The sequence below is a fragment of the Mesorhizobium sp. WSM3864 genome, assembly GCF_002294955.1.
In the GTDB taxonomy this organism is placed as follows: Bacteria; Pseudomonadota; Alphaproteobacteria; order Rhizobiales; family Rhizobiaceae; genus Mesorhizobium.
The window spans coordinates 110612-167304 of the sequence record NZ_NSGD01000009.1; the positions used below are offsets into that span (position 1 = coordinate 110612).

Annotated in this window: 55 protein-coding genes (1 of these 55 cut by a window edge); 28 read left to right on the top strand and 27 right to left on the bottom strand. The window is 64.6% G+C overall.

The window, feature by feature from the left end; translation table 11 throughout:
- Window positions 1–28 precede the first annotated feature (28 nt).
- The 12 genes from trxA to CK215_RS19575 all read right to left on the bottom strand — a co-directional run bounded on the left by trxA (window position 29) and on the right by CK215_RS19575 (window position 17656).
- Window positions 29–352 carry a thioredoxin gene (gene trxA, locus CK215_RS19520; RefSeq protein ID WP_041000044.1) on the bottom strand — a complete coding sequence of 108 codons (324 nt, stop codon included), beginning with the start codon at window positions 350–352 and terminating at the stop codon, window positions 29–31.
- Window positions 353–426: 74 nt separating this feature from the next.
- Complete coding sequence (gene addA / locus CK215_RS19525) at window positions 427–3939, bottom strand: double-strand break repair helicase AddA (protein WP_095831874.1); 3513 nt, start codon at window positions 3937–3939, stop codon at window positions 427–429.
- Complete coding sequence (addB, locus tag CK215_RS19530; protein ID WP_095831875.1) at window positions 3936–7055, bottom strand: double-strand break repair protein AddB; 3120 nt, start codon at window positions 7053–7055, stop codon at window positions 3936–3938. The genes addA and addB overlap by 4 nt, the downstream gene beginning before the upstream one ends.
- 60 nt (window positions 7056–7115) lie before the next feature.
- Window positions 7116–7877, bottom strand: coding sequence for a nucleotidyltransferase family protein (locus tag CK215_RS19535; protein WP_095831876.1), 762 nt, complete (start codon window positions 7875–7877; stop codon window positions 7116–7118).
- The gene (gene tsaE / locus CK215_RS19540) at window positions 7874–9385 is read right to left on the bottom strand and encodes a tRNA (adenosine(37)-N6)-threonylcarbamoyltransferase complex ATPase subunit type 1 TsaE (RefSeq protein WP_095831877.1); all 1512 of its coding nucleotides are present in this window, start codon (window positions 9383–9385) and stop codon (window positions 7874–7876) included. Before tsaE ends, CK215_RS19535 begins: the two co-directional genes overlap by 4 nt.
- 6 nt (window positions 9386–9391) lie before the next feature.
- Window positions 9392–11947, bottom strand: coding sequence for a PAS domain-containing sensor histidine kinase (locus tag CK215_RS19545; RefSeq protein WP_095831931.1), 2556 nt, complete (start codon window positions 11945–11947; stop codon window positions 9392–9394).
- Between the two features lie 188 nt (window positions 11948–12135).
- Complete coding sequence (gene ahcY, locus CK215_RS19550) at window positions 12136–13536, bottom strand: adenosylhomocysteinase (protein WP_095831878.1); 1401 nt, start codon at window positions 13534–13536, stop codon at window positions 12136–12138.
- A gap of 171 nt (window positions 13537–13707) precedes the next feature.
- Entirely contained in the window at window positions 13708–14004 is a 297-nt protein-coding gene (locus CK215_RS19555) for an HPr family phosphocarrier protein (RefSeq protein WP_067002923.1), read from the bottom strand.
- Window positions 14001–14402, bottom strand: coding sequence for a PTS sugar transporter subunit IIA (locus CK215_RS19560; protein WP_067002921.1), 402 nt, complete (start codon window positions 14400–14402; stop codon window positions 14001–14003). The genes CK215_RS19555 and CK215_RS19560 overlap by 4 nt, the downstream gene beginning before the upstream one ends.
- Window positions 14403–14566: 164 nt before the next feature.
- Window positions 14567–15028, bottom strand: a complete 462-nt coding sequence (locus CK215_RS19565) for a serine kinase (protein ID WP_067002919.1) — start codon at window positions 15026–15028, stop codon at window positions 14567–14569.
- Between the two features lie 25 nt (window positions 15029–15053).
- On the bottom strand, window positions 15054–16745 hold the full coding sequence (locus CK215_RS19570; RefSeq protein ID WP_245418741.1) for a sensor histidine kinase: 1692 nt from the start codon (window positions 16743–16745) through the stop codon (window positions 15054–15056).
- 209 nt (window positions 16746–16954) lie between these two features.
- The gene (locus tag CK215_RS19575) at window positions 16955–17656 is read right to left on the bottom strand and encodes a response regulator transcription factor (RefSeq protein WP_006201274.1); all 702 of its coding nucleotides are present in this window, start codon (window positions 17654–17656) and stop codon (window positions 16955–16957) included.
- A 340-nt stretch (window positions 17657–17996) separates the two neighbouring features.
- On the opposite strand from CK215_RS19575, the gene CK215_RS19580 reads away from it, so the two are divergent.
- From CK215_RS19580 to CK215_RS19595, 4 genes are all read left to right on the top strand, one after another.
- Window positions 17997–19607: a phosphoenolpyruvate carboxykinase gene (locus tag CK215_RS19580; RefSeq protein WP_095831880.1), complete on the top strand. Its 1611-nt coding sequence runs from the start codon at window positions 17997–17999 to the stop codon at window positions 19605–19607.
- A gap of 82 nt (window positions 19608–19689) precedes the next feature.
- A complete protein-coding gene (gene arfB / locus CK215_RS19585) occupies window positions 19690–20127 on the top strand; it encodes an alternative ribosome rescue aminoacyl-tRNA hydrolase ArfB (RefSeq protein ID WP_067002912.1) in 438 nt (145 codons plus the stop codon).
- 86 nt (window positions 20128–20213) lie between these two features.
- Window positions 20214–20834, top strand: coding sequence for an alpha-ketoglutarate-dependent dioxygenase AlkB (locus CK215_RS19590; protein ID WP_095831932.1), 621 nt, complete (start codon window positions 20214–20216; stop codon window positions 20832–20834).
- A gap of 58 nt (window positions 20835–20892) precedes the next feature.
- Window positions 20893–22017, top strand: coding sequence for a phosphatase PAP2 family protein (locus CK215_RS19595; RefSeq protein WP_095831881.1), 1125 nt, complete (start codon window positions 20893–20895; stop codon window positions 22015–22017).
- Window positions 22018–22130: 113 nt separating this feature from the next.
- Here the strand turns inward: CK215_RS19595 and coaA are convergent, their stop codons facing one another.
- The 9 genes from coaA to hisB form a co-directional block, all read right to left on the bottom strand.
- Complete coding sequence (gene coaA, locus CK215_RS19600; RefSeq protein ID WP_067002907.1) at window positions 22131–23090, bottom strand: type I pantothenate kinase; 960 nt, start codon at window positions 23088–23090, stop codon at window positions 22131–22133.
- A gap of 77 nt (window positions 23091–23167) precedes the next feature.
- Window positions 23168–23500, bottom strand: coding sequence for a phosphoribosyl-ATP diphosphatase (locus tag CK215_RS19605; protein WP_095831882.1), 333 nt, complete (start codon window positions 23498–23500; stop codon window positions 23168–23170).
- A gap of 9 nt (window positions 23501–23509) precedes the next feature.
- Complete coding sequence (hisF, locus tag CK215_RS19610; protein WP_170950335.1) at window positions 23510–24304, bottom strand: imidazole glycerol phosphate synthase subunit HisF; 795 nt, start codon at window positions 24302–24304, stop codon at window positions 23510–23512.
- Window positions 24301–25140 carry an arginase family protein gene (locus CK215_RS19615; protein WP_095831884.1) on the bottom strand — a complete coding sequence of 280 codons (840 nt, stop codon included), beginning with the start codon at window positions 25138–25140 and terminating at the stop codon, window positions 24301–24303. The genes hisF and CK215_RS19615 overlap by 4 nt, the downstream gene beginning before the upstream one ends.
- On the bottom strand, window positions 25137–25883 hold the full coding sequence (hisA, locus tag CK215_RS19620; protein ID WP_095776890.1) for a 1-(5-phosphoribosyl)-5-[(5-phosphoribosylamino)methylideneamino]imidazole-4-carboxamide isomerase: 747 nt from the start codon (window positions 25881–25883) through the stop codon (window positions 25137–25139). The genes CK215_RS19615 and hisA overlap by 4 nt, the downstream gene beginning before the upstream one ends.
- A gap of 2 nt (window positions 25884–25885) precedes the next feature.
- A complete protein-coding gene (locus tag CK215_RS19625; RefSeq protein WP_095776891.1) occupies window positions 25886–26176 on the bottom strand; it encodes a DUF1330 domain-containing protein in 291 nt (96 codons plus the stop codon).
- Complete coding sequence (hisH, locus tag CK215_RS19630; protein WP_095831885.1) at window positions 26177–26827, bottom strand: imidazole glycerol phosphate synthase subunit HisH; 651 nt, start codon at window positions 26825–26827, stop codon at window positions 26177–26179.
- Between the two features lies 1 nt (window position 26828).
- Window positions 26829–27302, bottom strand: a complete 474-nt coding sequence (locus tag CK215_RS19635) for a DUF2628 domain-containing protein (RefSeq protein ID WP_095831886.1) — start codon at window positions 27300–27302, stop codon at window positions 26829–26831.
- A 4-nt stretch (window positions 27303–27306) separates the two neighbouring features.
- A complete protein-coding gene (gene hisB, locus CK215_RS19640; protein WP_095782136.1) occupies window positions 27307–27906 on the bottom strand; it encodes an imidazoleglycerol-phosphate dehydratase HisB in 600 nt (199 codons plus the stop codon).
- Between the two features lie 203 nt (window positions 27907–28109).
- Between hisB and hslV the strand changes: the two genes are divergently transcribed.
- The 5 genes from hslV to CK215_RS19665 all read left to right on the top strand — a co-directional run bounded on the left by hslV (window position 28110) and on the right by CK215_RS19665 (window position 32245).
- Window positions 28110–28661 (top strand): ATP-dependent protease subunit HslV, encoded by a 552-nt coding sequence (gene hslV, locus CK215_RS19645; RefSeq protein ID WP_067002895.1) that lies wholly within the window; start codon window positions 28110–28112, stop codon window positions 28659–28661.
- Between the two features lie 49 nt (window positions 28662–28710).
- Complete coding sequence (locus CK215_RS19650) at window positions 28711–29235, top strand: GNAT family N-acetyltransferase (RefSeq protein ID WP_095831933.1); 525 nt, start codon at window positions 28711–28713, stop codon at window positions 29233–29235.
- A gap of 5 nt (window positions 29236–29240) precedes the next feature.
- Complete coding sequence (locus CK215_RS19655) at window positions 29241–29840, top strand: DUF2585 domain-containing protein (protein WP_067002893.1); 600 nt, start codon at window positions 29241–29243, stop codon at window positions 29838–29840.
- A 5-nt stretch (window positions 29841–29845) separates the two neighbouring features.
- Window positions 29846–31156, top strand: coding sequence for an ATP-dependent protease ATPase subunit HslU (gene hslU, locus CK215_RS19660; protein ID WP_095831887.1), 1311 nt, complete (start codon window positions 29846–29848; stop codon window positions 31154–31156).
- Window positions 31157–31285: 129 nt separating this feature from the next.
- A complete protein-coding gene (locus CK215_RS19665; RefSeq protein WP_067002888.1) occupies window positions 31286–32245 on the top strand; it encodes a DUF1402 family protein in 960 nt (319 codons plus the stop codon).
- 18 nt (window positions 32246–32263) lie between these two features.
- Here the strand turns inward: CK215_RS19665 and CK215_RS19670 are convergent, their stop codons facing one another.
- The 4 genes from CK215_RS19670 to CK215_RS19685 are packed head-to-tail and all read right to left on the bottom strand — an operon-like array spanning window position 32264 to window position 35803.
- Window positions 32264–33073: a 3-methyl-2-oxobutanoate hydroxymethyltransferase gene (locus tag CK215_RS19670; RefSeq protein ID WP_095831888.1), complete on the bottom strand. Its 810-nt coding sequence runs from the start codon at window positions 33071–33073 to the stop codon at window positions 32264–32266.
- A gap of 28 nt (window positions 33074–33101) precedes the next feature.
- Window positions 33102–34319, bottom strand: coding sequence for an FAD-dependent oxidoreductase (locus CK215_RS19675; protein WP_245418737.1), 1218 nt, complete (start codon window positions 34317–34319; stop codon window positions 33102–33104).
- A 16-nt stretch (window positions 34320–34335) separates the two neighbouring features.
- Window positions 34336–34650 (bottom strand): MocE family 2Fe-2S type ferredoxin, encoded by a 315-nt coding sequence (locus CK215_RS19680; RefSeq protein ID WP_067002880.1) that lies wholly within the window; start codon window positions 34648–34650, stop codon window positions 34336–34338.
- 46 nt (window positions 34651–34696) lie between these two features.
- Window positions 34697–35803 carry a fatty acid desaturase family protein gene (locus CK215_RS19685; protein ID WP_095782371.1) on the bottom strand — a complete coding sequence of 369 codons (1107 nt, stop codon included), beginning with the start codon at window positions 35801–35803 and terminating at the stop codon, window positions 34697–34699.
- A gap of 177 nt (window positions 35804–35980) precedes the next feature.
- Here CK215_RS19685 and CK215_RS19690 point away from each other — a divergent pair, with 177 nt between their 5' ends.
- The 9 genes from CK215_RS19690 to CK215_RS19730 all read left to right on the top strand — a co-directional run bounded on the left by CK215_RS19690 (window position 35981) and on the right by CK215_RS19730 (window position 44474).
- A complete protein-coding gene (locus tag CK215_RS19690; protein WP_095777088.1) occupies window positions 35981–37012 on the top strand; it encodes a LacI family DNA-binding transcriptional regulator in 1032 nt (343 codons plus the stop codon).
- Window positions 37013–37380: 368 nt separating this feature from the next.
- Window positions 37381–38322 (top strand): sugar ABC transporter substrate-binding protein, encoded by a 942-nt coding sequence (locus CK215_RS19695; RefSeq protein ID WP_067002877.1) that lies wholly within the window; start codon window positions 37381–37383, stop codon window positions 38320–38322.
- A gap of 180 nt (window positions 38323–38502) precedes the next feature.
- Complete coding sequence (locus CK215_RS19700) at window positions 38503–39579, top strand: ABC transporter permease (protein WP_095799067.1); 1077 nt, start codon at window positions 38503–38505, stop codon at window positions 39577–39579.
- 2 nt (window positions 39580–39581) lie between these two features.
- Window positions 39582–40352: an ATP-binding cassette domain-containing protein gene (locus CK215_RS19705; RefSeq protein ID WP_067003269.1), complete on the top strand. Its 771-nt coding sequence runs from the start codon at window positions 39582–39584 to the stop codon at window positions 40350–40352.
- A gap of 83 nt (window positions 40353–40435) precedes the next feature.
- The gene (gene iolG / locus CK215_RS19710) at window positions 40436–41428 is read left to right on the top strand and encodes an inositol 2-dehydrogenase (RefSeq protein ID WP_095799068.1); all 993 of its coding nucleotides are present in this window, start codon (window positions 40436–40438) and stop codon (window positions 41426–41428) included.
- A 31-nt stretch (window positions 41429–41459) separates the two neighbouring features.
- Window positions 41460–42254, top strand: coding sequence for an SDR family oxidoreductase (locus CK215_RS19715; protein ID WP_067002874.1), 795 nt, complete (start codon window positions 41460–41462; stop codon window positions 42252–42254).
- A 156-nt stretch (window positions 42255–42410) separates the two neighbouring features.
- A complete protein-coding gene (locus CK215_RS19720) occupies window positions 42411–42677 on the top strand; it encodes a type II toxin-antitoxin system Phd/YefM family antitoxin (protein WP_095776897.1) in 267 nt (88 codons plus the stop codon).
- Entirely contained in the window at window positions 42674–43096 is a 423-nt protein-coding gene (locus CK215_RS19725) for a type II toxin-antitoxin system VapC family toxin (protein WP_095776898.1), read from the top strand. The genes CK215_RS19720 and CK215_RS19725 overlap by 4 nt, the downstream gene beginning before the upstream one ends.
- Window positions 43097–43382: 286 nt before the next feature.
- Window positions 43383–44474, top strand: coding sequence for a 3-deoxy-7-phosphoheptulonate synthase (locus CK215_RS19730; RefSeq protein WP_067002870.1), 1092 nt, complete (start codon window positions 43383–43385; stop codon window positions 44472–44474).
- Between the two features lie 21 nt (window positions 44475–44495).
- Here CK215_RS19730 and CK215_RS19735 read toward each other — a convergent pair whose 3' ends face one another.
- Window positions 44496–45131: a LysE family translocator gene (locus tag CK215_RS19735; RefSeq protein WP_095776900.1), complete on the bottom strand. Its 636-nt coding sequence runs from the start codon at window positions 45129–45131 to the stop codon at window positions 44496–44498.
- A gap of 128 nt (window positions 45132–45259) precedes the next feature.
- Between CK215_RS19735 and CK215_RS19740 the strand changes: the two genes are divergently transcribed.
- Complete coding sequence (locus CK215_RS19740; protein ID WP_095782142.1) at window positions 45260–45961, top strand: YafY family protein; 702 nt, start codon at window positions 45260–45262, stop codon at window positions 45959–45961.
- Between the two features lie 12 nt (window positions 45962–45973).
- On the opposite strand, the gene CK215_RS19745 is transcribed toward CK215_RS19740, so the two are convergent.
- Window positions 45974–47083 (bottom strand): Gfo/Idh/MocA family oxidoreductase, encoded by a 1110-nt coding sequence (locus CK215_RS19745; protein WP_095831890.1) that lies wholly within the window; start codon window positions 47081–47083, stop codon window positions 45974–45976.
- Window positions 47084–47241: 158 nt separating this feature from the next.
- Between CK215_RS19745 and CK215_RS19750 the strand changes: the two genes are divergently transcribed.
- From CK215_RS19750 to phnN, 9 genes are all read left to right on the top strand, one after another.
- On the top strand, window positions 47242–48087 hold the full coding sequence (locus CK215_RS19750; protein WP_170950336.1) for a MurR/RpiR family transcriptional regulator: 846 nt from the start codon (window positions 47242–47244) through the stop codon (window positions 48085–48087).
- A gap of 155 nt (window positions 48088–48242) precedes the next feature.
- Window positions 48243–50177, top strand: coding sequence for a 5-dehydro-2-deoxygluconokinase (iolC, locus tag CK215_RS19755; RefSeq protein ID WP_095831891.1), 1935 nt, complete (start codon window positions 48243–48245; stop codon window positions 50175–50177).
- Window positions 50178–50228: 51 nt separating this feature from the next.
- Window positions 50229–52079: a 3D-(3,5/4)-trihydroxycyclohexane-1,2-dione acylhydrolase (decyclizing) gene (gene iolD, locus CK215_RS19760; RefSeq protein WP_095831892.1), complete on the top strand. Its 1851-nt coding sequence runs from the start codon at window positions 50229–50231 to the stop codon at window positions 52077–52079.
- A 173-nt stretch (window positions 52080–52252) separates the two neighbouring features.
- Complete coding sequence (gene iolE, locus CK215_RS19765) at window positions 52253–53167, top strand: myo-inosose-2 dehydratase (RefSeq protein ID WP_095831893.1); 915 nt, start codon at window positions 52253–52255, stop codon at window positions 53165–53167.
- Window positions 53168–53230: 63 nt separating this feature from the next.
- On the top strand, window positions 53231–53443 hold the full coding sequence (locus CK215_RS19770; RefSeq protein WP_067003268.1) for a hypothetical protein: 213 nt from the start codon (window positions 53231–53233) through the stop codon (window positions 53441–53443).
- Between the two features lie 14 nt (window positions 53444–53457).
- Window positions 53458–54270: a 5-deoxy-glucuronate isomerase gene (gene iolB / locus CK215_RS19775; protein WP_095831934.1), complete on the top strand. Its 813-nt coding sequence runs from the start codon at window positions 53458–53460 to the stop codon at window positions 54268–54270.
- A 149-nt stretch (window positions 54271–54419) separates the two neighbouring features.
- Entirely contained in the window at window positions 54420–55127 is a 708-nt protein-coding gene (locus tag CK215_RS19780) for a DUF1045 domain-containing protein (protein WP_095831894.1), read from the top strand.
- A gap of 30 nt (window positions 55128–55157) precedes the next feature.
- Window positions 55158–56297, top strand: a complete 1140-nt coding sequence (locus tag CK215_RS19785) for an alpha-D-ribose 1-methylphosphonate 5-triphosphate diphosphatase (RefSeq protein ID WP_095831895.1) — start codon at window positions 55158–55160, stop codon at window positions 56295–56297.
- Window positions 56294–56693, top strand: the 5' portion of a protein-coding gene (gene phnN / locus CK215_RS19790) for a phosphonate metabolism protein/1,5-bisphosphokinase (PRPP-forming) PhnN (protein ID WP_170950332.1). Its footprint extends 227 nt past the window's final position; only the first 400 of its 627 coding nucleotides appear in the window; its start codon is at window positions 56294–56296; the stop codon falls past the right edge of the window. Before CK215_RS19785 ends, phnN begins: the two co-directional genes overlap by 4 nt.

Sequence of the window (56693 nt, forward strand, 5' to 3'; positions counted from 1 at the left end):
GCTCGATCTTTCTGATATTCGGATTGGCTCAGGCGAGGCTGCCATTGATCCAGTGCGACAGCGCCGTCTTCGGCGCCGCACCCACCTTCATGTCGGCCACTTCGCCGCCCTTGAAGATCATCAGCGTCGGGATCGAGCGCACGCCGTACTGGGCGGCCAACTCGGGATTCTCGTCGATGTTGAGCTTGGCGACCTTCACCTTCGAGCCGAGCTCCTTGGCGATGTCTTCCAAAGCCGGGGCGATCATCTTGCACGGACCGCACCACTCGGCCCAGAAATCCACCACAACCGGCTCCTTGGCATTGAGCACATCGGCCTGGAAATTGCCCTTGTCGACCTTGACGGTGGCCATGCTGAAATCCTTTCGAAAACTCGGGTTGCACCAAATGTGGTGGCTGTGGTGGCGATGTTCAAGCAGTTCTTGTGTCACGCTCCCGTGAGTCGGGCAAGGGCACCGTCCATGGCCGCTGCCGGCAGCTCGATCAGGCGCGGCGCCTCGGTGAACAGCAGCGCGGCCGTCACCGTGCGGCCCGGATAGAGCGGCTGAAGCAGCGCGCGGTAGAGCGCAAGCTGCAGGACATAGGCCGGCGGCACTTCGGCCAGGCTGGCCGGCGCCGGCCGGTTGGTCTTGTAGTCGACGATCGAGACCGTTTCCGCAGTGACGGCCAGCCTGTCGATCTTGCCGGAGATGGAGCGCAGCCTGCCCTTCACCTCCAGGCTGCCCATGATGGCGACTTCCGCCCGCGAGGACGGCGAGAACAGCGCCCCGAAGCTTCTGTCGAACAGGATGGAAAGCACGGCTTCCAGCGCGGTGTCGCGCTCTTCGGCCGGCCAGTCGGCGCCGGCGCGCGCCAGATAGCGTTCGGCCGCGCTCCGCCTCTCGTCCTCGGCGATGCCGGGCAGCATCTGCAGCAATTTGTGCAGTGCAAGCCCGCGCATCACCGCAAAGCCGGGTTCGGTTTCCGCATCGAGCACCGGCGAGCGCGTGTCGGGCAAGCTTTCCGTCGCTTCGTCGATCAGCGCCGAGGCGCCTGAAGGCGAGAGCGGCCGCGGCAAGTCCTCATAGGGCGGGAGCGGCCGGAACAGGCCGTCCGGCAGCGGCGCGGCATGATCGAACGGTATCGTCTCCTCAGCCTGATTGAGCGCCATCGGCGGCAGCTTGGTCATATGGAAGCGATGCACCGCCACGTCGGGTGTCGCCGGATGCCGCCGCTCAGCGCTTTCCGGCGCACACAGCAGTGCCCGGCTGACAATCGAATGCCAGGTGCCGGTGCTCGGCGCGCGCTTGCCGTGATAGCCGCAGACGATCAGCCGGTCCTCGGCGCGCGTCATGCCGACATAGAGCAGCCGCCGGTATTCGTCGTCGGCAAGCGCGCGCGCCCGCGCCGAGGCCGCTTTCGAAACGCCGTTGGCGACGTCACTCGCCGAGCGCCAGAGATAGCCCTTGCCCTTCCAATCAGCGCCCGAGCTTTCGAAGGCCATCAGCCGCGGCAGGTGCTGGTCGCTGAACGGCGCCGAGCCGCCGTCGACCAGGAAGACGACCGGCGCCTCCAGGCCCTTGGCGGCGTGCACGGTCATGACGCGCACCTCGTTGCGGGTCTGGTCCATCTCGCGCTTGATCTCCGGCCCGCTGTTTTCCAGCGTCGAGAGGAAGGATTCCAGCCCCGGCAGGCCGGTACGTTCCTCAGCCAGGCAGAAACTCAGGAACTCGTCGAGGATGTCGCCGGCTTCCGGCCCGAGCCGGGCCGTCATCTTGCGGCGCAGGTCGTCACGCGAAAGCGCGGCGGCATAGAATTCAAACACCGGCTTGAACGCCACCTCAGTCGCCCAGCCATCGAGCCGGCTAACAACGGCGGCCAAGACCTCGTCTCCGCCGGCATGCTGCCGGAGTGATGCCATCAGCGACTGGCCCTTTGGCCGCTCGCCGGCGAGCGTGAGCAACGTCTCCTCGGAAACCTCGAAGATCGGGCTGCGCAGCACGGCGGCCAGGGACAGGTCGTCCTCCGGCTGAATCAAAAAATGGCCGAGCGCGATCAGGTCCTGCACGGCGATATGGCCGGGAAGGCTCAGCCTGTCGGCGCCGGCGACCGGGATCTGCCGGTTCTTGAGGCTGCGCGACAGCGCGTGCACGAAGCGATCGCGCTTGCGCACCAGCACCAGGATGTCGCCGGCGGTCATCTTGCGGCCCTTGCCTTCGATGGCCTCGCCGTTGCGCAGCCAGTTCTGGATCGTCGTTGCCACATGTTCGGCCACCCGCACGGCGGGCGCGCTGGCGTGGTTGACCGGCAAGGTCCAGTCGTCGGGCTCTTCGACCATTTCGGCGCCGATCGAGGGCCACACCTCGACATAGCCCGGCGCATCGATGCGGATCGCCTTGTGGCTGAGCGGATCGGGATCGTGGCTGATGCCGCGCCGCACGCCTGGCTCGGCGAAGACGCGGTCGACGGCGGCAAGCACGTCGTCGCTCGAGCGGAACGACCAGGTGAGCTTCAGGTCGGCAAACGAAGCCTCCGCGTCGCGCACCCGCCCGGCAAACAAAAGCCGGCTTTCGGCAAAGGAATCGGGCGCTGCGCCTTGGAAGGAGTAGATCGACTGTTTCTCGTCGCCGACGGCGAAAACCGTGCGCCGCACCGTCTCGCGCTGGCCGAGCCCGGCGAAGAACTCTTCCGTCAGCTTCTTCACCACCTCCCACTGGTCGGGACTGGTGTCCTGCGCCTCGTCGAGCAGGATATGGTCGATGCCCTGGTCGAGCTTGAACTGCACCCACGGCCCGGCATCGGGCCGCGACAGCAGGCTTACCGTGCGGGTGATCAAATCGTTGAAGTCGAGGAAACCGCGGCTTCGCTTCAACTGCTCGTAGCGGGCGATCAGCCAGCCGGCGACGGTGAGCGCGGCGGCCGTACCTTCGAGCATGCGGAACAGCGCCAGCCGGTCCGATACATCGAGGATCGCCCTGGCCGCCGCGAGATAGCGCTCGGGCAGGTCGGGCAGCCTGTCGACCAGCGCTTTCTTGAAGATCTTCGGTGGATCGTAAGGGTCGCCATCGGAGCGCAGAAATGCCTTGGCGAGCAGTCGCAGTCGCCTGATCGAATCGGCTTCGGCAAAAGCGGTCTGCGCATAGGGCAGCACGTTGTTCAGCACCTGCCGCGCGTCGGCGGCTTCGGCGGCGCGCCCGAATTCAGCGAACTGGCTCGGCGCAAAGCCCGGCAGCGGCCAGACCGAAGCGGCAATGCCGGCTGCCGTCTGGCCGGGGTTGAAGCCGAATTCGGCGAACAGCGGCCGGAAGTCCCGGTCCTTGCCCAGCTTTTCGATAAAGGCGCGCAGTTCGTCGCGCTTGCCGACGATCTCGGAGAGCAGCATGTCGAGCCCGAATTCGCCGCCGCGCTCCAGCACCCTGGCAAAGGCTTCCGCCAGGCCTTCGACACCGGCGCCACCACCCGAGATCATGTCGCGGCGCGCATCCGCGAAAAGCGAGGCCTCCATCTGCGGGTCGAGCATGTCGAAATGCGCCGGGATGTTGGCTTCCAGCGGGAACTGATGCAGCACCGATTCGCAGAAGGCGTGGATGGTCTGAATTTTCAGGCCACCCGGCGTTTCCAGCGCCTCGGCAAACAATCGGCGCGCGCGCCGCATCGTATCGCGGTCGGCCGCCCGCCCGTCGAGCGCCGCGATCCGTGTCGCAAGCTCGGCGTCTGGAAGCGCCGTCCACTCCGACAACGTCGAGAACACGCGGTTCGACATGTTGGCGGCGGCGGCGCGCGTGTAGGTCAGGCACAGGATCTTCGACGGATCGGTGCCGTTGAGCAGAAGCCGGATGACGCGTTGCGCCAGCACATGGGTCTTGCCCGAGCCGGCATTGGCCGAGACCCAGGCGGAATTTTGCGGATCGGAAGCGCGCGCCTGGCTGGCGGCGGTGTCGGAGGGGATCGGATATCTCATCCTTCCGCCTCGTCCTCGCTTGCGCCGCCGGCCGACCATTCCAGCACGCGCGCCAGATGGTCGTAGTCGCCATCGGCCTCGCCTTCGCGGAACGGCAGCGCGCGTGACAGATAGCCGGTGGTCGGGTCAGCATAGTGGAAGAGCAGCCTTTCCAGCCGCGCCCACGCTTCCTCGGCAAGCTCGTTGGCGGTCTTCGGCTTGCGGTTGTATTCGAGGATCGATTCCTCGAACACCTCACCGTTCGGCTTCAGCCGCACGAAGGCAAGCTGCGAGGGCTCGCAGATGCCGAGCTCCTTGAAGGCGCCTCGCCGAAGAAGCGCGCCCTCGAGTGCCAGCTGCGGCGACAGAAGCGTATGCGCCTGCGCCTTCGAAGGCGAGGAACCGGTCTTGTAGTCGAGGATGTCGGCCATGCCACCTGCGAGAAGGTCGACCCGGTCGGCATAGCCCGAAAGCGTGATGCCGGTGCGGCCGACAACGGTCTTTTCGGCGCGTTCCTCGGCATAGCGCCGGGCGACGGCGTCGGCGCGGGTATGCTCCCATTCGATGATGTTTTCCGCGAGCTTTTCGAAGCGCGGCCACCACACCGCCTCGATATCGGGCGGAAGTGCCGCGTCGGCAAAGCACGCGCGACCGGCCTCGATGAGGGCTGCCAGCGCGCCCGGCGCCCTCGGATCTTCCACCCTTCGCGAAAACAAATGCAGGATTTCGTGGAACAGCGTGCCGCGTTCGGCAGCACCGGGGTCGCGGATCACCGGGTCGAGCGGCATCAGGCCGAGAATCCGCCTGGCATAGATCGCATAGGGGTCGCGGCGCAGCGTCTCGATCTCGGTGACCGAGAAATGCTGTGGCCGCAGGTGCAGCGGCGGCTTCGGCTGTGGGCGGGACGCGAAATCCTTCCTGTCGCCGGCATCGAGCGCGCGCGCCCAGGCAAGCAGCGCGTCGCCGCGCCGGCGAACTGCCGTCGCCTGGTCCTTGCCGATGAAGGTGAGGATGCGCTGCAGCCAGCGCGACGGCACCGCGGGCGCGTCGCCGGATCGGGCCGAGCGCGTCAGCACCACCGTTTCAGTACCAATCGCAATCTGGAAATCATGCGCGGCAAGGCCGATGCGCCGCTCCGGCGGCTCGAGATCGATGCCGGTCTTCATCAGCCGCGACATGAACCGGTCGCTCTCGGGCTTGCGCGGCCAGACCCCTTCATTGAGGCCGCCGATGACCAGCGTGTCGACGCTTTGCAGGCGAGCTTCCAGCGCTCCCCAGATGGCGATGTTGCGGTCGGTGCCTTGCGCCGGCTTGACCGTTTCCGGCGCGATCAGCGCCTCCATCACGTCGGGCCATTCGCCCGCACCGATCATAAACGGCGATGACACGGCAACCAGCCCGCGCAGAAGCTCGGCCAGCTTCTCGCCGGCGTCGCCGGCATAGAGGCTGGTCAGGCTGTCATCGGCCGCGCGGCCGAGACCTTCTAACGCCACGACGCTCGCCCGCGTCAATGTCGCGATATCGGCATCCTTCTCGCCGCGCATCGCAGTGAGCGGGGATAGCGCATCGGTGAGGCGATTGAGCACGCCCCGCGCCTGTTCGATGCCGCGTACCGTGAGGCGCTGGAACCAGAAGGGCTGACGGCTGTCGCCGCCAAGGCCCGCGAGCCGCGTCTCGAAAAGCGCGTCGAGGGAAGCGACGTCCGGCCGGCCGGTGCCGCCGCGCAGCGCCACCAGCTCGATCAGCTCGGCAGCCTTGCGCACGCTCTGGCGTTCGAGACCGAGGCCAAGCAACGGATGCTTGAGCAGCGACAATAGACCCCCCGGATCGCCTGGCCGGAATGCTGCGCCTAGCGCCAGTCTGAGCAGGCTGGCGGCCGGCGTGTTGGCTAGCGGCGTGCCTCCGGAATCGTCGGCGACGACGCCGAAGCGCAGCAACTCGGCCGAGACGCGTCGCGCTAGGGCGCGGTCGCCGGTGACGAGCGCCGCGCGCTTGCCCGGCGTTTCCACTGCGCGCTTTAGCGCAATGGCAATCGCTGCCGCCTCGTCGCGCTCATTGGCAGCCTCGACCAGCGTCACGCCGGCCAGCGCCTGCTCGACATCGCTGACCGGGAAACGCGGCCGCGACTCCGTCCAAAGCTCGGTGGTCTCGGCCGGCCGCAGCGCCTCGCCGACAAGGGCGGCGCGTAATGCAAGCGGTCTTGACGCAGCGCCGATCTCCTCGACATCGCGGCGCTCAATGCCAATGCTGCCGATCAGCTTGGCGAGGCCGTATTGTGGGTGACCAAGTGTTGCCGGCCGCGCGCCGGGCGCGGTTATCGCCGCGAAGGACGCGTCGTCGAGCTCACGGTCGAGCCCGGGCAGCACGACGGCGCCGTTCGGCAAGCCGGCGATCACGGCAAGCAACTCGGCCGTGGCTGGAATGGAGCCGGTCGAACCGGCGGCGATCACCGGTCCGGTCGGCGGACTGCGCTTCAGCCGCGCCGCTTCCAGCCGGATCAGCGCGCTGCGGTGCGCGGCCGGATTGGAGCGGTCACGCTCTTTGAGCAACTCCGGCCAGTTGTCGGTGACGATGCCGAGGAAATCGAGCGTCACCTGCCACCAGCCCGCAAGGTTGCCGGTGACCAGCGTGGCGAGCTTCGCCCAATCCGTCCCCTCGGTCTCGATCTCGTCCATCAGCCGGGCAAGGTCGCGCGAAAGCCAAATGGCGTCGGCGGCCGAGGTCGGCACGACGAACTCCTCGTTGAAGCGCGCCCTGACGTGCGCCGGCAGGCTTTCCTTCCAGGCGCGCACCAGCGGCGCCAGCAACAGCAGCCTTTCCTGCGCGGCGATCGGCGGTGCGAGGTCTATTGCCGGTGCCGCCTCGGCGTCAAAGGCGGCCTCGTCCTCGTCGAACTCGCCGAGCGGCCGCACCGTTGGCAAGATGGCCGAGCGTCTGCCGAGCATGTCGACGAAGGCGCCGCGCAGGGCGCGCGCCGCGCGCCGCGTCGGCACATAGATGGTCGCGTCAGCCAGCGCCAGCGGCTCGCCGTCGAAGCGGAAGGTTGGGATCAGGCGGCCTTCGAGCAACGCCTCCGCCAGCGTCGGCAGGAACGGCGCTCCGGACGGGATGGAAAAGACGCGGCGCGAGCCGCTCATACCGCATTAGATCTTTGTGCGCCCGTTTGGGCGCACAAACGACGATCTAGCTCTTTGAGTCTACGCATCGTGCTTTCCAAAAATCGGACCCGATTTTTGGGCCGATGCGGTCGCGGGCGCGCCGGTGACCGCCGCTTCGGCCGCCGGAATGGCGTCCGGCGTCCCGACGGTGATCCAGCGGCCTCTCATCTTCATGCCGAACAGGCGGCCGGCGGCGATTGCCTTGTCGAAATAGGCGTTGAGCGAATGCGGGCCTTCGGGCGCATCCTTGAAGATGCGCGGATGGATGATCGCGGCACCGGCATAGATCAAGCCGGCAGGGTCGCCTTTGGAACGGCGCAGCGCGCCGTCCGGCGCCACGAGGAAATCGGTGCCGACGCAGTGTCCGATCGCTGAGTCGAGATCGGTGAGCATCAGCAGAATATCCATTCTGGCGGCGTCCCATGCAAGGGCGAGGCGCTCGAGGCTGGGCTCGCCGCTGTCGATCCAGAACGTATCGGCATTGATGATGTAGAAGGGCTCGCTCCCCAAGAGCGGCAGCGCCTTGACGATGCCGCCGGCCGAGTCCAGCAGGCCCGCGCGCTCGTCGGAAATGACGACCTTCGGCGCCCGGCGCCCGGCGACATGGGCGATGATCTGCTCCGGCAGGTAGTGAACGTTGACGACGGCGCTGGCGACGCCGGCGGCTTCCAGGCTGTCCAACCCCCAGTCGAGCAAGGTCTTGCCGGCGATCGTCACCAGCGGCTTCGGCATCGTGTCGGTGATCGGCCGCATGCGCTTGCCGAGACCGGCCGCAAGCACCATCGCGGTCTTCGGCTTCATGGCGAGCGCTCCTCGAGCAGGCCGTGGGCCATGTAAAATTCCTTCAGGCCGGCAAGCGCCGGATGCGCCAGCGCCCGCCTCAGATAGTCGCGGATGCGCGGCAGGTGCTTCAGATAGTAGGGCTTGCCGTCGCGCTTTTCGAGCCGCACGAAGATGCCGAGGATCTTCGAATTGCGCTGCGCCGCCATGATCGCATAGGCCTCGGCGAAGCCGGCTTCGTCGAAGGCGCCGGCCGAACGCCGCGCTGCGACATAGGCTTCGACCGTCCGCCGCTCGATCTCGGTCGAGACGGTGACACGCGCATCCATGGCCAAAGAGGCGACGTCGTAAGCCGCCGGGCCGATCAGCGCGTCCTGCACGTCGATGATGCCGAGCCGATCGAGGCCGGAACGCTCTGCCCGCCAGATGATGTTGGGCGAATGGAAGTCGCGCAGCATCAGCGTGTATTCCTGGCCCTCGAGCCGGTCGAGCACCGCGTTCCATGCCTTGTGGTAGCCTGCCCGCAATGCATCGCTTGCCGGCTCGCCGGTGACCATCGGCACATACCAATCGACCAGAAGGTCCGCTTCGATCAGCATCGCCTCGCGGTCAAAGGGCGGAACGTCGTGGTACACGCCCGGCGCGGCCTCCATGCGGTCGGGCCAGGCCTTGCCATGCATCATGGCGAGCAGCTCCGCCGCTGCCTCATAGCGCTCGACGATCGGCTGGCCGTCGCCGCCCAAAAATCCTTCCGAGCCGAGATGTTCGAGCAGCAGAAAGCCCTGATCGAGGTCCTGCGCATGGATAAGCGGCACGCTGACGCCGGCGGCGAGAAGCGCCCGGTCGATGGCGACGAAGGCGGCGACCGATTGTGCGGTGTGAGCGATCACGGCGTAAGGCTTGCCGTCGCGCACCGGCGGTCCGAGCACCAGGCGCGGCGAGTTCATCAGCACCCGCGGCGCCCGGCCGGGAAGCGAGGCGATCTCGTACGAACGGGCGGACGCGTCGCCGACGAAATGACGGCGGCTCGCTTCGCCCCAGCCGGCCGAGGCCAGGAAATCACGCATCGCCAGCGAGCGCGCCGCGCGCTCGAAGGCGGCTCCCTGTCCGGAAATCCTTGCCGATCGGCCCGCGCCCTGCTCGATAAGCTCGACCTGGAGCGCATCTGCCGGCAGCTGGTCGCGGGCCCGTTCCGGCCATTCGATCAGTGCCGCGCCCTGCGCCAGCGCGTCGTCGAGGCCGAGCTCGTCGAGCTCGTCCGGCGAGGACAGGCGGTAGAGGTCGAAATGGTGCACGGGTATCCGCGTCTCGTAGCTCTGCACCAGCGTGAAGGTCGGGCTCGGCACTTCGAGGCCGGCGTCGTCGGCGAGCGCCCGGATGAGCGCGCGGGCCAGCGTCGACTTGCCGGCGCCGAGATCGCCTTTCAGCGCAATCGCGTCGCCAGCCCGCAGCGCCATGGCAAGGTCTTCGCCAAGCCTTGCGGTCGCCGCCTCGTCGGCGAGAAATCGTTCCAACACCGTTTCTGCCAAAGCGCGTTACTCGGCCGCTTCGCGGATGCCGCCGGAGGGCGTCTCCGGGAAGGTGCAGATCACGGTCGTGCCCTTGTCGGCGCCGGTCTCTATACGCACCGTTCCGCCGTGCAATTCGACGAAGCTCTTGACGATCGACAGTCCCAACCCGGCGCCGCGTCGGCGGCCGCCATTGGCGCGCGGCTCGAAGCGTCGGAAGACCGATTCCAGCACGTCCGGCGGCATGCCCGGCCCGTCGTCATGCACCGAGAATTCGACGCCGTCGGCCATTTGACGGCAAGTGAGCGTGATCGTGCTCGCCGCTGGCGCATAATTCGCGGCATTGCTCAACAGATTGTAGAGGATCTGGCGGACCCGGATCTCGTCGCCGTGGAAGCTCTTCGGCGCCGATGCAGCGTCGACCTTGAGCTTGATCTGATGCTCTTCCAGCCGGTCGGCGACCAGCTCGGCGGCCGCGGCGATCGTCCTGTCGATGCTCATCTCGGAAATGTCGAGCTGCATGATGCCGGCATCGACCGTCGCAAGATCCAGTATGTCGTTGACGATGGTGAGCAGCACCGAGGACGACGAGCCGACATGCTCGAGATATTCGCGCTGCTTCGGCGTCAGCGGTCCCGTCGTCGGCAGCGACAGCAGTTCGGTGAAGCCGATGATGTTGGTCAGCGGCGAGCGCAGTTCGTAGGAGACGTGCTGCACGAACTCGTTCTTCAACTGGTCTGACTTCTCCAGCGCCTCGTTCCTGTCCTTCAGCGCCCGCTCGACATTGACGGTGTCGGTGACGTCAACAAAGGTCATCATCACTTGCCCGTTGGGCAGGTGGATCACGGCATAGCTCAGCACCGTGCCGTTGACGAGTTCCGCCTGGCCGTGGCGGTCGCGGCGTTCGTCGTCGAAGCCGGTGATGGCGGCGACGAAGCCGCCCCACGGACTGTCTGCCGCGCGTTGGTCGCAAAGATCGCGGATCGCCGAGACATGCACGTTAGCCTTGATCGCGTCCGGCGCCAGCCCCCACAGCGCGATAAAGGCGGGGTTGGACAGGCGCAGCCGTCCGTCCGGGCCGAACACCGCCACGCCCTCCGCCAGATTGTCCAGCGTCTCGCCTTGCACACGCACGGCGGTCTGATAGCGGCTTTCGAGGTCCATCTTCTCGGTCAGATTCTCGAACACCCAGGTGACGCCGCCCTTGGGCTGCGGGTTGGCCACCACGCGGATCGTCTTGCCGTCCGGCAGGTGCCACCAATGCTCCTGCGATTCGACGGCGCGATAGGCGCCGAGCAGGTTCTCCTTCCAGCGCCGCCATTCCGGCTGTTCGGCGATCTTGCCTTCGCTGCGCAGCCGGTCGAGCAGCAGCGCGTTGGAGGGGGCGCTGTGCAGAAAGCCGCCGTCCAGGCCCCACAGTTTCTGGAATGCCTGGTTGAAAAAGCGCAGGTTTTCGTCGGTATCGAAGATCGCCACCGCCGTGTTGAGCTGGTCGAGCGTGTCGGCATGGCTGCGCACGGTGCGCTCATATTCGGCGCGGATCGTCTCGATCGCGCTGATGTCGCAGGCGAGCCCCGCCGAGCCGTCGGCGCTGGCAAAGTCGGTGACCGAAAACATGTGGCGATCACCCTCGATCACCGTCGACAATGTCTGCTCGAAGACGGGGCGCGACTTGTGCTGTTCGGCAATCTGCTCGCGCGCCTGTCCGCCGAGGAACTCCTTGGCCTCGCGCACGGCGGCCTCCGCGCTTCCCGCTTCGACAGCCTCGGCATAGGCGCGGTTGACCCATTTCAGCCGACCGTCGGCCGCCCGCAGCCATGTCGGCATCTTCAGCGCGTCGAGCAGGCCGAGCATGGTATCGTAGTCGGCGCTGAGCCGCTGGTTCTCGATCTTCAGCCGGGCCTGGCTGCGCAGCGTTTCGGACAGCGATATGAAGCGGACCAGGACATGCGCGGCGCTCTTGCGGCCATGCACCTCCAGCGGCATGCCCGCCTGCGTTTCGATGACGAGGTCGAAAGTCTTCGCCTGGTCGCGCAGCGCCGCTATGGCGTTCTCGAGCGCCGCGGCGGAGCGCGGCATCAGCCAGCGGCCGAAAGCGAGGAAGGCGGACCGCTCGTCCGGTGCGCCGCTTTCGAGCGGCAGGCTGCCGATCAGCTCCGGTTTCTTGATCTCCGAACTCCACACGACGACGCGCTGGTCGCGCAAATTGAGCAGCGCCTCGGAGCGCTGCAGGGCCGCGTTGACGTCGGCGATTCGCGCCCTGAGCTGGACATTTTGCGACGCCGTCCGTGCCCGCTCGCGGATCAGGAAGATGGCCGAGACAAGGGCTGCCCCCATGACGCCGGCAAACATGGCAAGTTGCATCACTTCGACCGTGCTGACCGCCGCGGCCACGCCCGTATCGGCATGCGCCGCAACGCTAAGCAATGGGGCGGCAGACGTGGCGGCGGCAAGAAGCGTGCCGAGACGGGCGCCGGCGCGCCATGAGAGGGCTCCGCCCGCCGCGGCGGAGCCGGTCGTGATCGAATCCTCGTGGCCGCCGGAAACGGCCTTTCCCGCGCGTGGCGGGTTATCCCCCGGCATGTCTTGGTCCTCTTCGCCGCTTGAATGCAAGACCGCCCTGAATGCGTCCCCGGCCCAACTGTCCCCGGACCGCGAATCACAACAATAACGCCTGCCGGAATCGGCGTGAAGAATCACAGGTGCAAAAAATGAAGCCGGGCGCAAAGTCAACACCCGGCTTCAATATGTTGTAGATATTTTCGTTTTGGTTAATAGCGGTAGTGCTCAGGCTTGAACGGGCCCTGCGGCGTCACGCCGATATAGGCCGCCTGCTCGGAAGAGAGCTCGGTGAGGCGCGCGCCAAGCTTGTCGAGATGTAGCCGCGCCACCTTCTCGTCGAGATGCTTGGGCAGCACATAGACCTGGTTCTGGTACTGGCCGTGCTTGGTGAAGAGCTCGATCTGAGCTAGCACCTGGTTGGTAAACGAAGCCGACATGACGAAGCTCGGATGGCCCGTGGCGTTGCCTAGGTTGAGCAGGCGGCCCTCGGACAGAAGAATCATCCGCTTGCCGTCCGGGAAGGTGATCATGTCCACCTGCGGCTTGACGTTGGTCCATTTCAAGTTGCGCAGAGACGCCACCTGGATCTCGTTGTCGAAGTGGCCGATGTTGCCAACGATCACCATGTCCTTCATCGCCCGCATATGGTCGAGCGTGACGACGTCCTTGTTGCCGGTGGTGGTGATGACGATGTCGGCGGTGGGGGCTGCGTCTTCCAGCGTGACGACTTCGTAGCCGTCCATCGCCGCCTGCAGCGCGCAGATCGGGTCGACCTCGGTCACCTTGACGCGAGCGCCGGCGCCGCGCAGCGAGGCCGAAGAGCCTTTGCCGACGTCGCCATAGCCGCAGACCACGGCGACCTTGCCGGCCATCATCGTGTCGGTGCCGCGGCGGATGCCGTCGACCAGCGATTCCTTGCAGCCGTATTTGTTGTCGAACTTCGACTTGGTGACGGAGTCGTTGACGTTGATCGCCGGGAAGGGCAGCAGGCCTTTCTTCTGCAACTGGTAGAGGCGGTTGACGCCGGTGGTCGTCTCCTCGGTGACGCCGCGGATCGCTTCCTTCTGCTTGGCGAAGAAGCCCGGCGAAGCCTTCATGCGCTTCTTGATCTGGGCGAACAGGATCTCTTCCTCTTCGCTGCCGGGACTGGACAGCACGTCCTCACCCGCCTCGGCGCGCGCGCCGAGCAGGATGTACATGGTGGCGTCGCCGCCGTCGTCGAGGATCATGTTGGACGTGCCGCCGTCGGCCCACTGGAAGATCCGGTCGGTGTAATCCCAGTAGTCCTGTAGCGACTCGCCCTTGATGGCGAAGACAGGAATGCCGGCCTCGGCGATCGCCGCGGCGGCGTGATCCTGGGTGGAGAAGATGTTGCAGGAGGCCCAGCGTATATCTGCGCCCAGCGCTCTCAGCGTCTCGATCAGCACCGCGGTCTGGATCGTCATATGCAGCGAGCCGGTGATGCGCGCGCCCTTGAGCGGCTTCTTGTCGCCGAATTCCTCGCGGCAGGCTATCAGGCCCGGCATCTCGGTTTCGGCGATCTCGATCTCCTTGCGGCCCCAGCCGGCAAGCGAAATGTCGGCGACCACATAGTCCTTGCTACCCGTCATGGCAGTGCTCCGGTGTGATTGTCTTCAAAAGCGCGCCGGCGCCGGGACGGCGCATGGAGGGCGCGGATTGCCGGCCTGACTAGCAGATCGGCTGCCAAACGACAATGGGATATAAAGAAATCTTTATTCGTGCATGTCTTTCGAGACAATGCGAGCAGCGAGCGGCAACCGTCAGATTTCCTCGCCGAAGCGCGACGCGACCAATTGCTCCAGCGCGTCCATGGCCGGACCGGCTTGCGGACCGCTGGCGGTGACGCGGATCGAATAGCCGGGGCTTGCCGCCAGCATCATCAGGCCCATGATCGAGGTGCCGCCGACCTTCACGCCGTCCTTCTCGACATGGATGGTTGCGTCGAAGCCGCTGGCGACCTGGACGAACTTGGCCGAGGCGCGGGCATGCAAGCCGCGCTGGTTGACGATCGGAAACTCTCGCACAACCTCGTCTCTTTCCGGCGCATGGGCGTTCATTTGCTGCTCAGAAGCTGGCTGGCGACGTTGATGTATTTGCGCCCCGCGGCCTGCGCCTCGTCGAGCGCGGCCGCCATGTTGTCGCCCTTGCGGACCGAGGAGAGCTTGATCAGCATCGGCAGGTTCATGCCGGCGATGACCTCCGTGCGGCCCGATTCCATCACCGAGATGGCGAGATTGGAAGGCGTGCCGCCGAACATGTCGGTGAGCACGATGACGCCGGCCCCGGTGTCGACGCGTGCCACCGCGTCGACGATGTCGGCCCGGCGCTTCTCCATGTCGTCGTCGGCGCCGATCGCGACCGTTTCGAAATTGTCCTGTGGCCCCACCACGTGTTCGACGGCATGCCGGAACTCGGTGGCGAGTTGACCGTGCGTCACGAGCACGAGTCCGATCATTCTTTGGTGGCTCCCGTCATCGCCGCTTCACTGGCGTATTTTATGTTCGCCAACCATTCCAGGCGGCGGGAGCGCTATCTTGTCGACGCACGGCCGGTTGACAAGCCCAAAATTGCGACGGCCCGGTCCATTTTGACGCATTGCAGCAAAAAATCCGGACCGGATCATGAAAAAGGCGCTATCGACAGCCGCGCCATCACGGCCGGCACGCCTGTGACAACATTGCGCTCGGCAAGATCGATGCGCGGCACCGGGCAGCCCGCGACCGGCTCGCTGATTTCTTCCTGGAAGCGGGCCATTTCCTCTTTCGGCACCAGCCGGACGTGCAGGTCGATCACGCCGCCCGGCTCGAACGGCAGCGGGCTCGGAATGAAGCCGGGCACTTCGGCGAGACCGGCGATGGTGGCCGGCGCCCGGCAGACCAGCCGCCCGTGACGCGGGGCGGCAAGCAGCCTGTCATCGCCGATCAGTCGCGAAAACAGCCCGCGCACCCGGCAATGGTCGATGAGCGTCAGCGCCAGCGTCGTCTTGCCGGCGCCGGACGGCCCGGTGATGAGGACGCCGCGATCGCCGATCAGGATCGCCGTTGCGTGGATGTTTTCGGGCTTCACGGCAGGATCGGACATGATCGTTTCTGTCTGGGAACGGAGATCAGCCTTCGGCCGGCAGGGTCACCACGAAGCGCGCGCCCTTGATCTCGCCCGGCTTGGTGCCGGGGATGTTTTCCGCCGTCAGCGTGCCGCCATGCGCTTCGACGATCTGCCGGCTGATCGACAGGCCGAGGCCGGAGTTCTGGCCGAAGGCCTCGCCGGCGGGCCGGTCGGTATAGAAGCGCTCGAAGATGCGATCGATCTTTTCGGCTCTGATGCCCGGACCGTTGTCGTCGACGGTGACGATGTTGAACTTGCCGGCGCGCGCCAGCGAGATGGTGATATGGCCGTGTTCCTCGGGAACGAAGGAACGCGCGTTCTCGATCAGGTTGGTGATGACCTGGCCGATCCTCAGATCATGGCCGACCACGACGTAGCCTTTGACGCCCTGCGGCAGCTTGGCGACCTTGAGCTCGATCTCGACCGACTTCTTGTTGCGCGTCGTCTCGCGCGAGACCGCGACAAGATCGGTGATGAACTTCTTCAGATCGACCGTCGAGGCATCCTCGCGCGCCAATTCGGCGTCGAGCCGCGACGCATCGGAAATATCGGTGATCAGTCGGTCGAGCCGCTTCACGTCGTGCTGGATGATTTCCATCAGGCGCGCGCGTGAGGTGTCGTTCTTGGCCAGCGGCAGCGTTTCGACCGCGCTGCGCAGCGAGGTCAGCGGATTCTTGAGCTCGTGCGAGACATCGGCCGCGAAGCTTTCGATCGCCTCGATGCGCGCATAGAGCGCGTTTGTCATGTCGCGCACCGCGATCGACAGATTGCCGATCTCGTCCTGACGGTCGGAGAAGTCCGGGATCTCCTCGCGGTTCTTGACGCCGCGCCGCACCCGTACGGCGGCAGCCGACAGCCGCCGCAGCGGATTGGCGATGGTGGAGGCCAACAGCAGCGACAGGATGGCCGTGACAAGCGCCGCGATGCCGAACACGCGCAGGATCGCCTTGCGTTCGGCCGCGACGATCTTGTCGATATCGCCGCCTTCGGTGGACAGCATCAAGACCCCGAGCACGGCGCGGAATCGCTGGATCGGCACCGCCACCGAGACGATCTGCTCGCCCTGCTCGCTTACCCGAACGATGGTCGAGGGACTGCCGGTCAGCGCCTTGACCACTTCGGGGAAGGCCGCGCCATTGCCGCCGGGCTGTTCGTGATAGACGGGCAGGTCCTTGTTGCGGAAGAAGTCGAAGACGAATTTCTCGACGCGCTCCAATAGGTCGGGCTGCTCGTCGTCGACAGGCGGCAGGTCGTAGCGCAGGATCTGGCCGCGCGAATAGAGATGCCGCGAATCGAGCAGCAGGTTCGCGTCGCGGTCGTAGATGCGGGCGCGCGTGCGGGTCGGCGAGATCAGCCGCCGCAGCACCGGCGCCACGCGCTCGGGATTGATCGGGAAGTCGAGATTGTCGAGCTGGTCCGAGCCTGGCCCCAGGCTTTCGCCGGCCTGCAGCTCGAGCAGCTTTTCCGGATCGATGCTGATCGAGTCGGTCTCGACCGTCGCCGAGGCCGCGATGGCGCCAGCGATGATCTCGCCTTGCGTCATCAGGCTTTCGACGCGGGCGTCGATCAGCCCGTCGCGGAAGGTGTTGAGATAGAGGATGCCGGTGACCAGCACGGCGAGGCCGGCCAGGTTGAGAAACAGGATGCGCCGCGTCAGGCTGGAGAAGATGTGGTGGCCGAGGAAGCGGCGCATCGGCACCGTGATCTTCGACAGGAATGCAGGCACGATACGCGACGGGCGCTTCGCCGCGCCCGCCCGCCTGCCTCGCTCTGCTTCCACTGCCATCAACTAGCAGTCCCTGTCCGGTGAATGGTGCATGACGAATGGAAAAATGGGGCGCTTCGATAGAGCCCAGTGGGCCGCTCGCACCATCCACCATTCACCATTGCCTATTCAATATATCAAGCTTCCCGAAACCGGTACCCGACCCCGTAAAGGGTTTCGATCATCTCGAAGTCGTCATCGACGGCCTTGAACTTCTTGCGCAGCCGCTTGATGTGGCTGTCGATGGTGCGGTCGTCGACATAGACCTGCTCATCATAGGCCGAGTCCATCAGCGCATCACGGCTTTTTACCACGCCGGGGCGCTGCGCCAGCGAATGCAGGATCAGGAACTCGGTTACCGTCAGCGTCACCGGCTCGCCCTTCCAGGTGCAGGTGTGCCGCTCCTGGTCCATCACCAGTTGGCCGCGCTCGAGCGAGCGCGCCTGCTGGCTGGGCGCCTTGGCGGCCGCCTCGCGGGCGCTGGTGCGGCGCAGCACCGCGCGCACCCGCTCGACGAGCAAGCGCTGCGAGAACGGTTTGCGGATGAAGTCGTCGGCCCCCATCTTGAGGCCGAACAGTTCGTCGATCTCGTCGTCCTTCGAGGTCAGGAAGATCACCGGCAAGTCGGATTTTTGCCGCATCCGGCGCAACAGCTCCATGCCGTCCATGCGCGGCATCTTGATGTCGAGGATGGCGAGGTTGGGCGGCCGCGCCGCCAGGCCTTCGAGTGCCGACGCGCCGTCGGTGTAGGTTTCGACGCGGTAGCCCTCGGATTCGAGCGCGATCGACACCGAAGTCAAAATATTTCGGTCGTCGTCGACAAGCGCGATTGTTGCCATTTCAAGCGGCTCCCTCATGAGCTGTCCCTTCTGTCGTCGAGAAAGGGCTTTTGCAGGACAAATTGGGTACAAAATGTGGCACGGGCCTTGTCCGAAGTCACGGGCGGCCTGCCGCTACACACGATCGCACCCGTAACCGGATTGGACGAACGAAGCCTGCCAATCCTTTGGGCAACCTCTGTGATTTTTTGCACATATAAACGATTTAAACAACTTTCAAAATTTTTAAATCGATTAATGATTTGATATCATTCGCCTTTTCTGGTTCTGACCCTAACTAGTCCCTTGCGCGTTCCGGCGATGACCGGTCAGACGCGGCCAAAATCCGGAGAGGAAATTGATGTCGGAAGCCGGCAAACGCAACCCCGACCGCGCCATTGACGCGATCGGCCTGAGGACCACGGGCACGGTGCGATATAATTTCGGCGCTGCCGAGCTCTATGAGGAAGCGATCCGCCGCGGCGAGGCGAAATTGACGGCGCAGGGCGCGCTGGTTGCCGAGACCGGCCAGCACACCGGACGCTCGCCGAAGGACAAGTTCGTCGTGCGTGACGACAGCACCGCCCCGCATGTCTGGTGGGAAAACAACAAGGCGATCTCGCCGGCGCAGTTCGAGACGCTGCTCGCCGATTTCCGCGCCCATGCTGCGGCCAAGGATCTCTATGTGCAGGATCTCGTCGGCGGCGCCGATGCCGAGTTCCAGCTGCCGGTTCGCGTCGTGACGGAATTCGCCTGGCACTCGCTGTTCATCCGCAATCTCCTGATCCGCCCGCAAGCCGCCGAGCTCGACCGATTCGTGCCGCAGATGACGATCATCGACCTGCCGTCCTTCCGCGCCGACCCGGCCCGCCACGGCACCCGCGCGGCGACGGTTATCGCGGTCGACCTCACCCGCAAGATCGTGCTGATCGGCGGCACGTCCTATGCCGGCGAGATGAAGAAATCGGTGTTCACCGTGCTGAACTACCTGCTGCCGCAAAAAGGCGTCATGCCGATGCATTGCTCGGCCAATGAAGGACCCGCCGGCGACGCGGCCGTCTTCTTCGGCCTTTCCGGCACAGGCAAGACGACACTGTCGGCCGATCCGTCACGCACGCTGATCGGCGATGACGAGCATGGCTGGGGCCCGCACGGCATCTTCAATTTCGAGGGCGGCTGCTACGCCAAGACGATCAGGCTTTCGGCCGAGGCCGAGCCGGAGATCTTCGCCACCACGCAGCGCTTCGGCACCGTGCTGGAAAATGTCGTGCTCGGCGCCGACCGCGTGCCGGATTTCGACAACGGCAGCCTCACCGAAAACACCCGCTGCGCCTATCCGCTGGACTACATCCCCAATGCCTCGAAGACCGGACGCGCCAGCCATCCCAAAAACATCATCATGCTGACCGCCGACGCCTTCGGCGTGATGCCGCCGATCGCCAGGCTGACGCCGGCGCAGGCGATGTATCATTTCCTCTCCGGCTATACGGCCAAGGTCGCCGGCACCGAAAAGGGCGTTACCGAGCCGGAAGCGACCTTCTCGACCTGCTTCGGCGCGCCCTTCATGCCGCGCCATCCGTCAGAATACGGCAATCTGCTGCGCGAGCTGATCGCCGGCCACGGCGTCGATTGCTGGCTGGTCAACACCGGCTGGACCGGCGGCGCCTATGGCACCGGCCGTCGCACGCCGATCAAGGTGACGCGCGCCCTGCTCGGCGCGGCGCTCGACGGCTCGCTCAATGCCGCCGAATTCCGCACCGATGCCAATTTCGGCTTCGAGGTGCCGGTGGCGGTGCCGGGCGTCGACGGCGCCATTCTCGATCCGCGCTCGACCTGGGCCGACAAGGCGGCCTATGACCGGCAGGCTTCCAAGCTGGTCAACATGTTCGCCGCCAACTTCGAGAAATTCGAAACACATGTCGACGCGGCCATCCGCGGCGCGGCACCGCGCCTGCAGGAGGCGGCGGAATAGCTGCCGCTCCGAACATCTTCCTCCAGGGCCCGGCTTCGGCCGGGCCTTTTCTTTTTCCCGCCGCCGCGCCATGACTGTGCGCATGAATGCCGACGACAGGATCATCATCGCCAGTGACGCGGTCATCCATCCGGACGACCTGCACGAGGATTTCATCCGCTCTTCCGGCCCGGGCGGCCAGAACGTCAACAAGGTGGCGACCGCCGTCCAGCTGCGCTTCGACGCCGCCAATGCGCCGGGCCTGTCGGAGCGGGTGCGGGAGCGCGCCATCAAGCTCGCCGGCCAGCGCGCAACAAAGGATGGCGTCATCGTCATCGAAGCCGGGCGCTTCCGCACTCAGGAACAGAATCGCGCCGACGCGCGAGCCAGGCTGACGGCACTGGTCGCCAAGGCGGCCGAGCCGCCGCCGCCGCCGCGCAAGAAGACGAAGCCTTCAAAGGGCGCCGTCGAGCGGCGCCTCAAGACCAAGGCCGGGCGCTCGACGGTGAAGAAGCTGCGCGGCCGGGTTGAAAGCGACTAGGGGTCGACATCCGACGACGGCCGCTTTCGGGTCGCGAAGCCGTTCTGCCGGTGGCATGCTCGGACGGACTGATCGGATCGAATGCCATGCTCGTTCTGCCCAAGGGCGTTCGCCATATGCCGGGGTATCTGCCGCGCACGGAGCAGGAAGCGCTGGTCGAGGAGATCAGGCGCGTCGTGCAGGCGGCGCCGCTTTATGTGCCAGCCATGCCGCGCACCGGCAAGGAGATGAGCGTGCGCATGACCAATTGCGGCATGCTCGGTTGGGTGACCGACCGCGAGCGCGGCTATCGCTACCAGCCGATGCACCCGGTGACAGGCGAGCCCTGGCCGCCGATTCCCGAAGCCCTGCTAAAAGTGTGGCGCGAGGTGTCGGCCTATCCGCATCCGCCGGAAGCCTGCCTCGTCAATCTCTATTCGAGCGAGGCCAAGATGGGCCTGCACCAGGACCGCGACGAGCAGGATTTCGCAGCACCCGTCGTGTCGGTGTCGCTCGGCGACGACTGCCTGTTTCGGGTCGGTCACACCACGCGCGAAGGCGGCACCAAGTCGTTCAGGCTGAAGAGCGGCGATGTCGTCGTGCTTGGCGGGGAGGGACGCCTCTGTTTCCACGGCGTTGACCGCATCTACCCAGCGACCTCGGCGCTGTTGAGGAGTGGCGGCCGTGTCAATCTGACGCTGCGGCGGGTAACGGTGCCCGCAAGCTAACGAAATCTAGAAGTTTTCCTCATAAAGACGGGCAGCTATTGCAGCTTGGGGCTCGGCAATGACGCAAAGCTATTCGGTCCTCCGCGGCCTGTGGGCAATCGTCACGGAGGCAGCCCAACTCGTTCGCAGGGATTCGGGCCTCTATCTGGCCATCGTCATTTATGTTTTGGCCGGGCTGATCTTTCTGAACGCGATTGGCGCCCCCGACCGCCTCGCGTTCTCGATATATTTCGGGTCCTGGATTTCTCTCAACGGCTTCGCACTGCCCACAATAGCCTTCCTTGCCGACGCAATTCTCATCATACATCGCTTCAATTCCCGGCGACGTTTGGCTGCGAAAAGAGTGTTTTCGACCGGGCGGTTGGCATACTCGCTATCGGGATTGTGCCTTCTGATGGCGCTCATGATCTTTCAGGGCAATTTCACTTCCGTGAAGAACGGAATGTCAGCCTGGCAAGGCGGTTTTCAATTCGATGTCCTGCACGCGGACATCGACGCTTTCCTCCATTTGGGCGCCGATCCGTGGCGCTGGCTCTACTCCGTGGCCGAAAGTGATCTGGTGCGCGCCATAATAGAATGGAACTACAACGTCTTCTGGTTTTTGCTGAATTTCGTCGGGTTGTTCTTCGTAGCGACATCGCCCATGGTGGCATCGGTCCGAACGCGCTATCTCGCCTGCTTTATGGCAGTCTGGATTGTTGTCGGGAACATCCTGGCGGCGCTGTTCCTCTCGGCGGGTCCGGCATTTTACGGCGCGGTCACGGGAGACACGGCACGGTTTGGTGAACAGCTTGCATTCCTGGCCCGCGGGGCTGGGTCGAGCAACTCCGCTGCCGCCTACCAGCAGTATCTATGGTCGCTGTATGAGGCCAAGCAGACCGGTTTTGCCACGGGTATCTCGGCGTTTCCCAGCGTTCACGTCGGCCTTGCGATGCTCAATGCATTATTCGTGCGCGAATACAGCCGCCTGCTCGGCGTCTTCGCTCTGCTCTACGTAGCCTTTGTTGCTGTCAGCTCGGTCTATCTAGCATGGCACTATGCAATAGACAGCTATGTCGCCGTCATCGTCGTGTCTGTGATTTACATCGTCGCTCGCAAGCTGATCCCCGCGGACCGTCGCCTCGTGCCGAACATGCCGATCGGAGCCGTCAACCGTCCCGTGGCGGCCGCTACGGTCTGCTGAGACCCGGCTCCTTATCGAAGCTGCCGCCGACTAAGAACAAAGACCAATTCGAAAGCGCGTCGCTTGAATCGGCGCCAGGCCATGCGCTTTAGGCGCCGGCCCGCCGGATTCGATCAGAGTTTCCGCAATGCCACCTCTTCGACCAGGTGGTTGGCGCCTTTGCGCAGGATGAGGTCGGCGCGCGCCCTGGTCGGCAGGATGTTCTCGCGCAAATTCTTCAGGTTGATGTTGCTCCACAGGCCCTCGGCGATGGCGCGGGCGGCATCCTCCGACAGCTGCGAATAGCGGTGGAAGAAGGAGTCCGGGTTGCGGAACGCAGTCTCGCGCAGCCGCATGAAGCGCTGGGTGTACCACTGGTGGATCAGCTTCTCGTCGGCATCGATATAGATGGCGAAGTCGAAGAAATCCGACAGGAACGGCACGATCTTGCCGTCCTTCGGCAGCTTGCCCGGCTGCAAAACATTGATGCCTTCGAAGATCAAAATGTCCGGCCTGTCGATGGTGACGAACTCGCCCGGAATGACGTCGTAGGTCAGGTGCGAGTAGACCGGGGCCCGGACGTCGCGCTGCGCCGACTTGATGCCGGACAGGAAGCGGAGCAGGGCGCCGACGTCGTAGCTTTCGGGAAAGCCCTTGCGCTCCATCAGATTGTTGCGGCGCAGGATCTCGTTCGGCAAGAGGAAGCCGTCGGTGGTGATGAGATCGACCTTCGGGCTCGACGGCCAGCGCGCCAGCAATTCCTTGAGCACGCGGGCGGTGGTCGATTTGCCGACCGCGACCGAGCCGGCGATGCCGATGATGAACGGCGTCTTGACGACGTCCTGCGCGTTGAAGAAGGCCTGGCGCTGCCTGAACAGCAGCTGGCTCGCCTCGACATGCGCCGAAAGCAGACGGGAAAGCGAAAGATAGATGCGCTTGACCTCTTCGAGGTCGACCGGGTCGTTGAGCGAACGCAGCCGGTCGATCTCGTCCTCGGTCAGCGTGAGCGGCGTGTCGGCGCGGAACTGTGACCATTGCTCGGCCGAGAAGAAACGAAAGGGGGAGTATTTCTCGGTCGGAGCAAGCTGGTCCATCGAGTCTCCTGCCCTCCTAGAGCATGATGCCGAAAAGTGTGGAGCGGTTTTCGGACGACATCATGCTCTATCCGTCTTTAGCGGTCAGCCCCCCGGGGCCGGGACGCCTTTTCGGCGACGCCCGAGCGGCCGGTGCGGCCCTCGAGCTCCTTCAGCACGTCCTCCAGCGGAATGCCCGCGATCGCGAGGACGACCAGCCAATGATATAGAAGATCGGCGCTTTCCGAAACGAGGGCCTGCCTGTCGCCGCGAATGGCGGCGATCACGGCCTCGACCGCTTCCTCGCCGAGCTTCTGCGCCGCCTTGTCCATGCCCTTGGCGAACAGTTTCGCCGTCCATGAGTCCGGGTCGCCGGAATGGGCGCGCTGATGGATTATCGTTTCCAGATCGGCGAGCGAAAATTGAGCCATAGCAGTGGTTTAAGTCCGATGAACGGTCGAGTCCAGCCGCATCGGCAGGCCGGCGCCCGCCATATGAGCCTTGGCCTCGGCGATGGTGTAGGTGCCGAAATGAAAGATCGAGGCGGCAAGCACGGCGCCGGCATGGCCGTCGCGGATGCCTTCCACCATGTGATCAAGCGTGCCGACGCCGCCCGAAGCGATGACCGGCACACGCACGGCATCGGCGATCGCGCGGGTCAGCGCGATATCGTAGCCGGCCTTGGTGCCGTCGCGGTCCATCGAGGTCAGCAGGATCTCGCCGGCGCCGCGATCGACCATCTTCTTGGCGAACTCGACCGCGTCGATGCCGGTCTTCTCGCGCCCGCCATGCGTGAAGATCTCCCAGCGGTCGGCCTCGCCGGCAGCCGATACTTTCTTGGCGTCGATGGCGACGACGATGCACTGGTTGCCGAACTTGTCGGCAGCCTCCGCGACGAAATCCGGGTTCTTCACCGCCGCCGTGTTGATCGATACCTTGTCGGCGCCGGCCAGAAGCAGCCTTCGGATGTCGGCCACCTGGCGCACGCCGCCGCCGACGGTGAGCGGCATGAAACATTGTTCGGCCGTGCGGGCGACCACGTCGAAGATCGTCTCGCGATTGTCGGACGATGCGGTGATGTCGAGGAAGCAGAGCTCGTCGGCGCCCGCCTCGTCATAGGCCTTCGCCGCCTCGACCGGATCGCCGGCATCGACCAGGTCGGCGAAATTGACGCCCTTGACCACGCGGCCGTTCTTGACGTCGAGACAGGGAATGACGCGGGCTTTCAGCATCAGCGCCCCTCCATGGTCGACAAAAGGTCGACCACCAGCTCGCCGACCTGCGGCGGCACCTCGCCCTTCGGGTCGAACGCCGGATCGTAGGCGGAAATGGTAAGTCCGGCGATGCTGAGCGGGCCGGCAAAGCCGCACATCGCTGTGCGGACCTGCTCCGGCGCCGGGCCGCCGAGCGTTGCGTAACGATTGGCCTGCAGCGTTTCCGGATCATGCACGTCGAGGTCGACATGCATGTGAATGCGCTCGGCACCCGTGGCCTTCAGCTTCGCCGCGGCCACTGCCCAGTCCGGACACTCGGTGCGGATGATCGGCAGCTTCTCCAAAAGCTCTTTCTCGGCCTTATCGAGGTCGCGTGCGTTGACCAGGACACAGCGGGCCGGCTCGATCGGCTTGAAGCCGGGAATCTGCGCCGCCATGCGCCGCCAGCACAATCCAAGCGCCGTTGCCAGCGCCATGCCGTCGAGAAAGCCGGAGGTGGAGGTTTCCGGCGTGTTGAGGTCGCCATGCTGGTCGGCCCAGATGATGGCATCCGCGCCTTCACCGGCCACCGCACCCGCGCTGGTCAGGCAGTTGCCGGCCAGAACGATGGGAAAGCGCCCGTTGTCCAGCGCGATGCGGACCTCGCCCGAAACGACGTTGCAGACGGCAAATCCCGTGCCGATCTCGCGCTCCTGCTCGTCCTCGACGACCTTGCCGATGTCGCGCACCGCGACGTCGTGACCGGCAAGCTTCAGCGCCTCGGCCAGCCCGCCGGAGATCAGCGCATCGGGGCCTTGGCCACAGCGGCCGTGAAAGTGGCCGCTGTCATAGGACGCCAGGATGATCGAGATGTTCACGCTCGTGCCTCCGCGTTGTTGCCGCGCAGGATAGCGAGCGCCTCCGCCGGGTCGATGCGCCCGTCATAGAGCGCGCGACCGGAGATCGCACCCTCCAGGCGCTTCGCATCGGGCATGGTCATGCGGACGATGTCGGCGATGGAGGCCAATCCGCCGGAAGCGATCACCGGGATCGACACCGCCTCGGCAAGGTCGATGGTGGCATCCCAGTTGATGCCGGAGAGCACGCCGTCGCGGTCGATGTCGGTGTAAATGATGGCGGCCACGCCCGCACCTTCGAACTTCCTCGCCAATTCGATGACGCCGAGTTCCGAGGCTTCGGCCCAGCCCTCGACCGCCACCTTGCCGCCCTTGGCGTCGATGCCGACCGCTACCTTGCCGGGAAAGGTCCTGCATGCCTCCTTCACCAGTTCGGGCTCCCGCACCGCCACGGTCCCGAGGATGACTCGCGCCAGCCCGCGGTCCAGCCAGTCCTCGATCTGCGCCAGCGTGCGGATGCCCCCGCCGAGCTGGACCGGGTTCTTCGTCGCCTTGAGGATGGCGCCGACCGCCGCGGAATTGACGCTCTGTCCCTTGAAGGCGCCGTTGAGGTCGACGACGTGCAGCCATTCGAAGCCTTGCTCTTCGAAGGCTCGTGCCTGGGCCGCCGGGTCATCGTTGTAGATGGTGGCGGTTGCCATGTCGCCGTGCTTCAGGCGCACGCATTTGCCGTCCTTGAGGTCTATTGCCGGAAACAGGATCACGATCAAGCGCCCTCGACGATGGCGAAGTGGCCGGTCGATGCCGCCAGCCGGAATTTCAAGGCTTCCTGGTACTCGGGCGACTGATAGCAGGCGAGCGCCCTGTCGTAAGAATCGAACTCCACCACGACATGGCGGTTTCCCGTTGCCCCCTCCGGGTCGGTATGGCGGCCGGCCCGAACAGCAAACTTCGCGCCAAATTTGGCGAAGGCCTTCGCGTTGGCCTCGATGTATTTGTTGTAGGTGTCCGGGTCGCGGACATCGATCATGGCGATCCAGTAGCCCTTCTTGCTCATTCAGGGCCTCCAATTCAGGAAATTGGTGATCAGCGCCAAGCCGAGCGCCTGGCTTTTCTCGGGATGGAACTGCGTGCCGGCAAAGTTGTCGCGGGCAACGGCCGCCGTCACCGGCCCGCCATAGTCGGCCGTCGCCAGCACCTCGGCCGGGTTCCTTGCCTCCAGGTGGTAGGAATGGACGAAATAGGCGTGCAGCCCTTTCGGACCGGTCTCGATGCCCGAAAACAGCGGATGCTTGCGCGCGAGCTCGATCGTGTTCCAGCCGATCTGCGGGATCTTTAGTGCCGGATCCTTCGGCGTGATTTCCTTGACGTCGCCGGCAATCCAGCCAAAACCCTCGGTGACGGTCTTTTCCAGCCCGCGTTCCGACATCAATTGCATGCCGACGCAGATGCCGAGGAACGGCCGCCCTTTGCGAAGCGCCGCCTCTTCCACCGCTTCCCACATGCCGGTGACGGCATGCAGGCCGGCCGCGCAGTCGGCATAGGCGCCGACGCCCGGCAGGACGATGCGGTCGGCGCTGCGCACCCGCTCGGCGTCGGCGGTGAGATCGATGGTCGCGGCGATGCCCGCCTCATGCGCGGCGCGCTCGAAGGCCTTGGCGGCCGAGCGCAGATTGCCCGACCCATAGTCGATGATCGCTACCCGCATGTCAGGGCCTTCCCGGCGTATGGGTCAGCCCCAGCGCCATGCCCGTCTGCGCCGGCCGCGCCAGGTTGGTGTCGGGCACGATGTGCGGCATCGGCGCCTGTTCCTGCGTGCGCTCGCTGGCTTCGAGCGCGTGACGGACCTCGGCATCGCCGAGCCTGCCGGCCTCGACGACGCCCCATTCCCGCCAGCCGCGGCGGCGGAGCGCCGCGATCCGCAGGGCCTGGCCTTCGAAGCCGATATAGAGCGACACCAGCAGCGAGAGCGCCGATCCAGCCCATTCAAGCCTTAGTTTCTCGCCGAGCATGGACAACGCCGCCATGGCCGCGAAGGTGAGCAGGGCCTCGATCCAGAGGCGGTGCCAGGCGAGCCAGATCGGCGAGAACAGGAAACCGAGCCAGGTGAAGCTGTCGCGCACCAGGGCGGCGTCCTTCTCGTTGCGCCCCGCAGGCGGCTCCATCACGACATAGATGGCCATAGGGTTATCCTTTCAGGGATCCCTTGGTGGACGGCACCGCATCGGGCTGGCGCGGGTCAGGCTCCAGCGCCACGCGCAGCGCCCTGGCCACGGCCTTGAAGCAGGTTTCCGCAATATGATGATTATTGGCGCCGTAGTGGTTGGTCACATGCAGCGTTATGCCGGCATTCTGCGCCAGCGCTTGGAAGAATTCGCGCACCAGCTCGGTGTCGAATGTGCCGATCTTCGGCGACGAGAAGGAAACGTTCCAGACCAGGAACGGCCTGCCGGAAACGTCGATCGCCGCCCGGGTCAGCGTCTCGTCCATGGCCAGGTCGATCGAGGCATAGCGCATGATGCCGCGCCGCTCCCCCAAAGCCTTGCTCAGCGCCTGGCCGATGGCAATGCCGGTATCCTCGACCGTGTGATGGTCGTCGATGTGAAGATCGCCTTTGGCCTCGATCGTCATGTCGATCAGCGAATGGCGCGACAGCTGATCGAGCATGTGGTCGAAGAAGCCGACACCCGTCGAAATGTCGGATTTACCCGTGCCGTCGACATGGACCGATACGGAAATCTCGGTTTCCTTGGTCTTGCGGCTGATTTCTGCGGAACGGGGCGGCATCAGTCTGTCCTGTTCAGAGGCGCGGGCTTGAAAACGAGAGCCTTCTATCAGCATGATCCTGCGATTGCCAGTTGCCATTCCGGACTGTATCGGCCTTGCCGCGGACGGTTTGCAATCACTCGCCCTATGCATACATATGGCCGATCAAAGTCACTCGTACCGCGCCAATCGCCTTTGAGGGATAGCGCGACTCGGAGCAGGAAATGTCGAATGAACTGACCATGCACGCCACGACCATCGTCACCGTGCGCAAGGGCAGCAAGGTTGTCATCGCCGGCGACGGCCAGGTCAGCCTTGGCCAGACCATCATGAAGGGCAATGCACGCAAGGTGCGCCGCATCGGCAAGGGCGGCAGTGTCATTGCCGGTTTTGCCGGCGCCACCGCCGACGCCTTCACCCTCCTCGAACGCCTCGAAGCCAAGCTCGAACAATATCCTGACCAACTGACCCGCGCCTGCGTCGAGCTCGCCAAGGACTGGCGCACCGACCGCTACCTGCGCCGCCTGGAAGCGATGATGCTGGTCGCCGACAAGTCGGTCTCGCTGGCGCTGACCGGCACCGGTGACGTGCTCGAGCCAGAACATGGCGTCATGGCCATCGGCTCCGGCGGCAACTACGCGCTCGCCGCCGCCCGCGCGCTGATGGACACCGACAAGGACGCCGAGGAGATCGCCCGCAGGGCGATGCAGATCGCCGCCGATATCTGCGTCTACACCAACAGCAGCTTCGTCGTCGAAACGCTCGATGCCGCCTAGGCGGCCGGCCATGATCCCGAAAAGTGGGAATCGGCTTCTGGAACAGATCATGGTCGAACAGGAAGACAGCTACGATTTTCGGCCGGTCACCCAAAAGGATCTGCCGATGATCGCCCGCTGGCTTGCCGAGCCGCATATCGCCGAATGGTGGGGCGATCCGGAAAAGGAGATCGCCGAGATACGCGAGCATATCGGGTCGGTTTCGGTGGAGCCGCTGATCATCGAATTGGGCGGCAGGCCGATCGCCTATCTGCAGAGCTACGATCCGCATCTCGAGGACAACCATCCTTACGCCGACCAGCCATTCGGCACGCTGGGTATCGATCTTTCGATCGGGCCGCCGGACCTGGTCGGCATCGGCCACGGCTCGGCCATCGTCCGCCAGTTCGTCGCGGAACTGTTCGAGGAAGGCGCGCCGCGTGTCGTCATCGATCCGCATCCCCGCAATGGCCGCGCCATCCGCGCCTATGAAAAGGCCGGCTTCAGGCCGATCGGCCGCAGGCATTCGGAATATGGGGACGTCGTGCTGATGGCCGTCGATGCGGCCGAAATCGACCAACAAGAGGGGGACTGATCACAATGACCGCATCCGGGGGAGACAAGACGCTGTCGGCCTATGAAGACAGCTGGCGCATGGGGCTGCTGCTGGTGCTGGCTCTCGTCGTTTTCCAGGCCGGCATTCTCTACGGCATGGGCCATCCGCCGATCTGCACCTGCGGCTACGTCAAGCTCTGGCACGGTGTGGTGAATAGCTCGGAGAATTCCCAGCACATCGCCGACTGGTACACCTTCTCGCACATCATCCATGGCTTCCTGTTCTATGCGCTGGCCTGGGCTCTGTTCCCGCGCTCGCCCGTCGGGCTGAGGCTGGCTTTCGCCGTCCTCATCGAGGGCGGCTGGGAACTCCTGGAGAACAGCCCCTTCATCATCGACCGCTACCGCGCCGGCACTATCTCCCTCAACTATTACGGCGACAGCATCATCAATTCGGTGTCCGACACGCTGTTCATGGCGCTCGGATTTGTGATGGCGCGAAAGCTCCCTATATGGGTGATCGTGGCCCTGGCGCTCATTTTCGAATTCGGCACGGGCTACATCATCCGGGACAATCTGACGCTCAACGTGATCATGCTGCTGCATCCGTTCGAGTCCATCAGGCAGTGGCAAAGTGGAATTTGAGTAATATGAGCACCTTTTCTCCCCGCGAAATCGTTTCGGAACTCGACCGCTTCATCATCGGCCAGAAAGACGCCAAGCGCGCCGTGGCGATCGCCTTGCGCAACCGCTGGCGCCGCCAGCAGTTGGAGGGCCAGATGCGCGAAGAGGTGATGCCCAAGAACATCCTCATGATCGGCCCGACCGGCGTCGGCAAGACCGAGATCTCGCGCCGGCTGGCGCGGCTGGCCGGCGCGCCTTTCGTCAAGGTCGAGGCCACCAAGTTCACCGAGGTCGGCTATGTCGGCCGCGACGTCGAGCAGATCGTGCGCGATCTCGTCGAGGTCGCCATCGGGCTGACGCGCGAGAAGATGCGCGAGGACGTCAAGGCGCGCGCTCACATCAATGCCGAAGAGCGCGTGCTCGAAGCTTTGGTCGGCAAGACCGCGAGCCCGGCCACGCGCGACAGCTTCCGCAAGCGGCTGCGCGACGGTGAGCTCGACGGCAAGGAGATCGAGATCGAGGTGGCGGACACCGGCACCGGCGGCATGCCGGGCTTCGAGATCCCCGGCATGCCGGGCGCCAATATCGGCGTGCTCAACATCAACGACATGCTGTCGAAGGCGATGGGCGGCAGGAAGACCAAGTCCCGCAAGACGACCGTGAAGGAATCCTACGCGCTTCTGATCAATGACGAGTCCGACAAGCTGCTCGACCAGGACGAGGTGGTTCGCCAGGCGCTGGAATCGGCGGAGAATGACGGCATCGTGTTCCTGGACGAGATCGACAAGATCGCGGCCAGGAGCGACATTTCGGGCGGTCCCTCGCGTGAAGGCGTTCAGCGCGATCTGCTGCCGCTGGTTGAAGGCACCACCGTTGCGACGAAATACGGGCCGATCAAGACGGACCATATTCTTTTCATCGCCTCGGGCGCGTTCCACGTCTCCAAGCCTTCGGACCTGCTTCCGGAGCTGCAGGGCCGCTTGCCGATCCGGGTCGAATTGCGTGCCCTGGAGAAGCAGGATTTCGTCCGCATTCTCACCGAAACGGAGGCCAGCCTCATCAAGCAGTATATTGCGCTGATGAAGACCGAAGGCGTCGAGTTGGCCTTCACCGACGACGCCATCGATTCGCTCGCCGGCATTGCCGTCGACCTCAACGCCAATGTCGAGAACATCGGCGCCAGACGCCTGCAGACGGTGATGGAACGGGTGCTGGACGAGATTTCCTACGACGCGCCGGACCGCCACGGCACGGCGGTCACCATCGATGCCGACTACGTGCAGAAGCATGTCGGCGATCTCTCGCGCAACACCGACCTGTCACGGTTCATCCTCTAACGGGCGAAGCCCGGCGATGTGTGGCCAGATGGTACCATCTGGCCACCTTTCGTCCCGTCGGAAGCTTGCCTCGTCTCGACTCTCCCACTCGCTTTACCTAGTTTGCCGCCGACTTGAAGGCGGCGGTGGATGAAGAAACGCATACTTCTTTTTGTTGGGCTGGCATTGGCTGCGGCGGTGGCAACGGCGAACGCGGCGACCATGGTGCCGCCGGGTAATCGCAACAGCGTGCAGCCGGATATTCCGGGCGCTTCCAGCCGGCGCACCCAGGCCACCAACACCACCTTCCAGGCCAAGTATCGCAAGGTCTACGCGCTCTTGCAGAACGATGCCGAGCTGCGCGCCAAGATCAGGAAAGTGGCGGCCGCCTACGACATCGATCCGATGCACATCGTCGGCGCCATCGTCGGCGAGCACACCTACAATGTCGACGCCTATGATCGGCTGCAGACCTATTACGTCAAGGCAATGTCCTACCTGTCGAGCAAGCTCACCTTCGCTTATGAAGGGGAGGACGTAAGCGATTTCGTTGAGCGGCCGCAATTCCAGAAATGCGCCGCCATAACCGACAGCTACGATCTCTGGGAATGCCGCGAGCAGGTGTGGAACCATTCCTTCCGTGGCAAGACCGTCGGCGGGACCAGCTTCCCCAACGACCGCTTCGGAGCCACTTTCTTCCAGCCCTACTATGCCGGCCAGACTTTCGGACTCGGCCAGCTCAACCCGCTGACGGCGCTGCAGATGAGCGATCTCGTGCACAAGGTCTCCGGCCTGCCCGAGCTCGACGTCAATGATCCGAACACGGTCTACAAGACCATCATGGATCCCGACCTCACGCTGCCTTACGTCGCTGCGACCATCAGGAAGTCGATCGACGCCTACAACAGCATCGCCGGCTTCGACATCTCGCACAATCCGGGCCTGACCGCCACGCTCTACAATGTCGGCAACCCCGAGCAGCGCGCCTATGCGTTGGAGGAGGAGAACGAGAAGCGTCGCGCTGCCGGGGAACCGGAAAAGCTGCCCGAGGAGAATTATTACGGCTGGCTGGTCAACGACAAGCTGGACGAGCTGAAGACGCTGTTCTAGCCGGCTGAGCCGCGTGGCTCAGTAGCCTTCCGAGGCGAGAAACGCCTCGAACTTGCGCATTTCGCCGGCATCCGCCTCGACCATGTGCCGCGGCTCTGGATAGGCGCCCGACTGGATATCGTCGGCATATTCGCGGAAGGCCGCGATGCGCTCGCTCTGCAGGCGGTCGAATTCCGCCGCGAAGTCGCGGTAGCGCTTGGCATGGCGCGGATAATGGCCGCGATTGCTGCCGAGCACGTCTTCCGCGAATAGATATTGCGCGTCGCAGCCGGCGCCCGCGCCCATCGAAATCATGATCAGCGGCGTCCGCCGCGAGATCGCGCTTGCAACCGACGCCGGCACAACTTCGATCTCGGCGGCGAAGGCGCCGGCGGCTTCAAGCTCCTTGACCTGCTTCCAGACGAGGGCAGCACTTTCGGCCGTCTTGCCGACTGCCTTGAAGCCGCCCGTCCAGGTCGCATGCGCCGGGATCAGGCCGACATGACCGCAGACCGGAATATGCTCGTCGCGCAGCCGGCGGATGGTCTGCAGGCTGGCCGAGCAATACATGGCGTCGGCGCTGGCCGCGCGCAGCTTCACCGCCGTGCGCAGGATCTCGTCGGTGGTTGCGCCCAGCTTGATGCGTTCGTCCCCGGGAATGGCAAAGCAGGTGGGCGCGGCGTCGCGAAAACGCGGATCGAAGATAAGGTCATAGGGAACCGAGATGATGTCGAGGCCGGCACGCTCGGCGGCCTCGGCCTCCTCCAGCGAGAAAACGCGCAGCTTCGAAAGCTGCCGCTTGCCCTTGAGCGATTGCAAATCGGCGACGGTCGGTCTGTTGCGTGCCATGTCCGTGAACCCCCTCGGTTACTCGGGCCTATGCCGCCAGCAGCGACTTCAGCTTGACCGATTGCGAGCCGAGCGCCTCAGGCGCGGGCGTCGCCCGCTTCGCGATCAGCATCTCGGCCAGCCGTATGTCGCGCGCCACCGCATTGCCGGGCCCGATGCCGCTGGCGGCGACCAGCCTGCCGTCCTCGGCCAGGTGGAACAGAATGAAGGCGCCGTCGTAGAGGTCGCGCCGTACGGTCGAGCGGCCTTCGTCCGAAAGCCCGGCGATCTGCAGCGTGAGCCCATATTGATCCGACCAGAACCACGGCACCGCGGCATGCGCCTCCTTGGCGCCCAGCATGTTCTTCGCGGCGAGCGCGCCCTGCTCCTGCGCGTTGCGCCAGGCTTCCAGCCGCACGCGCCGGCCGCCATAGACGGCGAGCGGGAACGAGCAGCAGTCGCCGGCGGCAAAAACATCCGGATCCGCGGTGCAAAGGTTCTCATCGACGGCGATACCATTGTCGATCGCAAGTCCTGCTTCGGCGGCGAGCGCCGTCACCGGCACCGCGCCGATGCCGATCACGGCAAGATCGGCGACGATGTCCTGCCTGTCGGCAAGCGTGATGCGAACTTGCGTGCCGTCATCGGCAATCGCCGTGATGCCTTGGCCGGTAAGCACCTTCACGCCTTCGGCCTGATGCGCCTTATGAATGATTTCCGCGACCTCGGCCGGCACGCCGCGCATCAGGATGCGCGGCTGCGCCTCGAGCACCGTGACCGTTGCGCCTAGCTTGCGCGCCGAAGCGGCAAGCTCGAGGCCGATGAAACCGCCGCCGATGATGGCGACGCGGTTCTCCGGCTTAAGATGGGCGCGGATCGCGAGCGCGTCGTTGAAGGTCCTGAGATAAACGCAGCGGCCGCCCAGACCAGGCATCGGCAGCTTGCGCGGCACGGACCCGGTCGCGAGCAGCAGCTTGCCATAGCCAAGCGAAGAGCCGTCGGAGAGGCGCACGAGATGCGCGGCGCGGTCGATAGCGACGGCCCGAACGGAATGGATGTGGCGGATCGAGCGTTCGGCCAAAAGCTCGTCGCTGGCGATCGCCTTGATGAGGGGCGCCTCGCTGGTCATCGCCTCCTTCGACAGCGGCGGCCGTTCATAGGGCAGATGCGGCTCGTCGCCGACCAGCGTCACCGGCCCTTCATGACCAAGGTCGCGCAGGGTAAGCGCGGCACGACCGCCGCACTCGCCGGCGCCGATGATGACCATTCCTCCCGCCATTCCGTCACCCAAGCTGAATGAGGACTTTGCCAGCGTCGACCTTGACCGGATAGGTCTTGAGATTGACGCAGACCGGCGCCCCGCGCGCGTCGCCGGTCTTGTAGTTGAAGCGGCCATTGTGTTTTGGACACTCGATGATGTCGTCCATCACCAGCCCATCGGCCAGATGCACTTTCTCATGCGAGCACAGGCCGTCGGTCGCGTAATACTCGTCCTCCGGGCTGCGATAGATGGCGTAGGTGCGGCCGGCATGATCGAACCGCATTACGTCCTCCTCGTCGATGTCTCCGGCCGCGCAGGCCTCGACCCAGTCGCTCATGTCGTCCTCCGGCGAAATTCTTCGTTGTCGGTTGTGTCGGATCCGGTCACTCGGCCGCGGCCGCTACCGGATTGTCGTTGTGGAGCTCTTCCCGGTAGGGCTTTGCCGTCGGCGGCAGCTCGCGCTTGAGGAAGTAGTCCTCGTTGCGCAGCTGGCGCAGGAAGGCCGGGATCATCTCGCGGTAGCCGGCCAGGATCGACGGCGTCGGCGCCGGCAAATCGTGCTTGATCAGCTCATGCAGCTTGGGCAGCGCGTGGTAGGGCACCATCGGGAACATGTGGTGCTCCACATGGTAGTTCATGTTCCAGTAGATGAACCGGCTGATCGGGTTCATGTAGACGGTGCGGCTGTTCAGCCGATGGTCGATGACATTGTCGGCCAGCCCGCCATGCTGCAGCAGCCCGGTCATGACGTGATGCCAGGCGCCGTAGAGGCGGGGCAGGCCGACGAGCATCAGCGGCAGCCATGAATGCAGATAGAGCGCCAGCGCGATCGTCGCGACATAGATCGCGAGCCAAATACGGGCGATGCGGATGGCCTTGGGCTGCTCCTGTTCCGGGATGAAGGTCTGTTCTGCGGCGCTGATGACGCCGGCGGCATTGCGCACCATGTCGGTCATCGCATGCCAAGCATCAAGCACGCCGAAAAAATTCAGCACAACGCGCAAAAGGTCCGGCGGTCGCATGACGGCGATCTCCGGGTCGCGGCCGACGATGATGGTGTCGGTGTGGTGGCGTGTATGGCTCCAGCGCCAGGTCACCGGATTGCGCATGATCATGAAGCAGGCGAGCTGGTAGACCGCATCGTTCATCCATTGGGTGCGGAAGGCGGTGCCGTGACCGCATTCGTGCCAGCGGGAGTCGGTCGAGGAACCGTAGAGCGTGCCATAGACAAAGAAGAACGGTACGCACCACCAGCTGCCCCAGAACCAAGCGCCGCCCGCGCCACTGAGGATCAGCGCACCGAGCCAGATGATGGTGTCGCGAATAGCCGGCTGGTCGGAGCGCTGCATCAGCTCCTTCATCTGCTTGCGCGGGATCTCGGTGTGGTACCATTGGGCCGCCGAAAGCCCGTTCTCGACCGCGCGCTTGGCGTCGCGGCCGGTCAGGCTGTAGTCGCGTCCGGACGGCGCCGGAGACGTGATTGCCGTCATTGCGGGGTCCTCCATCAGCACCTGGCGAACGGCCCTCGGCAATGCCGCGCCTCGCCCATGGCTGGCTTCGACTTCACCATAGCGCCAAGCCATGATAGCCACAATGTCACAAAGATAGATTCTATCATTTTCTATCAGATTCGGCTAATCTGAGTCGGGCAAGCGATGGAGCACCTCATGGCAAAGCGGCCGACAATCACCGATCTCGCGCGCGTTTCAGGCTTCAGCGTCGCCACGGTCGACCGGGTGTTGAACAATCGCCTGCCGGTGCGCGAGGAGACGGCGCGTCGCGTCTACGACGCGGCGACCGACATCGGCTATCACGCCGCCGGCCTGATCAGGCAGCGCATGCGCCAGGAGTTGCCCGAATATCGTCTCGGCTTCCTGCTGCTACGCGGCAATGACGTTTTCTACGGCGATTTCGCCCGCGAGCTGGAGCTTGCGGTCTCGCAATCGCAACGTTTCCGGGGCACTGCGACGATCGACTTCGCCGCTTCGCTGGCGCCCGATGAGATCGCCGCCCAGATGCGCAAGCTGGCGGCGAAATCCAGGGCCATCGCCGTGGTCGGTCCGGACCATCCCACCCTGACGGCGGTGGTCGAGGCGCTGAAGGCGCGAGGGCAGCCGGTCTTTTCGCTGCTCTCCGACTTCGCCGCCGGCATCCGTGAAGGCTATGTCGGGCTCGACAACCGCAAGGTCGGACGCACCGCGGCCTGGATGATCGCCAAGGCCGCCAGCAAGCCAGGCAAGGTCGCGCTTTTCGTCGGCAGCCACCGTTTTCATGGTCACGAGCTGCGCGAGATCGGCTTCCGCTCCTATTTTCGCGAGCATGCGCCGGATTTCACCGTGATGGAGACGCTGGTCAACCTGGAGGCCAACCAGGTGACGCATGATGCGATGCTCGAGCTTCTGGCTCGGCATCCCGACCTTGCCGGCTGCTACGTCGCCGGCGGCGGCATGGAGGGCGCGGTCGCGGCGTTGAGGGCGGCGAAGCCGGCGCATATGCCGGTGGTCGTCTGCAACGAGATCAATGCGGAGTCGCGCGCGGCACTTGCCGACAACATCCTGACCATGGTGATCTCGACCCCGCTGGCGGCGCTCTGCCGCGAGCTTGTCGGGCTGATGGCGCATGCTATCGAGACCGGCGCCGCCAATGCGCCCGGCCAGACTTTTCTCCCCTTCGACATCTATCTGCCGGAAAACATCTAAGCCGCCTCCCGTCGGAATGATGTGATCCATCAGGCTGATGGAATTCTTTCGCGCCGTGAAATCGCCCGGAAGTCCGCCGCAGAACGTTTGCATGTCCGGCCGCGAGGGCGCTGCACGCTTGCCTCCATCGAAAAACCGGCACGTCCATTTCGAATCTCCCTTGACGGCTGCAAGCGAAATGGAATAAATATTTCACCAACTGGGTATTTTGGTTCTTTCGTTCCGGAACATCTGTTTCAAACAGAGGACCAGGCGTTCCATTATGCGAGGAAAACGCCGCCGGAAGGGCCATGGGAGAGATTCCCCGGTAACATCGGGGATTCCGGTTCAATCGGTGCAGCCGGACACCAAGTGGAGGAGAAACTAAAATGAAGAAACTGCTTTTGGGCGTCGCGCTTTCGGCGCTGATGTGTTCGTCCGCCTTCGCCGCCAAGATCGGCGTCTCGATGGCTCTTTTCGACGACAATTTCCTGACCGTGCTGCGCAACGGCATGATCGCACAGGCCAAGGGCATGGACGGCGTCGAACTGCAGGTCGAGGACGCGCAGAACGACGTGGCCAAGCAGCTCGACCAGATCAAGAACTTCGCCGCTTCGGGCGTCGACGCGATCATCGTCAACCCGGTCGACACTTCGGCCACCCAGGCGATGTCGGATGCGGCGGCCGCGGCCAAGATCCCGCTGGTCTATGTCAACCGCGAGCCGGTCAATGTCGACAAGCTGCCCGACAACCAGGCTTTCGTCGCGTCCAATGAGGCCGAGTCCGGCACGCTCGAGACCAAGGAAATCTGCCGGCTGTTCAAGGAAGCCGGCAAGAAGGAAGCCAATGTCTATGTGATCATGGGCGAGCTTTCCAATCAGGCGGCGGTGCAGCGCACCAAGGATATCGATGAAGTGATTGCCACGCCGGACTGCAACTTCATCAAGATCATCGACAAGCAGACCTCGAACTGGAAGCGTGACGAAGCGCAGAACCTGATGACCAACTGGCTGTCGTCCGGCAAGCCGTTCGACGGCGTCATCGCCAACAATGACGAAAGCGCCATCGGCGCCATCCAGGCGATGAAGGCCGCCAATATCGACATGAAGTCGGTCGTGGTCGGCGGCGTCGACGCAACCCAGGACGCGCTGGCCGCGATGCAGGCGGGCGATCTCGACGTCACGGTCTTCCAGGATGCGGCTGGCCAAGGCGCGGGCGCGCTCGATGCGGCGCTGAAGCTCTCCAAGGGCGAGAAGGTGGAGCGCAAGGTCTACATCCCCTTCCAGCTCGTGACGCCGGCGAACATCGACAAGTTCCTGAAGAAGAACTGACGCCGCGCCAACGCAATTCCAGGAAGTTTTCCGTACGGACTTGCGTGAGGACAAACCCTGGAGCGGCGCTCCGACGCATCGAGTTGGCTGAAATCGGCTGCAGACAGAGCAGCGTCGCTCCCTTCCTTCTCCCGCCCGACCGGGCTGGAGAGCGGGCGCGGTCATTCGGAGGAAGAAGACGTGTCACAGACATCGCATGGCATTGGCGGGCTGAGCTATGACGCCAAGAAGCGCCCCTGGCCTGCCGAGTTCAACGTGTTTCTGGCGCTGGTCATCCTGGTCGGCGCATTCGAGCTGATCGGCCGCGTCTTCCTCGGCGACAGCTTCCTCTTCAACACCCGCGATAACGTCGATGCTATCTTCAACGAGCAGCGGCTGCAGATCATCATCCTGCAGGTGTCGATCGTCGGCATCATCGCCATCGGCGTCACGCAGGTGATCATCTGCGGCGGCATCGACCTGTCCTCGGGCTCAATCGTCGGCGCCACCGCCATGATCGCCATGAGTTTCGCGCAGGTTGCGACCGTCAACGGCAATCCCAACCCCAAGGCGATGTTCATCGCCTATGGCTGGACCGACCTGCCGGTCATCGTGCCGCTTCTGGTCGCGATCGGCTGCGGGCTGATTGCCGGCCTGATCAACGGTGCCCTGATCGCCTACACCCGCATTCCGCCGTTCATCGCCACGCTCGGCATGATGGTCACGGCGCGCGGCATCGCAAAATGGTGGTCGAAGGGCCAGCCGATCTCGTTCCCGACCGACAGCTTCGCGGCCATCGGCAAGGGGCTGATGCCGGTCATCATCTTCATTTCACTGGCGATCCTGTTCCAGCTCATCCTGAGCTACACCCGATACGGCAAGCATTGTTACGCCATCGGCTCCAACGAGGATGCCGCGCGCATGTCCGGCATCAAGATCGCCAACCACAAGGTGCTGGTCTATGTGATTGCCGGCATCCTCGCCTCGATCGCCGCGGTGGTGCTTTCCTCCAAGAACCTCACCGCCCAGGCCGGCATGGGCGTGATGTACGAGCTCGACGCCATCGCCATGGCGGTCATCGGCGGCGTCTCGCTCTCGGGCGGCCGCGGGTCTATCATAGGCACGGTGATCGGCTCGCTGATCTTCGGCGTTATCATTTCCGGCTTCACCTTCCTGCGCCTCGACGCCTACTACCAGGAGATGGTCAAGGGCGTGATCATTGTCGGCGCGGTCGTTCTTGATCAATGGCGCCAGCGCCGCCGGGCGATAGGAGCTTGACCATGTCCGATATCGTTCTGAAGACCGAAAACCTCACCAAGCATTATGGCGGCGTTCACGCGCTGCAGGAGGCGAATTTCGAGCTGCGCAAGGGCGAGCATGTCGCCATCATGGGCGACAACGGCGCCGGCAAGTCGACCTTCGTGCGCCAGATCACCGGCGTCGAGCAGCGCACCGACGGCAAGATCTGGTTCGACGGCAAGGAAGTGAACTTCGCCGGCCCGATCGAGGCGCGCGAGGCCGGCATCGAGACCGTGTTCCAGAACCTGGCTCTGGCCGACGACCTTGACGTGCCGTCGAACCTCTTCCTCGGCCGGGAGAAGGTGCTTTTCAACCTCGGCCCCTTCTCGATTCTCGACCGCAAGGCGATGCGCAGGGCGACGGAGGCGGCGCTGATCCGCACCGCGGTGAAGATCCCGAACCTTTCCAGCACCATCCGCCACATGTCGGGCGGCCAGCGCCAATGCGTGGCGATCGCCAGGACCGCAACCTTCGCCTCCAAGCTGATCATCATGGACGAGCCGACCGCAGCGCTCGGCGTGCAGGAAACGGCGCAGGTCGAAAACATCATCCGCACGCTGAAGGAGAACGGCGAGCCGCTGATCCTGATCAGCCACAACATGCGCCAGGTCTTCGACCTGGTCGACCGCATCGTCGTCTTCCGGCGCGGCCGCATCGTCGCCAATTTGCGCAAGCAGGACACCGACGGCAACGACATCGTCGCTTACATCACCGGCGCCAAGACCGGGCAGGCGGAGCTTCAGGCCGCCTGACCAGGCGCCACGACGGGACCAGACCAAATCGTCCGCGCCGGCCGGCGCGGACACGTTTTAGAGCCACCCTCAAAGGACATTCCATGACTCTCCGCTTCGCTCTTCTCGGCGCCGGCCGTATCGGCAAGGTGCATGCCCGCGCCGTAGCCTCAAACCCGCAGGCCAAGCTGGTGGCCGTGGCGGACGCCTTCGAGAAAGCGGCGACGGAGCTTGCCTCCGCCTATGGGGCCGAGGTGCGCAGCATCGACGCCATCGAGCAGGCCAAGGACATCGACGCCGTCATCATCTGCACGCCGACCGACACTCACGCCGACCTCATCGAGCGCTTCGCCAGGGCCGGCAAGGCGATCTTCTGCGAGAAGCCGATCGACCTCGACGTCAAGCGCGTCGAGCAGTGCCTGGCCGTGGTCGACAAGGCCGGCGCTACGCTGATGGTCGGCTTCAACCGCCGCTTCGACCCGCATTTCGCCGCCGTCCGCAAGGCGATCGACGACGGCGCCATCGGCGATGTCGAGATGGTCACCATCACCTCGCGCGATCCGGGCGCGCCGCCGCTCGACTACATCGCGCGATCCGGCGGCATTTTTCGCGATATGACCATCCATGATTTCGACATGGCGCGCTTCCTGCTCGGCGAAGAGCCGGTGGCGGTCAGCGCGCACGCCTCGGTGCTGGTCGACAAGAAGATCGGCGAAGCGGGCGATTTCGATTCCGTCAGCGTCATTCTGGAAACGGCGTCCGGCAAGCAGGCCGTCATCTCCAACTCGCGCCGCGCCACCTATGGCTACGACCAGCGCATCGAGGCGCACGGCTCGAAGGGCATGGTTGCGGCCGAGAATCAGCGGCCGGTGTCGATCGAGCTCGCCAATGACAAGGGCTACACCCGCCCGCCGCTGCACGATTTCTTCATGACCCGCTACATCGAAGCCTACGCCAACGAGATCGCTTCCTTCATCGCCGCCGCGACTGCCGGCAAGAAGGCGGCGCCGAGCGGCAAGGACGGGCTGGTCGCCTTGAAGTTGGCGGATGCGGCCTTGGAGTCTGCCAAGACGGGCAAGACCGTCCGCGTCGCCTGAAGGTTTTGAAATCGATTACAGGAGCAGAGCGATGAACGGTCTAGCCGGTCGCAATTCAGAAACGCGCGCCATCGTCACCGGCGGCGCGCAGGGCATCGGCTTCGCCGTGGCGGAAGCCTTGGCCGACGAGGGTTGCCGCGCGCTGGCGCTGGTCGGCCGCTCGCAGGAGAAGGGCGACAAGGCGGTCGCAGCGCTCAAGAAAAACGGTGTCGACGCCATCTTCATCAGCGCCGATGTCGCCAAGGTCGCCGACTGCAAGCGCGCCGTCGCAACGGCGCTCGCGCATTTCGGCACCTTGAACGCGCTGGTCAACGCCGCCGCCACTTCGGCCCGCGGCTCGTTGGTCGAGACATCGGAAGAGCTTTTCGATCAGATCTTCGACACCAATGTGCGCGGCCCCTTTTTCCTGATGCAGGGCCTCGTCGCGCATCTCCTGGAGCGCAGGGCGCCGGGCTCGATCGTCAACGTGCTGTCGATGTCGGCGCATGCCGGCCAGTCCTTCCTGACGCCCTATTCGACCAGCAAGGGCGCGCTGATGACGCTGACCAAGAATGTCGCCAGCTCCTACCGGAAAAACCGCATTCGCTGCAACGCGGTGCTGCCCGGCTGGATGGACACCGAGGGCGAGGCGATCGTGCAGAAGAAGTGGCACGATGCGCCGGACGACTGGCTGGAAAAGGCCGAGGCCGCGCAGCCGATGGGTCAGCTGGTGAAGCCGGCGCAGCTCGCCCGGCTGATCACCTATATGCTCAGCCCGCAGGCCGGCGTCATGACCGGCTCGCTGGTCGATTATGATCAAAATATAGCTGGCGTGATCGGGGAGTAGTGACAACGAGCAGCTTTACGCCAGAAGCAGGCCAGCTATGGGTGCAGATGTGATCAGCCTCGTGCGCCCAAAGGTATCCGGCCCCTGAGAGCCCCTGTTGCCGCAGCATTGCTATTCCGGTATAGTCAAGATGGTCAGAATAGTCATGAGATTGAGATGCTGCCCGGACCCAAAGAAGATACGAGCTGGACGGTCGCTGGGGCAAAGGCCCGGCTCTCGGAGGTAATAGATCGGGCGCAATCTTCGCCTCAGACGATCACCCGTAACGGCAAACCAAGCGTTGTCGTCGTGTCCGCAGAGGAATGGCGGCGGAAGACCGCCCGCAAAGGAACGCTTGCGGAGTTCCTCCTGGAGTCGCCGCTGCGCGGCGCCGATCTCGACCTTGAGCGTCAAGCCGACGAACCGCGTGATCAGCCGCTTTGAGGCTTCTGCTCGATACCAATGTCCTGTCAGAGGTGACGAGGCCGGCGCCGGATGTAGGCGTTCTAAAGTGGCTGGACGGGCTTGATGAGGATCGATCATTCATCAGCGTCGTGTCGATCGCCGAGATCCGGCGCGGCGTTTCCCTCATGGATGAGGGCCGCAAACGAGAGGCACTGGCCGAATGGCTCGCTCGAGATTTGCCGCAGCGCTTCGAGCAAAGGGTTTTGCCGGTGGACGAAGCCGTTGCCTTGGCCTGGGGCGACCTGATGGGCCTTGCCAAGCGCCGCGGTCGCGGTCTGTCGTCGATGGACGGTCTGATCGCCGCCACCGCGATTGCGAAGCAGCTCACCTTGGCAACGCGTAATTCGAAGGATTTCGAAGGCTTTGCAATCGAACTTTTCGATCCATGGTCTGCATGAACCGTGAACCGCTGCATGATGCTCTCTTTTTTCCCGAGGCCACGGAGCACGGCGCAAACCAAGCAAATGCTTAGCTTCATGAGGACGTGACAAGCGCCTCGGCATCGACTATATGAGCCGCATGATCCACCTGACCGCCTCGTTTTGGTACTTTAGCTACGGTAGCTCGCTGGCGGCGGGAGGATTGCGCTCGATCTGAAGATTGCAGCATCTAATCCGAAAAGCCGCCAGACCTGGCGGCTTTTTCGTTTCAGCCGGCAGGTCTCCTAACCAGGAGCAGAAAGCCGTGTTGACCACCACAGACGACCTACGGGTCAAGGAACTCAAAGTCCTGAGCACGCCGGACGACGTGATGCGCGAGATACCGCGCTCGCTCACGGCGACGCGCACCGTTGCCGCCTCGCGCAACGCCATCCATTCCATCCTGACCGGGGCCGACGATCGACTGGTCGTCATCGTCGGCCCTTGTTCCATCCACGATCCGGTCGCCGCCGTGGACTACGCCAGCCGTCTGGCGGCGCTGCGCGAGGCCCTGGCCGACCGGCTCGAGATCGTCATGCGCGTCTATTTCGAGAAGCCGCGCACCACGGTCGGCTGGAAGGGCCTGATCAACGATCCCGATCTCGACGGCAGCTTCAACATCGACAAGGGCTTGCGGATGGCGCGCAACGTGCTTTCCGCCGTCAACAATCTCGGCCTGCCGGCGGCGACGGAATTCCTCGACATGACGACGCCGCAATACATCGCCGACCTCGTCGCCTGGGGCGCCATCGGCGCGCGCACGACCGAAAGCCAGATCCACCGCGAGCTGGCGTCGGGCCTCTCTTGCCCGGTCGGCTTCAAAAACGGCACCGACGGCAATCTGAGAATCGCCGGCGAGGCGGTTAAGTCGGCGGCGCAGCCGCATCATTTCATGGCGGTGACCAAGGGCGGCCGCAGCGCGATCGCTGCGACGACCGGCAACGAAGACTGCCATATCATTCTGCGTGGCGGCGTGGCGCCGAACTACGACGCGGCAAGCGTCGACGCGGCCGCCGCGGAGCTCGGCCGCATCGGCATCGCGCCGCGCCTGATGATCGATGTCAGCCACGCCAACAGCGGCAAGAAGCCGGAGAACCAGCCGAAAGTCGCGCACGACGTGGCGGGCCAGGTCGCAGCGGGCGACGAGCGCATCATCGGAGTCATGATCGAGAGCAATCTCGTCGCCGGCCGTCAGGACGTCGTGCCCAGCAAGCAGCTCACCTACGGCCAGAGCATCACCGACGGCTGCATCGATTGGGCGACCACCGAAACGGTGCTGCACGGACTTGCCGGCGCCGTCGAGTGGCGCCGGTCGGTGAAGCGCGAACTGCTCGCCACCCGTCAGGGCGCCGCCTGACAACCCTGGCGAGGGCGGCGTTCACGCCGCCCTCAGCCCTTCCCATGCGGTGAATACCGAGACCGCGAATAGAAGCAGCCCGGCCGCACGGCCGGCAATGACCGTTGCCCGCGGATTGCCGACCAGAAGCGCCCGGCTGCGCCCGGCGGTGATGGCGAGGCCGCCGTAGATTCCTGCTTGTGTGACGACAGTCAGCAGTCCCATGATGGTCGCCTGCATCCAGATCGGACCGTAAACCGGCTTCAGGAACTGCGGATAGACGGCAAGGATAAACAGATAGGCCTTGGGGTTGATCAGGCAGGTGACCAATCCCTGGCGAAAGGCTTTCCAGGCGGAGCGGCTGCCGGCGGGCCCGTCATCGCTGACGGTGATCGAGCTGCGCATCAGCGAAATTCCGATATAGGCCATGTAAGCGGCGCCGGCGATCAGCAGCGGTTTGAACAGGACCGGCACGAAATGAATCAGCAGCCCGACGCCGATCGCCCCGTTCAACGTATGCACTACGCCGCCGAGCATAATGCCGCCGGTCGCCGCCAGCCCCCTGTCGCGCCCCCCGGTCAGCGCATTGGCCAGCACGAACAGCATGTCCATGCCTGGAACGGCGATGATGCCGAACAGCAGGATGAAGAATAGCCAGAGATTTTCCGTGTAACTCATGTCAGTTGCCTGTCGCAGCGCCCGCCAAGGACGCTGAGGAATCTGTTGATTTTCAAACCGATGCGCGGCCCCTATAGGTCGTCCCAACTGACGGGGGTGTGTCAGTTGCGTTACGATCGAGTGGAAAAATGCGTAAGGCCTCGCGTCTGTTCGAAATCATCCAGATCCTGCGGCTGGCCAAGAAGCCGGTGACCGCGGCGACGATTGCCGAGCAACTGGAAGTGACGGTGCGCTCCGTCTATCGCGACATCGCAGCCCTGCAGGCGATGCGCGTGCCGATCGAGGGCGGGCGCGGCATCGGCTATATCCTGCGCCCCGGCTTCGACCTGCCGCCGCTGATGTTTTCGATCGAGGAGATGGAGGCGATCGTGCTCTCGCTGGCGCTGCTCGAACGCACCGGCGACGACGAGCTCAAGCAGGCGGCAAAGCGCGTCGGCGCCAAGATCGCCGGCGCGGTGCCGCCGCCCTTGCGCCAGACGCTCGACGCCAACGCTCTTCATGCTTGGGGTTTTTCGCCTGCGGCCGCGGCGGTCGATCTGGCGCTGGTGCGCCGCGCCATCCGCGACGAGGAGAAGCTCGACCTCGCCTACCGCGACGAAGCCGGCCGCGACACACAGCGTATCGTCCGCCCGATCGCGCTGATCTACTACGCCGAGACCGCCAACATCGTCGCTTGGTGCGAGCTGCGCCAGGCCATCCGCAATTTCCGCAGCGACCGCATCGAGGATTGCCAGCCGACCGGCCTGTGGTTCAAAGGCGAAGGCGATCAACTGCGGCAGGTTTGGGTGGACGGCTGGGAGATCAATGCGGCAGCAGCCGCCGGCACCTGAAGGCGAGCCGGCTCACCTCACATCCACCCAGCGCTGTTCCTGGAACGATCGCGCCATGGCGTGCACCGTGCGCTCGATCTCCAGCCCCTCGTCGAAATCGATGATCCGCGCCGGCTTGCCGGCGATCCGCATCAAAAGCTCGCGGCATTCGATCACCTTGAGGTCGTTGAAGCCGAGGCCGTGGCCGGGCGCCGGCACGAAGGAATCGTAGGGCTTGTGGTGCGGCGCCACCAGGATCGTGCGGTAGCCCTGCTCGGTCGGCCGGTCGGCGGTCAGATAAAGCTGGAACTCGTTCATCCGCTCCTGGTCGTAGAGGATCGAGCCTTTCGAGCCGAAGATCTGGAGGGCGATACGGCCCTTGCGGCCCCAGGCCGAGCGATTGACCAGCAGCGTACCGGCGACACCGTTCTCCAGATGCATCAGCACACTGGCGATATCGTAGGTCTCGACCGCACGGCGGCCGCCGGAGGCGACGCGCCGGTCGGCATAGGGTTTCGCCATGTCGCACATGACGCGAGCGACGCGGCCGAACAGCACTTTGATCAGCGACAGCGGATGCACCGCGAAATCGTCGAGCGCGCCATAACCGGAAGCCGCCTCATGCTTCCAGAAGAACAGCGCCTCGGGATCGGCCATGAAATCCTCGTCCATCTCGATGCGCACGAGATTGACATCGCCGATGATCTTTTCCTCGAGCAGCGCGCCGATGTGGCGGATGGCCGGGTTCTGAATGTAGTTGTAGCCGAGCACGGCAGCCTTGCCGGATTTGGTCGCTGCCTTTGCCATCGCCTCGGCCTCGGCAAAACTCGGTGCCATCGGCTTCTCGCACCACAGATGCTTGCCGGCTTCGAGGATGGCGATCGCCATTTCAGGATGGAACTGGTTGGGCGTGGTCAGCGACACGACATCGACCTCCGGATCGTTGACGACGGCACGCCAGTCGCCCGAGCCTCGAGTGAAGCCGAACTCGGCCGCTTTGCGCTTTGCAAGCTCGTCATTGACCTCACCCAGATGCACCAGCCTCGCCTTCTCGACATCGGGAAAGACGGTGCCGACCGCGTTCCAGGCAATGGCGTGGCACTTGCCCATGAAGCCCGTGCCGATGAGGCCCACTCCGACCATGTCGATTGTCTCCGCTGAAGGGGAAGAATTCGCATGGATGAATTAATCCATTTCAGCCGAGAATGGAACGTCCAAATCATTTTTTATGGTGTTCTTGCGCGAAACCGCTATGATGAGGCAGGAGAGGGAACACCAGCATGGCCGTGGGCGGAGCGACGATGGACGGACGGGTGCCTCGCGATTTCGAGACCTTGCGCACGACGATCCTGGAGCGGCGCACCAGTCTGCCCAAGCGCATCGCGCAGATCGCCGCCTATGCGCTGGACAATCCCGACGACATCGCCTTCGGCACGGCGGCGAGTATCGCGGCTTCCGCCGGCGTCCAGCCCTCGACGTTGATCCGCTTCGCCCAGCAGCTCGGCTTCGATGGTTTCACTAGCCTGCAGCAGGTGTTTCGCGAGCGGCTGCGCGAACGCAATTCCTCCTATGACGAGCGGTTGGCGGCACTGCGCGCCAAGGCCGAGGAAGGCGCTGGACACCGGGCGATCTTCGACGGCTTCGTGGCTGCCGCCAGCACCTCGCTCAGCGACATTTCGCGCGCGCTGAACGATGCGCATTTCGAACAGGCGATCACGCTGCTGGCAAAGGCCGAGACAATCTATGTGCTAGCCAAGCGCCGCTCCTATCCGGTCGCCTCCTACATCGCCTACGCGCTTGGCAAGCTCAAGATCCGCAACCAACTGATCGAGTCGGCCGCGGGCTTGAACGCCGAGATGATCGGCTTCGCCACGCCGCGCGACGCCGTCATCGCCATCAGCTTCTCGCCTTACGCGCCTGCGACCATCGAGGAGACGCGCTCGATCGCCGAGCAGGGCGTGCCCATCGTCGCCATCACCGACAGCTCGTTCTCGCCGCTCGCCCAATTCGCCAAGGTCTGGTTCGAGGTGGCCGAATCCGATTTCGGCGGCTTCCGCTCTTTGTCGGCAACGATGGCGCTTGCCATGGCGCTGACCGTTGCCGTCGGCGAAAAGCGGCGCGACGCCGGCCGCAGGCGCAAGGCCTGAGCGGCCCCGAACGGGCGTTTTTCCATCAGGGAACACTCATTCCATATTGACTATGGATTGGAATTATTATTTCATATTGACGGTGTCACGCCGCCGTTCGCGCGTGCTGCCCAAAACGACGCTGCTCTGCACAACAAAGCCGATGGGAGGTTCGAATGGGCGAAGCCGTGGAAGCGAAATATCCGCCGCTCGACGTCATCACGATCGGCCGCGCCTCTGTCGATCTCTACGGCCAGCAGATCGGCTCGCGTCTGGAGGATATAACCTCCTTCGCCAAGTCGGTCGGCGGCTGCCCGGCCAATATCTCCGTCGGCACGGCAAGGCTCGGCCTGCGCTCGGCGCTGCTCACTCGCGTCGGCGACGAGCAGATGGGCCGCTTCATCCGCGAGCAGCTCAGGCGTGAGGGCGTCTCGGTCGACGGCCTGAAGACCGACAAGGAACGGCTGACGGCGCTGGTGCTGCTTTCCGTCGAGGACGAAGGCGTCTCGCCGATGATTTTTTATCGTTCGGATTGCGCCGATATGGCGCTCGCCGAAGAGGACATCGACGAGGCTTTCATCGCCTCGGCGCGCGCCGTGGTCGTCACCGGCACCCATTTCTCGCGTCCCAACTCGGATGCCGCACAGCGCAAGGCGATCCGTTTGATGAAGGCCAAGGGCGGCAAGGTCGTGTTCGACATCGACTACCGCCCGAACCTCTGGGGGCTCGCTGGCCATGCCGAGGGCTTCGAGCGCTACGTCAAGTCGGACCGGGTCTCGGCGCAGCTGAAGACGGTGCTGCCCGATTGCGACCTCATCGTCGGCACCGAGGAGGAAATCATGATCGCCTCCGGCGCCGACGATTGTCTGAGCGCGCTTAAGACGATCCGCACGCTGTCGGCCGCTACCATCGTGCTCAAGCGCGGTGCCAAAGGCTGCATCGTCTATGACGGGCCGATCAGCGACGACCTCGAGGACGGCGTCGTCGGCGAGGGCTTCCCGATCGAGATTTACAACGTGCTCGGCGCCGGCGACGCCTTCATGTCGGGCTTCCTGCGCGGCTGGCTCGGCGGCGAAAGCTTTGCCACGGCGGCGACCTGGGCCAATGCCTGCGGCGCCTTCGCCGTGTCGCGCCTGCTATGCGCGCCGGAATATCCCACCTTCGAAGAGCTGCAGTTCTTTCTGAAGCACGGCAGCAAGCATCTGGCGCTGCGCAAGGACGAGGCGATCAACCACATCCACTGGGCGACGACGCGCCGGCGCGACATCCCTTCGCTGATGGCGCTCGCTTGCGACCATCGCGTCCAGCTGGAAGATGTCGCCGCCAGGGTCGGTGCAGATGTCTCGCGCATCCCCGACTTCAAGGTGCTCACCGTCAAGGCGGCGGCCAAGGTCGCCGCCGGTCGCGACGGCTACGGCATGCTGATCGATGAGAAATACGGCCGCGATGCCATGTTCGAGTTCGTCCGCCATCCCTTTGCCTGGTTAGGTCGGCCGGTCGAGCTGCCCGGATCGCGGCCGCTGCGCTTCGAGTTTTCGCAGGACATCGGCTCGCAGCTCACCGAATGGCCGGTCGACCATTGCATCAAGTGCCTCTGCTTCTATCATCCGGATGATCCGGAAGCGCTGAAGACAGAGCAGCAGCAAAAACTGCGGACCCTGTTCGAGGCGGCGCGGAAAGTCGGCAGGGAACTGCTCGTCGAGATCATCGCCGGCAAGCACGGCACGCTCGACGACACCACCATTCCGCGCGCCCTTGAAGACCTCTATGCGCTGGGCATCAAGCCCGACTGGTGGAAGCTCGAGCCGCAGGCCTCGGCAGGCGCCTGGGCCAGGATAGAGCAGGTGATCGTCAAGAATGATCCGTGGTGCCGCGGCGTCGTGCTGCTCGGTCTGGAGGCGCCGCAGGATGAGCTGGTCGCCGCCTTTGCCGCCACCGCCAATGCGCCCATCGTCAAGGGATTTGCCGTCGGTCGCACCATCTTTGTCAATGCCGCCGAACAATGGCTGGCCGGCAAGATCTCGGATGACGAGGCTGTCGCCGACATGGCCTCGCGCTTCGAGCAATTGACCGAGGCATGGCTTGCAGCGCGCGGCCGCAAAGCAGCATAAGAAGAACGGGCAGCATATTAGGCGGCACAGGGAAAGCCGGAGGAAACGACAATGACCAAGACCGTTCGCCTGACGATGGCGCAGGCGCTGACCCGCTTTCTCAGCCGCCAGATGACCGAGATCGACGGCAAGAAGGTGCCGATCTTCGGCGGCGTCTGGGCGATCTTCGGCCACGGCAATGTCGCCGGCATCGGCGAGGCGCTCTACCAGGTCCGCGACGAGCTGCCGACCTTCCGCGCCCATAACGAGCAGGCGATGGCGCATGCGGCGATTGCTTACGGCAAGGCGAATTTCCGCCGCCGCTTCATGGCCGCGACCACCTCGATCGGCCCCGGCGCGCTCAACATGGTGACGGCTGCGGCGCTCGCCCACGTCAATCGCTTACCGGTGCTGCTGCTTCCCGGCGATGTCTTCGCCAACCGCTTGCCCGACCCGGTGCTGCAGCAGGCCGAAGATTTCTCCGACGGCACGGCGAGCGTCAACGATTGCTTCCGCCCCGTCTCGCGCTATTTCGACCGCATCACGCGGCCGGAGCAGATCATCCCGGCGCTGAACCGCGCCATGCAGGTGCTGACCGATCCGGCCGAATGCGGCCCGGTCACGCTTTCGCTCTGCCAGGACGTGCAGGCGGAGGCCTATGATTATCCGGAAAGCCTGTTTGCCGAGCGCGTCTGGACGCCGCGCCGGCTGCGCCCGGATCGCAACGAACTGGCCGTCGCCGTGGCGGCCCTGAAGAACGCCAAGAAGCCGCTGGTGATCGCCGGCGGCGGCGTCCTCTATTCGCAGGCTTCCGGAGAGCTGGCCAAGCTGGTGCAGGGCGCCGGCATTCCGGTTTGCGAGACCCAAGCCGGCAAATCCTCGCTGCCCGACGATCATCCGCTCAACATGGCGGCCGTCGGCGTCACCGGCACATCAGCGGCCAACCGGCTGGCGGAAGAGGCCGATGTGGTTCTTGCCGTCGGCACCAGGCTGCAGGACTTCACCACCGGCTCCTGGGCGCTGTTCAAGAATGCCGGCCGCACCATCATCGGGCTCAATACCCAGGTCTTCGATGCCGGCAAGCACTGGGCGCTGCCGCTGGTTGCCGACGCCACCGAAGGGCTCGCCGAGCTTTCCGCCGCGCTGAAGGGCTGGAAGGCGCCGACCGCCTGGACCGACAGTGCGCTGAAGGGCAAGACGGAATGGCAGGCTGCTGCCGCCAAGGTGACGGCCTCGACCAACGCCGCCTATCCCTCCGACGCGCAGGTGATCGGCGCCGTGCAGCGCGCGATGGGCTCGGGCGTCACGCTTTTGCATGCCGCCGGCGGGCTGCCCGGCGAATTGCACAAGCTCTGGCAAGCGGGCGCGCCCGGTTCCTATCACGCCGAATACGGCTTCTCGACCATGGGCTACGAGATCGCCGGCGGGCTCGGCGTCAAGATGGCGAAACCCGACCAGGAAGTCGTCGTCATGGTCGGCGACGGCTCCTATCTGATGCTCAATTCCGAGATCGCGACGTCGGCGATGCTCGGCCTGAAGCTCACCATCGTGTTGCTCGACAATCGCGGCTATGGCTGCATCAACCGGCTGCAGATGGCGACCGGCGGCGCCAACTTCAACAATCTCCTGAAGGACGCTCGCCACGAGGTGATGCCCGACGTCGACTTCGCCGCCCATGCGGCCAGCCTCGGCGCCGTCGCCGAGAAGGTGGCCTCGATTGCTGAACTCGAGACGGCGCTCGCCAAGGCGAAGGGCAACGACAAGACCACCGTGCTGGTCATCGACACCGATCCGCTGGTGTCGACCGAGGCCGGCGGCCACTGGTGGGATGTTGCCGTGCCGGAAGTCTCGTCGCGGCCGCAGGTGAACGCCGCGCGCAAGGCGTATGACGAGAAAAAGCTCATGCGGAGCTTAGGTGATTGAAGCTGGCGCTGCCCCTCACCCTTGCCCTCTCCCCGTGAAGAACGGGGAGCAGGGGGCCGCCACCGCTGAAGCCTGTCCCTTCTCCCCGTCATTTCCAGGGAGAAGGTGCCGGCAGGCGGATGAGGGCAGCGCCGATGAGCGAAAGTTGAACGATCCAAACCTGGAGTGACGACTTGAAAGCCAAACTGGGCATGTCTCCCATCGCGTGGTGGAACGACGATCTCGTGGAATTGAGCGATGATGTGTCGCTGGAGGAGTGTTTGCGCCAGTCGCGCTCGGCCGGCTTCACCGGCATGGAGATGGGCCGCCGCTTCCCCAACGATCCGAAGGTGATGCTGCCGATCCTGAAGGAGGCCGACGTCACGCTCTGCGGCGGCTGGTTCTCCGGCACGCTGGTCGATGAGGACATGTCGAAGAACAAGGATCGCATCCAGCCGATGATCGACTTGTTCAAGGCGGTCAACGCGCCTTGCATCGTCTATGGCGAGGTCGGCCGCTCCATCCAGAGCGACCGCTCCAAGCCTCTTGCCACCAAGCCACGGCTTTCCGGCGACGAGATGAAGGCCTATGGCCGCCGCGTCACCGAATTCGGCGAATGGTGCGCCGACCAGGGTATGCCGCTTTCCTACCATCATCACATGGCGGCCGTGGTCGAGACCGAGCCGGAACTCGATTCCTTCATGCATCATTCCGGCGAGGGCATCCCGCTGCTGCTCGATGCCGGCCACCTCGCCTTCGCCGGCGGCGATGTGTTGCGCGCCATCGACAACCACCACAAGCGCATCAACCACGTCCATGTGAAGGACGTGCGCATGAACGTGATCGACGGGCTCGACCGCACGAAACAGTCCTTCCTCGATGCCGTCGCGCTCGGCGCCTTCACCGTGCCCGGCGACGGCTCGCTCGATTTCGGCGCGATCGTCCAGCGCTTCGCCGACTACGGCTATGAAGGCTGGTTCGTGGTCGAGGCCGAGCAGGATCCGAAAAAGAACCCGCCGCTGAGGATGGCTGAGGTCGGCCATAAGGAGCTGATGCGGGTGATGACGGCCGCCGGCTATACGGTCGAGACGCAGGGCTTCCCGGCGTAAACGGTGGATTCGTCCGGCCGCTCGGTCTATCTGATGCGTTTGGACAAGTCCCGGATTGGCGCGATGAAAGACTATGAGCACCCCTTCTTCCGACCGCTGTGGCGGCGCATTGCCGTCGTCGCCGTCTGCCTAATCTGGTCGGTGATCGAATTCGCCTCCGGCACGCCGTTCTGGGGGGTAATCGCGCTCGGCTTCGCCGGTTACGCGGTGTGGCAGTTCTTCTACCTCTACAAGCCGGCCGAGGAGCCCAAGCCTCCGGCCGAGCCGAAGGAATGACCCAGGAGACAAAAATGTCGAAACTGCTCGTCAAGGCCGACAAGGGCCACGGCCACGTCGCCCACGTCACCCCGCAAAGCGCGGGCTGGACTTACGTGGGTTTCGATCTCCACCGGTTGCGGCCGGGCGAGACGGCCGCCGGCGAGACGGGCGAGCGCGAGGTCTGCCTGGTGTTCGTCACCGGCAAGGGCAAGGCTGCGGCCGGCGGCAAGGATCTCGGCCTGCTCGGCAAGCGCATGTCGCCCTTCAAGGGCAAACCCTGGTCGGTCTATGTGCCGCAAGGCTCCGACTGGTCGGTGACCGCCGACACCGAACTGGAGCTTGCCGTCTGCTCGGCGCCCGGTCTTGGCGGCGGCCTGCCCGCCCGCGTCATTGCGCCCGACGATCTCGGTCAGGAAGTGCGCGGCAAGGGCACCAATACCCGTTACGTCACCAACATCCTGCCCGAGGGCAAGCCGGCCGACTCGCTGCTGGTGGTCGAGGTCATCACGCCCGGCGGCCATACCTCCAGCTATCCGCCGCACAAACACGACCAGGACAATCTGCCGGCCGAGTCCTATCTTGAGGAGACCTACTACCACCGCCTCGACCCGCCGCAGGGTTTCGCCTTCCAGCGCGTCTACACCGACGCCGACAGAAATGGCGTGCGCGATCTGGACGAGGCGATGGCGATCGAGGACGGCGATGTCGTGCTGGTGCCGAAGGGCTACCACCCGTGTGCGGCCTGCCACGGCTATGATCTCTATTATCTCAACGTCATGGCCGGCCCGAAGCGGACGTGGAAATTCCACAACGCCGCCGAGCATGAGTGGCTGATGAAGGCGTGAGATTTTTCATAGCCCTCAACCTGTTGGTCCAGTTCGGGAAAATCGTCGGCTAAGGACCGCCGGAGCCTGGGTTGCCTTCGAAAACCCATGAAAGCTTCGTCAATCCGTCATGGAAATCACCTATGGCAGCGGTCTGACGAGGATTTTCGATGCGCTATGCCATTTACTTTACCCCGAGGCAGGATGAGCCGCTGGCGCGGATCGCCGCCAACTGGCTGGGGCGCTACCCGTTCGGCGCGCCGACGCGGCCGGTCGAGGGTGTGGGTGACCTGTCGGCGGCGGAAGTTGCCTTCCACACCGCCTCGGCACGGCGCTATGGCTTCCACGCGACGCTGAAGGCGCCGTTCCGGCTGGCGCCGAGCGAAACGGAAGCCTCGCTGCGGGCGGCGCTCGACGATTTCGCCGAGGCCACGCCACCAGTCGTCATCCCGCGTCTGGTCGTCGGCCAGATCGACGGCTTCTTCGCGCTGGTGCCGGAAAGTCCTTTCGAGCCGCTCAACAGTTTCGCCGGCGCGGTCGTGCGCGCTTTCGACCGCTTCCGCGCGCCGCTGACCGAGGCCGAGATCGAGCGCCGCAGCCCAGACTCGCTGAAGCCGGATGAGTTTCGCAACCTCTGCCAGTGGGGTTATCCCTACGTCTTCGAGACGTTCCGCTTCCACATGACGCTCTCCGGACGGGTCGGGCCACAGGAAAGCCCGCGCCTTCGCGCTGCAATCGACAGCCTGTTCGCGGACGTGCTGCAGCGTCCGGTGCCGGTGGATGCGCTGACGCTGTTCGTCGAAACCGAACCGGGCGCGCCCTTCATGGTGCTCTCGCACCACGTGCTTGGACGCGGCCCGGCCAGAAAAACCGCCTGATGTCCGCCCGCCTGAGATAGGACTGCTGAAATGACCGCCGAGACCGTTTTGAACAATGCCCGCATCGTGCTGCCCGACGAGATCGTCGCGGGCTCGCTGCTGCTGCGCGATGGGCTGATCGCCGCGATCGAGCCGGGTGCGGCCCGCACCGGCGAGGACATGGGCGGCGACTACATCATCCCGGGTCTCGTCGAGCTGCACACCGATCACCTCGAAGGCCATTACGCGCCGCGTCCGAAAGTGCGCTGGAACCCGATCGCCGCCGTGCTCGCCCACGATGCGCAGGTGGCGACCGCCGGCATCACCACGGTGCTCGACGCCTTGCGTGTCGGCATGGACGAGGATGCCGACCTGAAGTCCGACGACGTGCGCAAGCTCGCCGACGCGATCGAGGACAGCGTGCGCCGGGATCGGCTCAGGGCCGACCACTTCATCCATCTGCGCTGCGAGGTCTCGGCGCCGGACTGCCTCGAGGCCTTCGCCAATTTCGAGACCGACGACAGGGTGAAGCTCGCCTCGCTGATGGACCACGCGCCGGGCCAGCGCCAGTTCGTCGATCTTGAGACCTACGCCTATTATTACCAGCGCAAGCTGAAGCTCACCGACCGCGACTTCCAGAAATTCTGCGAGAAGCGTATGGCGGAATCGGCCAAGAATTCCGGGCCGAACCGCGTCTTCATTTCCGCCGCCTGCCGCGAGCGCGGCATCGTGCTTGCCAGCCACGACGATGCGACAGCCGGCCATGTCGACGAGGCGGTGGAGCAGGGCGTGCGCGTTGCCGAATTCCCGACCACCGAGGAGGCGGCGAGGGCCTCGAAGGCGGCAGGCCTCGGAGTGCTGATGGGCGCGCCCAACGTCATGCGCGGCTCCTCGCATTCGGGCAATGTGTCGGCGCGCTCGCTTGCCGGCGACGGTTTGCTCGACATCCTGTCGTCCGACTATATCCCCTTCAGCCTGATTCAGTCCGCCTTCTTCCTCGGCGATGTCGTGGAAGGCATTTCGCTGCCGCAGGCGGTCGCCATGGTCTCGAAGAACCCGGCGGAAGCGGTCGGCCTTAGCGATCGCGGTGTCATCGAGCCCGGCCGGCGCGCCGACCTCGTGCGCGTGCGCGTCGACCAGCATGTGCCGGTCGTGCGCAACGTCTGGCGTCAGGGCAGGCGCGTCGCATGATGGTTTCTGCGCTGATCGAACGCGAGCTCACCGAGACCCTTGCGATCCGCAACGGCGTCTTCGTCGCGGTGGTCGGGCCGAGCGGCGCCGGCAAGGACACGGTGATCGGCTACGCCAGGGCGCATTTTGCCGGCGAGACGCGGCTGGAGTTCGTCCGCCGCGTCATCACCCGTCCGAGCGACTCCGCCAGCGAGGACCACGATACGCTGGCCGACGCCGCCTTCGCCGAGGCGGAAGCGGACGGCGCCTTCGCCATCTGCTGGGACGCGCATGGCCTGCGCTATGGCCTGCCGGCCGATGTCGATTGGGCGATCGCCAATGGTCATGTCGCGGTGGCCAACGTCTCCCGTGCCGTCATCCCGGCGCTGCGTGAGCGCTATGCCAACCTGGCGGTGG

Coding starts and splice junctions, on each gene's coding strand:
- CK215_RS19690 (WP_095777088.1), top strand. CDS start 35,981: ATGGCAAAGCGGCCGACAATCACCGATCTCGCGCGCGTTTCAGGCTTC.
- CK215_RS19595 (WP_095831881.1), top strand. CDS start 20,893: ATGACGCAAAGCTATTCGGTCCTCCGCGGCCTGTGGGCAATCGTCACG.
- hisB (WP_095782136.1), bottom strand. CDS start 27,906: ATGCCGCCCCGTTCCGCAGAAATCAGCCGCAAGACCAAGGAAACCGAG.
- CK215_RS19735 (WP_095776900.1), bottom strand. CDS start 45,131: ATGAGTTACACGGAAAATCTCTGGCTATTCTTCATCCTGCTGTTCGGC.
- CK215_RS19720 (WP_095776897.1), top strand. CDS start 42,411: ATGCTGCCCGGACCCAAAGAAGATACGAGCTGGACGGTCGCTGGGGCA.
- addA (WP_095831874.1), bottom strand. CDS start 3,939: ATGAGATATCCGATCCCCTCCGACACCGCCGCCAGCCAGGCGCGCGCT.
- CK215_RS19680 (WP_067002880.1), bottom strand. CDS start 34,650: ATGAGCGACTGGGTCGAGGCCTGCGCGGCCGGAGACATCGACGAGGAG.
- hisH (WP_095831885.1), bottom strand. CDS start 26,827: ATGCGGGTAGCGATCATCGACTATGGGTCGGGCAATCTGCGCTCGGCC.
- CK215_RS19560 (WP_067002921.1), bottom strand. CDS start 14,402: ATGATCGGACTCGTGCTCGTGACGCACGGTCAACTCGCCACCGAGTTC.
- ahcY (WP_095831878.1), bottom strand. CDS start 13,536: ATGACGGGTAGCAAGGACTATGTGGTCGCCGACATTTCGCTTGCCGGC.
- CK215_RS19625 (WP_095776891.1), bottom strand. CDS start 26,176: ATGAGCAAGAAGGGCTACTGGATCGCCATGATCGATGTCCGCGACCCG.
- hslU (WP_095831887.1), top strand. CDS start 29,846: ATGAGCACCTTTTCTCCCCGCGAAATCGTTTCGGAACTCGACCGCTTC.
- CK215_RS19780 (WP_095831894.1), top strand. CDS start 54,420: ATGCGCTATGCCATTTACTTTACCCCGAGGCAGGATGAGCCGCTGGCG.
- iolD (WP_095831892.1), top strand. CDS start 50,229: ATGACCAAGACCGTTCGCCTGACGATGGCGCAGGCGCTGACCCGCTTT.
- CK215_RS19570 (WP_245418741.1), bottom strand. CDS start 16,745: ATGCGCCGCTTCCTCGGCCACCACATCTTCTCCAGCCTGACGCGGCGC.
- iolC (WP_095831891.1), top strand. CDS start 48,243: ATGGGCGAAGCCGTGGAAGCGAAATATCCGCCGCTCGACGTCATCACG.
- iolG (WP_095799068.1), top strand. CDS start 40,436: ATGACTCTCCGCTTCGCTCTTCTCGGCGCCGGCCGTATCGGCAAGGTG.
- CK215_RS19555 (WP_067002923.1), bottom strand. CDS start 14,004: ATGAACGCCCATGCGCCGGAAAGAGACGAGGTTGTGCGAGAGTTTCCG.
- CK215_RS19750 (WP_170950336.1), top strand. CDS start 47,242: ATGGACGGACGGGTGCCTCGCGATTTCGAGACCTTGCGCACGACGATC.
- arfB (WP_067002912.1), top strand. CDS start 19,690: ATGAATGCCGACGACAGGATCATCATCGCCAGTGACGCGGTCATCCAT.
- CK215_RS19670 (WP_095831888.1), bottom strand. CDS start 33,073: ATGGCACGCAACAGACCGACCGTCGCCGATTTGCAATCGCTCAAGGGC.
- CK215_RS19695 (WP_067002877.1), top strand. CDS start 37,381: ATGAAGAAACTGCTTTTGGGCGTCGCGCTTTCGGCGCTGATGTGTTCG.
- CK215_RS19590 (WP_095831932.1), top strand. CDS start 20,214: ATGCTCGTTCTGCCCAAGGGCGTTCGCCATATGCCGGGGTATCTGCCG.
- CK215_RS19575 (WP_006201274.1), bottom strand. CDS start 17,656: ATGGCAACAATCGCGCTTGTCGACGACGACCGAAATATTTTGACTTCG.
- CK215_RS19655 (WP_067002893.1), top strand. CDS start 29,241: ATGACCGCATCCGGGGGAGACAAGACGCTGTCGGCCTATGAAGACAGC.
- trxA (WP_041000044.1), bottom strand. CDS start 352: ATGGCCACCGTCAAGGTCGACAAGGGCAATTTCCAGGCCGATGTGCTC.
- CK215_RS19605 (WP_095831882.1), bottom strand. CDS start 23,500: ATGGCTCAATTTTCGCTCGCCGATCTGGAAACGATAATCCATCAGCGC.
- CK215_RS19565 (WP_067002919.1), bottom strand. CDS start 15,028: ATGTCCGATCCTGCCGTGAAGCCCGAAAACATCCACGCAACGGCGATC.
- CK215_RS19770 (WP_067003268.1), top strand. CDS start 53,231: ATGAAAGACTATGAGCACCCCTTCTTCCGACCGCTGTGGCGGCGCATT.
- CK215_RS19580 (WP_095831880.1), top strand. CDS start 17,997: ATGTCGGAAGCCGGCAAACGCAACCCCGACCGCGCCATTGACGCGATC.
- CK215_RS19785 (WP_095831895.1), top strand. CDS start 55,158: ATGACCGCCGAGACCGTTTTGAACAATGCCCGCATCGTGCTGCCCGAC.
- hslV (WP_067002895.1), top strand. CDS start 28,110: ATGTCGAATGAACTGACCATGCACGCCACGACCATCGTCACCGTGCGC.
- coaA (WP_067002907.1), bottom strand. CDS start 23,090: ATGGACCAGCTTGCTCCGACCGAGAAATACTCCCCCTTTCGTTTCTTC.
- CK215_RS19675 (WP_245418737.1), bottom strand. CDS start 34,319: ATGGTCATCATCGGCGCCGGCGAGTGCGGCGGTCGTGCCGCGCTTACC.
- CK215_RS19740 (WP_095782142.1), top strand. CDS start 45,260: ATGCGTAAGGCCTCGCGTCTGTTCGAAATCATCCAGATCCTGCGGCTG.
- CK215_RS19635 (WP_095831886.1), bottom strand. CDS start 27,302: ATGGCCATCTATGTCGTGATGGAGCCGCCTGCGGGGCGCAACGAGAAG.
- CK215_RS19715 (WP_067002874.1), top strand. CDS start 41,460: ATGAACGGTCTAGCCGGTCGCAATTCAGAAACGCGCGCCATCGTCACC.
- CK215_RS19535 (WP_095831876.1), bottom strand. CDS start 7,877: ATGAAGCCGAAGACCGCGATGGTGCTTGCGGCCGGTCTCGGCAAGCGC.
- CK215_RS19745 (WP_095831890.1), bottom strand. CDS start 47,083: ATGGTCGGAGTGGGCCTCATCGGCACGGGCTTCATGGGCAAGTGCCAC.
- CK215_RS19665 (WP_067002888.1), top strand. CDS start 31,286: ATGAAGAAACGCATACTTCTTTTTGTTGGGCTGGCATTGGCTGCGGCG.
- CK215_RS19685 (WP_095782371.1), bottom strand. CDS start 35,803: ATGACGGCAATCACGTCTCCGGCGCCGTCCGGACGCGACTACAGCCTG.
- iolB (WP_095831934.1), top strand. CDS start 53,458: ATGTCGAAACTGCTCGTCAAGGCCGACAAGGGCCACGGCCACGTCGCC.
- CK215_RS19545 (WP_095831931.1), bottom strand. CDS start 11,947: ATGCCGGGGGATAACCCGCCACGCGCGGGAAAGGCCGTTTCCGGCGGC.
- CK215_RS19650 (WP_095831933.1), top strand. CDS start 28,711: ATGGTCGAACAGGAAGACAGCTACGATTTTCGGCCGGTCACCCAAAAG.
- CK215_RS19705 (WP_067003269.1), top strand. CDS start 39,582: ATGTCCGATATCGTTCTGAAGACCGAAAACCTCACCAAGCATTATGGC.
- addB (WP_095831875.1), bottom strand. CDS start 7,055: ATGAGCGGCTCGCGCCGCGTCTTTTCCATCCCGTCCGGAGCGCCGTTC.